This is a genomic window from Streptomyces coerulescens, from assembly GCF_042657965.1.
GTDB lineage: Bacteria > Actinomycetota > Actinomycetes > Streptomycetales > Streptomycetaceae > Streptomyces > Streptomyces coerulescens.
The window spans coordinates 5,952-48,840 of sequence record NZ_JBHSKM010000049.1 but is presented as its reverse complement, the minus strand read 5'-3'; the positions used below and the strand labels follow the sequence as shown (position 1 = coordinate 48,840).

At 67.9% G+C, this 42,889-nt stretch carries 43 protein-coding genes and 3 pseudogenes; 29 read left to right on the top strand and 17 right to left on the bottom strand.

Going from position 1 to position 42,889, the window contains the following annotated elements; genetic code table 11:
- Positions 1-925, top strand: a 925-nt coding sequence (locus ACFPQ9_RS42430; RefSeq protein ID WP_380865294.1) for a PIN domain-containing protein, incomplete at its 5' end; no start/stop codon positions are given.
- 22 nt (positions 926-947) lie between these two features.
- Here ACFPQ9_RS42430 and ACFPQ9_RS42425 read toward each other — a convergent pair.
- Complete coding sequence (locus ACFPQ9_RS42425) at positions 948-1,238, bottom strand: fic family toxin-antitoxin system, toxin component (RefSeq protein ID WP_380865292.1); 291 nt, start codon at positions 1,236-1,238, stop codon at positions 948-950.
- A gap of 227 nt (positions 1,239-1,465) precedes the next feature.
- Here ACFPQ9_RS42425 and ACFPQ9_RS42420 point away from each other — a divergent pair, with 227 nt between their 5' ends.
- The 9 genes from ACFPQ9_RS42420 (at position 1,466) to ACFPQ9_RS42380 (ending at position 8,839) form a co-directional block, all read left to right on the top strand.
- Positions 1,466-2,668 carry a helix-turn-helix domain-containing protein gene (locus ACFPQ9_RS42420; protein WP_380865289.1) on the top strand — a complete coding sequence of 401 codons (1,203 nt, stop codon included), beginning with the start codon at positions 1,466-1,468 and terminating at the stop codon, positions 2,666-2,668.
- Positions 2,669-2,780: 112 nt separating this feature from the next.
- Positions 2,781-3,293: an ATP-binding protein gene (locus ACFPQ9_RS42415; protein ID WP_380865285.1), complete on the top strand. Its 513-nt coding sequence runs from the start codon at positions 2,781-2,783 to the stop codon at positions 3,291-3,293.
- Positions 3,293-3,697 carry a DUF6415 family natural product biosynthesis protein gene (locus tag ACFPQ9_RS42410; protein WP_380865283.1) on the top strand — a complete coding sequence of 135 codons (405 nt, stop codon included), beginning with the start codon at positions 3,293-3,295 and terminating at the stop codon, positions 3,695-3,697. The genes ACFPQ9_RS42415 and ACFPQ9_RS42410 overlap by 1 nt, the downstream gene beginning before the upstream one ends.
- Before the next feature lie 59 nt (positions 3,698-3,756).
- Positions 3,757-4,422, top strand: a complete 666-nt coding sequence (locus ACFPQ9_RS42405; protein WP_380865280.1) for a hypothetical protein — start codon at positions 3,757-3,759, stop codon at positions 4,420-4,422.
- Positions 4,423-4,681: 259 nt separating this feature from the next.
- Positions 4,682-5,545: a radical SAM/SPASM domain-containing protein gene (locus tag ACFPQ9_RS42400; protein WP_380865300.1), complete on the top strand. Its 864-nt coding sequence runs from the start codon at positions 4,682-4,684 to the stop codon at positions 5,543-5,545.
- 20 nt (positions 5,546-5,565) lie between these two features.
- Complete coding sequence (locus ACFPQ9_RS42395; protein ID WP_380865278.1) at positions 5,566-6,696, top strand: protein-L-isoaspartate O-methyltransferase family protein; 1,131 nt, start codon at positions 5,566-5,568, stop codon at positions 6,694-6,696.
- Positions 6,697-6,867: 171 nt separating this feature from the next.
- Positions 6,868-7,839, top strand: coding sequence for a D-alanine--D-alanine ligase family protein (locus tag ACFPQ9_RS42390; protein ID WP_380865275.1), 972 nt, complete (start codon positions 6,868-6,870; stop codon positions 7,837-7,839).
- Positions 7,840-7,854: 15 nt separating this feature from the next.
- Positions 7,855-8,475: a C39 family peptidase gene (locus ACFPQ9_RS42385; protein ID WP_380865274.1), complete on the top strand. Its 621-nt coding sequence runs from the start codon at positions 7,855-7,857 to the stop codon at positions 8,473-8,475.
- Positions 8,468-8,839 carry a glutamate ligase domain-containing protein gene (locus tag ACFPQ9_RS42380; RefSeq protein WP_380865272.1) on the top strand — a complete coding sequence of 124 codons (372 nt, stop codon included), beginning with the start codon at positions 8,468-8,470 and terminating at the stop codon, positions 8,837-8,839. Before ACFPQ9_RS42385 ends, ACFPQ9_RS42380 begins: the two co-directional genes overlap by 8 nt.
- Before the next feature lie 404 nt (positions 8,840-9,243).
- Here the strand turns inward: ACFPQ9_RS42380 and ACFPQ9_RS42375 are convergent, their stop codons facing one another.
- The 5 genes and pseudogenes from ACFPQ9_RS42375 to ACFPQ9_RS42355 all read right to left on the bottom strand — a co-directional run.
- Positions 9,244-9,936, bottom strand: a complete 693-nt coding sequence (locus tag ACFPQ9_RS42375; RefSeq protein ID WP_380865269.1) for a hypothetical protein — start codon at positions 9,934-9,936, stop codon at positions 9,244-9,246.
- Positions 9,937-9,999: 63 nt separating this feature from the next.
- A complete protein-coding gene (locus ACFPQ9_RS42370; protein WP_380865267.1) occupies positions 10,000-12,201 on the bottom strand; it encodes a glycoside hydrolase domain-containing protein in 2,202 nt (733 codons plus the stop codon).
- 41 nt (positions 12,202-12,242) lie between these two features.
- Entirely contained in the window at positions 12,243-12,641 is a 399-nt protein-coding gene (locus ACFPQ9_RS42365) for a hypothetical protein (RefSeq protein ID WP_380865264.1), read from the bottom strand.
- Between the two features lie 193 nt (positions 12,642-12,834).
- On the bottom strand, positions 12,835-13,773 hold the full coding sequence (locus ACFPQ9_RS42360) for an ArsR/SmtB family transcription factor (protein ID WP_380865262.1): 939 nt from the start codon (positions 13,771-13,773) through the stop codon (positions 12,835-12,837).
- Positions 13,774-15,335: 1,562 nt separating this feature from the next.
- Positions 15,336-16,037 (bottom strand): annotated as a pseudogene (locus ACFPQ9_RS42355) (DUF2637 domain-containing protein); the annotation flags it as partial.
- Positions 16,038-16,389: 352 nt separating this feature from the next.
- Between ACFPQ9_RS42355 and ACFPQ9_RS42350 the strand changes: the two are divergent.
- The 4 genes from ACFPQ9_RS42350 (at position 16,390) to ACFPQ9_RS42335 (ending at position 19,009) form a co-directional block, all read left to right on the top strand.
- Positions 16,390-16,920, top strand: coding sequence for a hypothetical protein (locus tag ACFPQ9_RS42350; RefSeq protein WP_380865259.1), 531 nt, complete (start codon positions 16,390-16,392; stop codon positions 16,918-16,920).
- A 379-nt stretch (positions 16,921-17,299) separates the two neighbouring features.
- Entirely contained in the window at positions 17,300-17,899 is a 600-nt protein-coding gene (locus ACFPQ9_RS42345; RefSeq protein ID WP_380865257.1) for a sigma-70 family RNA polymerase sigma factor, read from the top strand.
- Complete coding sequence (locus tag ACFPQ9_RS42340) at positions 17,896-18,564, top strand: hypothetical protein (protein ID WP_380865256.1); 669 nt, start codon at positions 17,896-17,898, stop codon at positions 18,562-18,564. The genes ACFPQ9_RS42345 and ACFPQ9_RS42340 overlap by 4 nt, the downstream gene beginning before the upstream one ends.
- Positions 18,565-18,808: 244 nt before the next feature.
- Positions 18,809-19,009 (top strand): hypothetical protein, encoded by a 201-nt coding sequence (locus tag ACFPQ9_RS42335; protein ID WP_380865254.1) that lies wholly within the window; start codon positions 18,809-18,811, stop codon positions 19,007-19,009.
- Positions 19,010-19,138: 129 nt separating this feature from the next.
- Here the strand turns inward: ACFPQ9_RS42335 and ACFPQ9_RS42330 are convergent, their stop codons facing one another.
- The 3 genes from ACFPQ9_RS42330 to ACFPQ9_RS42320 form a co-directional block, all read right to left on the bottom strand.
- The gene (locus tag ACFPQ9_RS42330) at positions 19,139-19,798 is read right to left on the bottom strand and encodes an HNH endonuclease family protein (RefSeq protein ID WP_380865252.1); all 660 of its coding nucleotides are present in this window, start codon (positions 19,796-19,798) and stop codon (positions 19,139-19,141) included.
- Positions 19,799-19,920: 122 nt separating this feature from the next.
- A complete protein-coding gene (locus ACFPQ9_RS42325) occupies positions 19,921-20,049 on the bottom strand; it encodes a DUF6233 domain-containing protein (RefSeq protein ID WP_380865251.1) in 129 nt (42 codons plus the stop codon).
- Positions 20,003-20,179, bottom strand: coding sequence for a DUF6207 family protein (locus ACFPQ9_RS42320; RefSeq protein WP_380865249.1), 177 nt, complete (start codon positions 20,177-20,179; stop codon positions 20,003-20,005). Before ACFPQ9_RS42320 ends, ACFPQ9_RS42325 begins: the two co-directional genes overlap by 47 nt.
- A gap of 535 nt (positions 20,180-20,714) precedes the next feature.
- Between ACFPQ9_RS42320 and ACFPQ9_RS42315 the strand changes: the two genes are divergently transcribed.
- The gene (locus tag ACFPQ9_RS42315) at positions 20,715-21,155 is read left to right on the top strand and encodes a hypothetical protein (RefSeq protein WP_380865246.1); all 441 of its coding nucleotides are present in this window, start codon (positions 20,715-20,717) and stop codon (positions 21,153-21,155) included.
- A gap of 5 nt (positions 21,156-21,160) precedes the next feature.
- Positions 21,161-23,368 carry a tetratricopeptide repeat protein gene (locus ACFPQ9_RS42310; RefSeq protein WP_380865244.1) on the top strand — a complete coding sequence of 736 codons (2,208 nt, stop codon included), beginning with the start codon at positions 21,161-21,163 and terminating at the stop codon, positions 23,366-23,368.
- Here ACFPQ9_RS42310 and ACFPQ9_RS42305 read toward each other — a convergent pair.
- Positions 23,349-25,130: a helix-turn-helix domain-containing protein gene (locus ACFPQ9_RS42305; protein WP_380865241.1), complete on the bottom strand. Its 1,782-nt coding sequence runs from the start codon at positions 25,128-25,130 to the stop codon at positions 23,349-23,351. The genes ACFPQ9_RS42310 and ACFPQ9_RS42305 overlap by 20 nt on opposite strands.
- 1,532 nt (positions 25,131-26,662) lie before the next feature.
- On the opposite strand from ACFPQ9_RS42305, the gene ACFPQ9_RS42300 reads away from it, so the two are divergent.
- The 8 genes from ACFPQ9_RS42300 (at position 26,663) to ACFPQ9_RS42265 (ending at position 34,178) form a co-directional block, all read left to right on the top strand.
- Complete coding sequence (locus tag ACFPQ9_RS42300; protein ID WP_380865239.1) at positions 26,663-27,235, top strand: hypothetical protein; 573 nt, start codon at positions 26,663-26,665, stop codon at positions 27,233-27,235.
- Positions 27,236-27,248: 13 nt separating this feature from the next.
- Complete coding sequence (locus tag ACFPQ9_RS42295) at positions 27,249-27,662, top strand: hypothetical protein (protein WP_380865237.1); 414 nt, start codon at positions 27,249-27,251, stop codon at positions 27,660-27,662.
- A 765-nt stretch (positions 27,663-28,427) separates the two neighbouring features.
- Positions 28,428-29,048, top strand: coding sequence for a hypothetical protein (locus tag ACFPQ9_RS42290; protein WP_380865299.1), 621 nt, complete (start codon positions 28,428-28,430; stop codon positions 29,046-29,048).
- Between the two features lie 706 nt (positions 29,049-29,754).
- A complete protein-coding gene (locus ACFPQ9_RS42285; protein WP_380865234.1) occupies positions 29,755-30,003 on the top strand; it encodes a DUF6207 family protein in 249 nt (82 codons plus the stop codon).
- A 167-nt stretch (positions 30,004-30,170) separates the two neighbouring features.
- On the top strand, positions 30,171-30,524 hold the full coding sequence (locus tag ACFPQ9_RS42280; protein ID WP_380865232.1) for an effector-associated constant component EACC1: 354 nt from the start codon (positions 30,171-30,173) through the stop codon (positions 30,522-30,524).
- A 16-nt stretch (positions 30,525-30,540) separates the two neighbouring features.
- A complete protein-coding gene (locus ACFPQ9_RS42275; RefSeq protein ID WP_380865229.1) occupies positions 30,541-31,599 on the top strand; it encodes a caspase family protein in 1,059 nt (352 codons plus the stop codon).
- A 13-nt stretch (positions 31,600-31,612) separates the two neighbouring features.
- Positions 31,613-32,797 (top strand): trypco2 family protein, encoded by a 1,185-nt coding sequence (locus ACFPQ9_RS42270; protein ID WP_380865226.1) that lies wholly within the window; start codon positions 31,613-31,615, stop codon positions 32,795-32,797.
- A 352-nt stretch (positions 32,798-33,149) separates the two neighbouring features.
- Entirely contained in the window at positions 33,150-34,178 is a 1,029-nt protein-coding gene (locus ACFPQ9_RS42265; RefSeq protein WP_380865224.1) for a hypothetical protein, read from the top strand.
- 106 nt (positions 34,179-34,284) lie between these two features.
- Here the strand turns inward: ACFPQ9_RS42265 and ACFPQ9_RS42260 are convergent, their stop codons facing one another.
- From ACFPQ9_RS42260 to ACFPQ9_RS42250, 3 genes are all read right to left on the bottom strand, one after another.
- A complete protein-coding gene (locus tag ACFPQ9_RS42260; protein WP_380865221.1) occupies positions 34,285-34,518 on the bottom strand; it encodes a hypothetical protein in 234 nt (77 codons plus the stop codon).
- A 59-nt stretch (positions 34,519-34,577) separates the two neighbouring features.
- Positions 34,578-34,901 carry a hypothetical protein gene (locus ACFPQ9_RS42255; protein ID WP_380865219.1) on the bottom strand — a complete coding sequence of 108 codons (324 nt, stop codon included), beginning with the start codon at positions 34,899-34,901 and terminating at the stop codon, positions 34,578-34,580.
- A gap of 145 nt (positions 34,902-35,046) precedes the next feature.
- Positions 35,047-35,271 (bottom strand): TerD family protein, encoded by a 225-nt coding sequence (locus ACFPQ9_RS42250; RefSeq protein ID WP_380865217.1) that lies wholly within the window; start codon positions 35,269-35,271, stop codon positions 35,047-35,049.
- Positions 35,272-35,426: 155 nt separating this feature from the next.
- On the opposite strand from ACFPQ9_RS42250, the pseudogene ACFPQ9_RS42245 reads away from it, so the two are divergent.
- Both ACFPQ9_RS42245 and ACFPQ9_RS42240 read left to right on the top strand, forming a co-directional pair.
- A pseudogene (locus tag ACFPQ9_RS42245) lies at positions 35,427-35,678 on the top strand (response regulator); the annotation flags it as partial.
- Between the two features lie 92 nt (positions 35,679-35,770).
- A pseudogene (locus tag ACFPQ9_RS42240) lies at positions 35,771-36,034 on the top strand (HAMP domain-containing protein); the annotation flags it as partial.
- A gap of 299 nt (positions 36,035-36,333) precedes the next feature.
- Here the strand turns inward: ACFPQ9_RS42240 and ACFPQ9_RS42235 are convergent.
- The 3 genes from ACFPQ9_RS42235 to ACFPQ9_RS42225 form a co-directional block, all read right to left on the bottom strand.
- Positions 36,334-37,299: a squalene/phytoene synthase family protein gene (locus tag ACFPQ9_RS42235; RefSeq protein ID WP_380865214.1), complete on the bottom strand. Its 966-nt coding sequence runs from the start codon at positions 37,297-37,299 to the stop codon at positions 36,334-36,336.
- 166 nt (positions 37,300-37,465) lie between these two features.
- Complete coding sequence (locus ACFPQ9_RS42230) at positions 37,466-38,674, bottom strand: RNA-guided endonuclease InsQ/TnpB family protein (RefSeq protein WP_380865296.1); 1,209 nt, start codon at positions 38,672-38,674, stop codon at positions 37,466-37,468.
- A gap of 318 nt (positions 38,675-38,992) precedes the next feature.
- Entirely contained in the window at positions 38,993-39,160 is a 168-nt protein-coding gene (locus tag ACFPQ9_RS42225; RefSeq protein WP_380865212.1) for a hypothetical protein, read from the bottom strand.
- Positions 39,161-39,189: 29 nt separating this feature from the next.
- Between ACFPQ9_RS42225 and ACFPQ9_RS42220 the strand changes: the two genes are divergently transcribed.
- Entirely contained in the window at positions 39,190-39,318 is a 129-nt protein-coding gene (locus ACFPQ9_RS42220; RefSeq protein WP_380865210.1) for a hypothetical protein, read from the top strand.
- 318 nt (positions 39,319-39,636) lie between these two features.
- Here the strand turns inward: ACFPQ9_RS42220 and ACFPQ9_RS42215 are convergent, their stop codons facing one another.
- Entirely contained in the window at positions 39,637-40,029 is a 393-nt protein-coding gene (locus ACFPQ9_RS42215; RefSeq protein ID WP_380865207.1) for a hypothetical protein, read from the bottom strand.
- A gap of 97 nt (positions 40,030-40,126) precedes the next feature.
- On the opposite strand from ACFPQ9_RS42215, the gene ACFPQ9_RS42210 reads away from it, so the two are divergent.
- Together ACFPQ9_RS42210 and ACFPQ9_RS42205 are read left to right on the top strand one after the other, a co-directional pair.
- Complete coding sequence (locus tag ACFPQ9_RS42210; RefSeq protein ID WP_380865206.1) at positions 40,127-40,369, top strand: hypothetical protein; 243 nt, start codon at positions 40,127-40,129, stop codon at positions 40,367-40,369.
- Between the two features lie 819 nt (positions 40,370-41,188).
- Positions 41,189-41,665 (top strand): hypothetical protein, encoded by a 477-nt coding sequence (locus ACFPQ9_RS42205; RefSeq protein WP_380865204.1) that lies wholly within the window; start codon positions 41,189-41,191, stop codon positions 41,663-41,665.
- The last annotated feature ends 1,224 nt before the right edge of the window (positions 41,666-42,889 follow it).

The window sequence follows — 42,889 nt, the reverse complement described above, 5'->3', positions numbered from 1 at the left end:
CACCAACCGGACAGACACATCCGATCAACTGCTCAGCCCATCAAAGAGACACGCCTTAGACCGCCTCACCGAGCAGGGGCTTACCAACGTCCAGAACGCGGTGCCGCACGTAACAGGCCCCGGGCTGACCCAGGACGGCTGGAACAACCTCGCACAGGCGCGGCGTACATACGACGAGTGGACGCTTGAGGCCGGGACTGAGCTGCTGGAGGTGTTCGGGGACCGGTCGGTGGCAGGCCGCCTTCGAGGCGACCGCTACGACGCGATCATGCACCGTCAGTTCAGTGCAGACCGGCACGCCAACCTGATGCATACCGAGCTGCAGGAACTCCGCATCTATTTCATGGAGTTGGCCAACGAGCTGCGCCGGATGCAGGAGCGGTTCACCCGTCACGGGGTTCGGACGGTGGTGCTGGACACCAACGACCTGCTGCACTACATGCGCTTCGACAAGATTCCGTGGCAGCGGCTCTTCGGCCGCGGTACGTCCGTCATGATCCCCCACGTCGTGATCGACGAGATCGACAAGAAGTCGTACGACACCCACGACACCAACGTCCGGAAGCGGGCGCGGGGCGTCTTCGCGCTCCTGGAGCAGACCCTGGCCCAGATTGAGGCCGACGGCCACGCGGTGGTGCACGAAGACACTGTGGTCGAGGTCCTCCTGGACGAGCCCGGGCACCTGCGGCTGCCGAACAACGACGATGAGATCGTCGCGCGCGCCCGCTATCTGCAGCAGGCCATCGCGCCGGCCCCGGTCACGGTGATCACCGGGGACAACGGCATGCGGGCTCGCGCACTGTCGTGGGGGCTGAAGGCCAAGGTCCTGGACGAAAAGTACAAGATCGAGCGGCTGAGTGCGGCGGAGAAGGCAGCCAACGAGCAGACCATCACGTTCGAGGTGCCCGCCGACGGGGGCGGATAGGTCCCGGTTCTGGCTGGGGGCGTCAGACGGTGGACCAGGCGCGCAGTTGGGCGGCGACTTCCTGGACATGGGCGCCCTTGTGCTTGGCGCGCATGACGAGCGCGAGGGCTTCCCCCGGCTCGTAGGCCAGTGTGACGTTGTTGGTGTTGAGGAACGTCTCGGCGACCAGCCAGGCGAAGAACTCGTTCTTCGCCTCCAGCGGCTCGAACAGCGCTATGGACTCCATCAGGGCGGCGGCCTTGAGCCAGTCACTCGCGTACACGTCGCGGCCCATGTAGTGGGCCTGGACCCGGGCGCAGGCGGCATCCAGCACGCCCAGGTCGAGACAGGCCGGGTCGCCCGGGAGAGCCCAGCACCGTGTATGTGCGCCCTGTATAGGCGGAGGTGATCGATTCGCTCTTCAGGGTTCCATTCCGCAACAACGTGGCCCCATCAGACGAAAGGCCCCGGCTCCGAGCGAGCAGGGCCTGTCCGTCCGTGTCCCTCGAAGCCGATCGAGGAGGGGTACCGTTCTGGTGTCGAAGCAGAACAGGAGCCAGTATGCACGCTCTGCCCGAAGACCACACCGGCGTGCGCATGGCGCGGCTGCGCCGCGAACGCCACCTCACTCAAAAGGCAATCTCGGAACTTACCGGGATCCCCTACAGCACGTACACGAAGACCGAGCAGGGTGTCATCGCCGCCACCCCGCACGTCATCGCGGCTTTCGCCCGTGGCCTGCGGATCGAGGTAGCCACAGTTATGGGTCAGCCCTACACCGATGAGCTGAGGGCCGATGAACTCGACATCTTGATAAGGCCTATTCGGGAAGCCTTGGACATCTATGACCTCGGGGCCGACCCCGACGTACAGCCTCGACGGCTCGAGGACCTGAAGGACGACGCCGAGGCGCTCCTGGTGTCCGTTCGTGCCGGCGAGATCAAGAGGGCTGCGGGCAACGTCGCCGGGCTCATCGAGGAGGGCACCTCTGCGGCCCACTCGTTGAACAGCACGGAGGGGTGGCTGACGCTCGCGTCGTTCTACCGCACGGCCTACGACGTCGCCACCAAGCTCGGCTTTTCGGACCTCGCCCAGCTCTCCCTTGCCCGCATGGACTGGGCCGCTCAGCGCGGTTCCGACGCCATCCTCGGCGGTATGTACCAGTACCTCCGCGCACTCACCTACCTGCGTGAGGGCAAATTCGCAATCGGGCAACGCCTCGTCACCAGGGGACTGTCCACCCTGCAGCAGGCGGACAGCACCCGAGAACGCGAGGTCGTCACCGGTCAACTCCACCTCGGCGGGGCGGTGATGGCCGGCCGAGCACACGATCAGAATCAGGCCCTCTCCCACCTTGAAGAAGCGGAACGGATCGCTGGGAGGACAGGGGAAGCGGTCAAGGTGCATTACCTCACCTTCGGCCCGACCAACGTGCAAGTGCACCGCGTCTCAGTCCTGGCTGAACTCGACCAGTACGGCGAGGCAGTCGAGGCCAACGGTGACCTCACCATTCCCCAGGACTGGCCGAAGTCGCGGATCAGCCACCACTACGCCGAGGTCGCCCGCGCGCAAATGTGGACCGGCAGGCTCGAAGCGTCCTTTCAGAGCCTCCTCAAGGCCCGCAAAGCGGCTCCCCAGCAGGCCAAGTACCACCCGACGGTGCGAGAGACGTACGCCGGTCTCGAGGCTGCCCACCGGCGCCTGCCGGAGAGCTTCCTGTCGTACGGATCCTGGCTGAGTGCCGCAAACGGACAGGTCGCCTGACCACCTGTCACCCTTCATAAAGCTCTGGCCCCAACTATCAACAACTCGTGATAGTTGGGGCCTAGTTGTGGGCCCACCATGTCGTCACTGGCCATTCGACATGGAGCCGACCATGACGACAACGCAAGCCGCGGCCCAGCAGCGCGCCTGCCGACGCGCTCAGGCTGGGGCCATTCAAGGACCCAAGCACAACGGCACAGTGCTTCATCAGCGGATCATCGTCGCCCTCCGGCACACTGCCGCGCCGCCCAGCGATGAAGAGGCATCACGCATAGGTGTCGTGCGCAGGATCGCGGCTGCCAAGCTCAGATACTGCGGTCTTAAGGCTCTTGTCGACAATGTCATGCTCATCGTCTCCGAGCTGCTCACGAACGCGCTGTTGCACAGCGGTACTACGGAGATCCGACTGGACATCACCGTAGAAGGCCAGGACCTGTGCATCGCTGTCCACGACGGCATGGCCGGGCATGCGGTGCCGAAAATCACGGACGATGACGCTGAGTCCGGGCGCGGCCTTCAGCTCATCGACGTCCTGATAAGGGAGAACGGCGGGTGCTGGGGGACCAGCGAAGGTGGCGCAACGACCTGGTGCCGCCTCGCTATCCCGGACGAGGGCACTTCGTGATGCCCGCCGCCACTGTTCCCGCCTGGACGCTGCCCCTCCCACCCGAGGCGCTGGCCGACCTCCTAGCAAAGGTGCGGCAGTGGACGCCGTTCGACGGCGAGGTGGTTCTTGATGACGTCGGTGATGTCCTGGACGACGTCATACCGCGAGAGACAGAGCTCGCCAGCCAATGCCTGCGTTTCCGCGATCACCTACTGAGGCTTGTACAGATCGCTGTTGCCACCGAAGCCGGACACAAGGACGACCAGACAGCCCTCCTGATCCAGCAGGCCCGGCTCGCGAGCGCCCAGCCCCTTCCGACCGATCACGTGCAGGCCGTCGGCCACCTGCGCCGGATGGCCTGGTCCGTCAACGAGCTGCACGAGCGCCTGGTCGCCATCCGATGCCTCAGGGAGGCGGCGTGATCGTCCCTCCTCTCCCCTACAGCCCTTCCGATCGACAGACAAGAAGGAAGACCCGATCCGTGCGGACCACCGACGTGAGCCTGGTGCCCTACATAACCCTCAGAGAAGGGGAAGAAGCCGCCCCCGCCAATCTGATCATCGCCTCGGAATGGCCGGGCAAGTTCCCCAGACTTCGCTACGTCGATGAGGGACGAGAGGACCGGGATGTTCGTGGTGTGCTGTGGGCGCGCTGCTCGCACACCCGGCGAGACGAGCGGGGCATGCCGACGGGCAAGCCGCGATGGAAGCTGATGCATCCGTCCCGGCAGCGGGAGACGATGCAGGAACTGCGGTGCCAGGTCTGCGTGAAGCCGGCGCGGACAGCGTTGGGCTTCATCTTCCTCGCGGGCCCGGACGACTACGACCGTGACGCGTCGTCGATCATCACGGGACAGCCGCCCGTCTGCAGGCGGCATGTGCGCGCCGCAGCCGCCCTGTGCCCGCACCTCGACAGCCGGCCGATGGTCTTTCTCGCGCGCAGCGCACCCCTGTACGGCGTGCACGGAACTCTCTACGGCTACGGCCCGGACGGCATCCAGGTCATAGCGACTCCCGACCACCCTCTGCCCTACGGCCACCCCAACCTGCCGACAGCTCTCGCCTCGCAACTGGTACGCAGACTGAACTCCTTCCGGCTCGTCGACCTGGACGAACTACTCCAGGAACTGGCACCGGAAGCGGCATAAACCCCTGCTCGGTGCGCTCGGTGCCGGAAGTCCCGCTGGCCACTGAGCAGGCAAGTCCCGGCGCGAGGTGGCCGTTTCCCCGCGGCCCCCGCGCCGGGCACCCCCGGCTCCTGTCCGGTGGCCCGGATGACCACAAGGCCAGGCCACCGGACAGGGCAAACCCCGGCGCGGAGCACGCACCCGACCCGCCCCGACTCCCCGAGGCCCGGTTCGCCCCGTGCTGGCCCTCAAACAGGCACCCGAACCAAGAAGAGGCGCTATGACGATCGCTCCCGAGGCTCCGACCCGTCCGGCGGTGCCGGAGTTCCTCGAGCTGGAGATCACCGGCAGGTGCCAGCTCACCTGCCCGTCCCTGTGCTACGCCATGGCCGGTCCCGCTGAGACAGACGGCAGCATGACCGGCGACGACTGGAAGCGGCTCCTGACCGAGGCGGCGTCGATCGGTGTGAAGAAGGTGCAGTTCATCGGTGGCGAGCCGACGTTGCACCCGGAGTTCGAAGCCCTTGTACACCGCGCGCTGGCCCACGGCCTTGGCGTGCAGGTGTACAGCAATCTGTACCGCGTCCGGCAGCAGCACTGGGCCCTGTTCGAGCATCCGAAGGTGTCCCTGGCGACGTCCTATTACAGCGACGTCGCCGAGGAGCACGACCGGGCGACGGGCCGGAAGGGTTCCCACACTGCAACCCGGGCGAACATCGTGCGTGCCGTGACCCGAGGCATCGCGCTGCAGGCCGGCATCGTCGAGGTGTTCGAAGGCCAGCGCACGGCGCAGGCCCGCGAGGAGCTGCTCGCCCTCGGCGTGGGCACGGTGAATGTCGACCGCGTCCGCAGCATCGGCCGGGGGGAAATCCACGTTCCCACGGTCAGGGACCTGTGCGGGCGCTGCGCGCACGGCCGGGCCGCGGTCATGCCCGACGGCACGGTCACGCCGTGCGTCCTGGGTCGCTTCCTGGGGACGGGAAACGCCAAATCGGAGGGGCTCGACGCAGTATTCCGGGGGCAGAAATGGGCGGCCACGGCGGCGGGCATTCCCCGGCATTGTGTGCCGACGCCCGGCTGCACTCCGGCCGACTCCAACGACTGCGATCCGGCGAACACCGAAGCCTGCGACCCTGCTTACTAGCACGAGAGGGCAGTGAAGCGATGGAGTGGCTACCGCACGCCCGGCGCCTGGCGCATCAGATCGTACGGCCGGAGTCTCGCTGGCACGAGGCCGTGGCCGGCGTGCCCCGGCACCAGTTCGTCCCCCGCTGGTGGGAGCCGGACGGCGAGGTGTGGACCGTGCGCACCGGCGCCGCTGCCCCTGACCTGTGGCTGGAGAAGGCGTATGAGGACCAGACGCTCGTCACGCGGGTCGATGCCTTCCACGCCGATCACGCCGCCGACGGCGATGCCATCGACGGGGGAACGCCGACGTCCTCGTCGACGCTGCCCAGCCTTGTCGTACGGATGTACCGGCACGCCATGATCGGCGACGGTCATCAGGTTCTCGTCACAACGGGCTCGGGCTACGGCACGGCCCTGGCGTGCGTGCGGCTCGGCAGCGAGCACGTCACGAGCATCGACATCGACGAGCACCTGGTGAACCTCGCTACCGACCGCCTTACACGGTTCGGCGAGAGTCCGCGCACCATGGTCTGCGACATCACGGGAGCACTGCCCGGGCAGTACGACCGGATCGTGTCCACCGTGTCGGTGCGGCCTGTGCCGGTTTCCTGGCTGCAGGCGCTGAAGACGGGCGGCCGGTTGGTGACCACGATCGCCGGCACCGGCCTGATCCTCACCGCGGACAAGACGGCCGACGGTGGTGCTGTGGGCCGGATCGAGTGGGACCGGGCCGGGTTCATGCGCACCCGTCACGCCGACACCTACGAGCATCCCGCGGACGACGTCTGGAAGGGCGCCGCGCAAGACAGTGGTGAGGACGCCTTGACCAGCAGGTACCCGCTGCTGTTCCCGCCGGACGCGTGGGACGTCATGTCGATGCTCGAGCTGCAACTCCCCGGCATCAGGTACCGCAAGCAGCAGGACGGCGACACCCGCACGGTGTGGCTGCTGCATCCCGATGGCTCATGGGCCCGCGCCACAGCAACCGGCCTTCTCGACTCGCCGACCGTGCACCAGAGCGGCCCCCGACGGCTGTGGTCGGACCTGGACCGGGTCCGCAACCGTCTCAACCGGGAAGGCGCCCTGCCCGTCTACGGCGCCCAGGCCACCATCCGTCCCGACGGCACGACCACCCTCACCCGCGGGTCCTGGACGGCCACGCTCTAGCCGCCCCAACCACCCGCCATAAAACGCCCTACCTGCGGCAGATCCCGTGACCACCCTGCCGCGCCCGCGCCCCTTTCCCCCCAGAATCCGGTGCGGCGGCCCGCCCCTGCCAAGAAGCAGCCGCCGCACCGGTGCACCACCACTCGCCTCTCGCGTTCAAAGGAGAATCGCGTGAACGTCACGACGGTGCCGGACATCGCCACCTTACGGATCGGTGTCCTGTGTGGAGGCAACTCCCCCGAACGGCCCGGCTCAATCGCCTCAGGCGAGCACGCGGCCAAAGCGCTGGCGGCCGCAGGGCTCACCACCGAGCTCATCGACATCGCATACGCCCCACTGTCCGGCCTGCACGGCAGCATGGACGTCGCCCTGCTGGGCCTTCACGGCCTCGGAGGAGAGGACGGCAAGATCCAGGGCGCGCTGGAGACCGCCGGCATCCCCTACACAGGATCCGGGGTACTGGCATCAGCGGTGGGCATGCACAAACCCACCTTCAAGCACCTGCTGCTCAACCGGAACATCGACACCCCCCGGTGGGTGGTCATCGACCCCCACATCTCCATCGAGGCCACCCTGTCCGTCGTGCGCCACACCATCAGCTACCCGGTGTTCGTCAAACCGTCCTCCGGCGGAGGCAGCCTCGCCGCAAGCATCGCCCACGACGAGACCACCCTGCGGCGCATGATCGAGGCCACGAACGCTCAGCAGTACGCCGAGTACATGGTCGAGGAGTACGTACCGGGCATTCCCTGCACCGTCGGCCTGGTGGAGGTGAACGGGCGTCTGGTGACGCTGCCCGTCCACGACGTGGAGTCGAAGAACGAGTTCTACGACTACGCCGCCAAGCACGACCCGACGCTGCGCACCGAGCACTGCCCGTCGATCCTGCCGGACCATCTCACCCGTACCATGCAGCACCTGGCGCGCAGCGTGTTCAGGCTGATCGGCGCACACGGCGTGCTCCGCGTCGATTTCATCGCCGGGGCCAACGGCAGGGCGACCGTACTGGAGTGCAACACCCTCCCCGGCCTGTCCGAACGGGGCAACCTCGCCACCATGGCGCACGCCGGCGGCATTGACTACCCCGTCCTGATGCAACACCTCGTCAGAACCGCGTTCACCAAGCCCGCGTACCTGCCGTGAGAAAGACTGATGCTCATGAACGCCCCCACCACCCTCCACCCCGTCCCCTACCACTCCCAATGGGAGTCCGCATCGCTGGTACCGGAGTTCATCACCGGCCAACGTGATGCGGCCGACGATCCGCTGTGGCAAAAATCCGGCGCCGACACCCCGCAGGAATACGCGTTCTGGGCTCCCCGCATGTGCGGCGTGGCGTGCCTGCGGATGGCGCTCGACTTCTGGCAGCGCTCCGTACCCTCCTCCGTACCGCTCGTCAAAGAACTGTGCGAGGCCGGCGCCTACGTCCGAAACGACCACACCGTGAAAGGGCTGATCTACCAGCCCTTCGCCGAGTACACGCGAGCCCGGTGGGGGATGCACGCCCAGGCCATGCCTGACCTACCTGCAACGAGCCTCCCCGAGATCATCACCTCGGGGCGGCTCGCGCTGGTGTCCGTACACAAGACCATCCGCACACCCCAAGCCGACCCGCCGAGCAGAGGCGGACACCTGGTCCTCGCTGTCGGCTTCAGCAAGCAGGACGTGATGCTGCACAACCCCTCCGGCCTGCCCGGTACCTCTCAGCAGGCCGCACGGGTTCCCTGGGATCGATTCGACGCCTTCTACGCACACCGAGGAGTGGTCCTCGGTGACTGACCAGCATCAGAACAAGCTCACAGAGAAAGCACCCGGCACGCGGAAAATCGCCGTCCTCGGTGAGATGCTCGAACTCGGTGCCGAAGCCCCGCAGGCTCATTGGAACATCGGCCAGGAAACAGGCACCTACGGCGTCGACTTCCTGATCGCTGTCGGCGGCGACATGGCCAAGCAACTCGCCCTCGGCGCCGCGGCCGCCGGCGTCGAGACGGCGATCGTCCGGGACAACGAGACAGCCACCCAACTCCTGGAGAGGATCCTCAGCCCCGGCGACACCGTACTGATCAAGGGATCTCGTGGCGGCATGCACTGGCAGATCGCCCAGGCCCTCACCAGCCAGCCCATCACCGGAATCCTGTCCTAAAGCGCCGACCCGTCTCACCCCCTACAGGCGCCCCGCCTCCACCTCCGAAGAGGTGAGGCAGGTGCCGAGTTGCCAGCTGGGACCCGGCGCTTGTTCACGTCCCGCGGTGTTGCGGTGGCAGAGCAGCAAGGTAGTTGAGCGCTGCGTTGACGACCTGCCGGGCAACGTTCGGACTGTCGGAATCAGCCCGGGCCCAGCCAATTCGACAGTATTGATCGGGCGGGTCCCGAAGTCGGCGTCAGCTGCGGCCGCAGCGACGAGGCCGAAGCCACAGCGCGGACCCCGGTCGAACTCGGCTGGCGGCTCCGGGGCATCAGGTTCTGCTCGGCGACGGTGACCAGGCCGGAGTCGAGGGCGGCGGACCGGGGGCCCGGGGTCCGGAGTCGGGTGCCGGCTGTAGCCCGTCAGCGTCCCAGCGCGAGTACACCCGCGCCCTGGCCGGGAGCCTGGTCCCCCTGGCGGACGCGATCGGCAACCTTTGTAAGGCGTGGATCCGTCGGAGCGACATCGATCTGGAAATGAGCCTCGTACGGACGGTCGAACGTCCCGCCCCAACGCACCACTCCCCCGCACTCCCTGACGATGTCGGCGATGACGGCGCGCTGGTGGGGGAAGAGCCCGCCCGTCGCCCCGGGCGGGTAGGCGCCTGGACGTATCGCCAGAGCGGTACCGGAGGCATGGTTGGTTGCTGGGCCTTTGATGGACCGGTCCGGGCTGCGGTATCCGACGACTTCGTCCTGTACGAGTGTGTCCACCTCGTAGTGGTATCGGCGCAGCACGTGCATGAGGATGGTCGAGACGTCCCCGAGGCGCAGTGCCACGCGGACGGAGCTGCCGGCGACGGCCTGGGTCCAGATGGAGCCGCCGATGTCGGCGCCCTTCTCCATCGGCCAGCCGTTGGCGCTGTTCTCCCCTGTTCGCAGCCTGGCGTCCAGCGCGCGCCTGGCCTGCGCCGCGGATGCCGCGGCCGTGGAGGGCGACGGTGTGGCGGCGGAGGCGGATGTGGCGGTCGTGGCGCCTAGTCCGGCGACGGCCACCAGGACGGCGCCCGTTCTGATCAGGGACCGCCGTGTCAGGGGTTGTGCGGAGGCAGCCATGAGGAATTGCCCTTTCATCGGCCAGGACGGGCGGGTCGGGAGGACTGACGACGGGGCGGGCGGTCAGGAGCGCAGCGGCGCGTTGTACTTCTCGAACACCCGATACATGCCGATCATCGCCTGGGCGTAGTTGTCGGAGTCCGGTGGACGGCCGTTGTAGCGGCCCATGATGCGCCGGCTGTCGTCCTCGCTCGTGGTCAGCCCCGGGCGGGCGAGTCCGAGGTCGGCGGCACCCCAGCCCAGTACGGCGGGCACGGTCTGCACGTTGAAGATGTTGTCCGTGTTCAGCTTCTGCCACATGGCCCAGATGTCGTCGCCCTTGTCCGGGTCCGTGGGGGTGCCGGAAATGATGCCCTGGGCGATGGCCCAGTTCCGGCCCCTGATGGCCGTACGCCCGAAGATCTGTGCCAGACCGGTACTGCAGTCGTCCTTGCCGGTCGGGACCCCGGTCGTGTAGTGGAGCCGGACCGCGTCGTCGGCGACGGGATCAAAGATGTTGAACTTGCGAATCTCCCACAGCAGCGGGCACTGGATCATGGCCTTGCGCATGCGGAAGTGGCGTGACAACTGGGTCGTCAGCCAGTCGAGGTCAAGCACGATGTCCACACTCTCGGTCGTCGTGCGTCCCGTCCCGTCGTCCCCGTTCGGACCTCCCTTCTCCGGTACGCCGAGCGCGGTCACGAAGTACGTCTGGATGTCCGCCAGCAGGGCGTTGCGCTGGGCGAGGTCGAAGCCGACGTCGAGTTGGTTGTCGGGGGACTCGTCGTTGAAGCTGTTCTGGCCCGTGTCGCTGCCGGACGCGATGTTGTTGTCGATGGTGATCTGACCGGTGCCGGAACCGATGGAGATCGTGGAGATCTGGTCGAAGGACCAGTCGATCGGGTGCGGATAGCCCAGGTTGCCGGAGAAGCCGGTGGACATGTCGCACAGGAAGCTGGCGGTCGTCAGGCGCTCGGCAGCGACCCGGCTGCAGACGTTGCGCGGCCCGTAGATGCCGATCTCGAACTCTCGCCCGTACTCGTCCATCGTGGCTTTGATGGCCCGGAAGTGCGGGAGGATGTTGTCGGTGACCTGGTAGTCCAAGGCGTCGAAGTCGACGGCGAAGTAGATGCGTGTGCCGGGTTTGAAGCCGTAGCCGCGGGCCCGCGTGATCGCCGCGTGGGCGTCGGCGATGCCCTGCGCCCGCTTGAAGTAGGCCGCCTCACCGCCGTACGTCTGGTAGATCGGGAAGACACTCAGGCCGTGAGAGGCGATGCGCCGCAGTTCGCCCGGCTGGAGGCGCTTGTTGAGGGTCGAGCCCGACACGTTGGACAGATAGCGGCCTACGTATCGGTAGCCGGCCGCGTACAAGGCCGCGGCGCGCACGTCGGTGATTTCGGTGACGGTGTCGCAGGCGGTGCCCGCGCGGGTAGCGTCGCCGGTGGAGACCAGCAGCGAGGCCCAGGTCTGGAAGTCACCGCGTCCGGTCACCGGAAGGCGGACAAAGCTCTGGAAGTCGCTGGTGTAGCGGGCAAGGTGGGAGGTGAAGCCGTCGACGAAGTCCACTCCGGGGCGCCGGTTGAACAGCATGGCAGCGCTGAACAGGTTGACCCAGACACCCGACGAGCCCTCCCCGACGGGGTGGTCGCGCAGCCCTTGTCTGGTCGCGGGGCCGAAGACGCCGTTGGCGACGTCGTCGCTCATGCCGAGCTCGAACTGGATCGCGTACAGCAGGGCTTTCTGGACATCCCGGGAGAACATTCCGTCGCAGGGGATGACGAAGAAGTTCCGCCGGTTGATGTAACGGCCGTTCATCCACTGCTGGACGTAGCGGATCTTCTCGGTGCCGTTCCCGACGACTACGTACGGGTCCATGGTGAGCAGGGCCTTGAAGACCTTCGGAGTGAGTCCGCCTCCGGGGTACACCCCGTCGACGCCCATGTGCTGCTTGAGCCTGGTCACGGCCGCTGCCACGCGCCCGGTGTAGTCGCCGTTGATCTCGTCGCCGTCGTAGCCCTTGCAGAACAGCCCCGACTGCACGATCCGGTAGACGTTTCCGTGCCGGGTGCCGCTGTCGATGACGGGGAAGCGGGATGTCAGCGCGGTGAGCGTGGCAGGTCCGAAACTGTCCGACAGCGTGGTCATGCCCAGTTCGTACTGGAGTGCGCGGGTCAGCGCGTACATCACGCTCCAGCCGGTCTTGCCGTCCTCCTCGACCTTGGGAATGCCCGCCACGTTGTAGGAGTTGATGAATCTCTGTGCCAGCAGCACCATGTCGTCAGCCATGTCGCGTCCCTCCGGTGGGGGTCAGGCGCCGGGCCAGGGATCTAGCAGAGCGGGAGGCCGGGGATGCGGCCGTCGTTCACGCCGCCGCTGATGTAGACGACGGGCAGCCAGACCCGCTTGTTGCCGCTGTCGTCGTCCGTCCGCGCCCAGTAGTGGTTGTAGTAGCTGCCGTAGCGGTACTCATGGCCCCACTGCTGGCAGTAGAAGTAGTTGGTGCCTGCGTGGAGGATGCCGGCCGGGATGCCGTTGCAGCTGTCGGTCTGATCGGTGGTGGTGCACCACCAAGTGGACGCGGTCTTCCAGACGTTGCAGTTGTACTTGCCGCCACCGATGGACGTGCAGCCCGCAGCGGCCTGGGCGGTGCTGCCCAGGCCGGCCAGCGAGGCCGCGGTGATCATCGCGGCAGATGACAGGACGGTGGCAAGTCGGTGCAGGGCCATGGCTGTTTCCCCCTGAATGGTGTGCCTCTGACAGTGATGCGGCCTCGCCCGCGCGTTCCGGCCGGGCGCGCGGGCCGGCACAGCAGACGTGCCCGACGGCGTGGGGGTCGGTCAAGCCCCATGCGTCCCTCACAGCTTGCGCGTTGGCACACCAGAGAAGCCAAAGGTTTCAGCGGAGGCCGAAACTCCCACGTCAGGACTCCCACGGCACGCCAGTGCCGCAGAGCAGGGCGGCACCGAGCGGGGTCAGCGTGTGCAGCACCTGATGGCCGACGCGCTGGCTGCGGACCAGGTTGGCGGCGGCGAGGACATGCACGTGCTGGCTGGCGGAGGCCGGCGAAATCCGTAGCCTGCGGGCGAGTTCACCGGTGGTGGTGGTGTCGTGCAGCGCCGCCAGCGTACGCGCCCGGGTGCGGCCCAACAGGGCGGACAGCGCCTGCGGCTTGGTGGTGCCGGACGGGTCGGCCGAGGAAGGCCCGACAGTGCTGTGATCGACGGGGTAGACGAGAACCGGGCGCAGTGCCGGATCGGCCAGCGCGATGGGCGTGCGGCGGCAGAAGTACGACGGGATCAGCCGCAGCCCCCGCCCGCCAAGGAGTAGGTCGCGGTCCACCGGGTAGTCCACGTGCAGCACGGGCGGCTGCCACCGCACGAGCGGGCCGAGGGAACCGAGCAGCCCGTGCACTCCGGCGTCCCGCACGGTCCTGGCGCGCCGAGCGCGGTCTCCTTCGACCCGCGCCTCGGCCTCCGTCCACTCCGGGACGATCACACTGTCGTGCACAGCGCCGGTGAGGTCGGACATCCCGTCGCGGTCGCCGCCGGCGAGGTTCCTCATCCAGACCGGCGCCGAGCGACGCCGGGCCGGACCGCCGCCGGTGAGCTGCACCAGCTCGTCTCTCAGTCTCCGGGGCGGGGTGCTGCGGATCGCCTCCAGCCCGGCGCCGAGGCCCTCCTCGGCCGCGGTGGGGGTGAGAAAGTCCGGGAAGTAGCCGCGGGTCGGCAATAGCGCGCTGAGCATCCGCACGGACTCGACGGGCCCGCCCTGCCCGACCACGCTCCTGGCGCGCCGCCGCCACTCCTGCATGGCGGGCATCACCTGTACGGAATGGGCCAGCTGCTGGACGCCGAGCATCGTCTCCTACAGCGGGTCCAGCCTCGTCGCGACGGTGACTCTCGCCAGATCTTCGGCGGTGAAGTGGACACGTAACAATGCGTGTTCCCCCTTGAAAGTGCCTTACGTGTCGGTGGTGTGTAAGACCTCCGCAGGCACCCGAAAAGTTGTACGACAGTCAGGTCGGAGCTGAGCCGTCTACGCGGATGTTCCCCAGGCACGCGCATGGCTTGCCGAGGTGCTCCAGGCCCCGAGGCTGCGACCCGCCACCGCATTCCACCGCCTGTTTCACGAAGACGCCGACAAATCATCGGCACCACAGCCGAATTGAGTGTGGACTCCAGGACGATTCACGACCTGGGGGAAGCATCAGTGCAAGCGCGCTGCTCCCCGCACTAGCGGGGTTGCTACTGCTGTGCGTTGGCGTGGTGGTGGGTCAGCGCGTGCCAGCGTCGCTCGAAATCGTCGGCCTGGTCGGCGATGTAGTCGGTCGTGAGAGGCCTGTTGTGCTGCGCGCTGATCCCGCGGGATGCGCACTCCCGTGCAACGACATCGAGAGGCGGATGTGCGGTGTGCACGCGCTGTTCCGCCCAGAGGGTGTAGACGCGGAACGGCAGGAGGTAGCGGCGCAGGGTGGAGGGGCTTACGGGCTTTCCGCCGCGGCCCTTCATGTCCTTCTTTGCGAGGTAGGCGGAAAGCTGCTCTGCTTTGGGCTCGTCTCCGTACTCGGTTTGGAAGTCCGTCCAGGCCAGGTAGTACCGGTCCACTGTGGTGAGCGTGGTTGATGCCGCTGATGCACGGTTTTCGTCCTGCTGGGTGTCGTCGATGGTGGCGTTCACCCACGGGCTGCGCGTGTCCGTGGCTGCTTGCGCACCAGCGACGGCCGACTGCCCCGCATCGTCGCCCTCGAGGGGCAGGGACTCCTGGACTGGTTGCTGCTCTTTCGGCGCGTCAGAAAATTCGACGGGCGGCTGAGGTTCACCGAACTCGCGCTGCTGAAAGTTCCGGACAAAGGACTCAAGTTCTGCCCCGGTGATGGGCCGGCCAACCGCGCTGGTGATCTGATCGCGCTCATAGACGTAGGCGGCGAGAGCGTCGGCGTCGGGGTAGGCCCCGTGCTGCCGGGCGTACGTCAGCCAGGCGTTGTAGAAGTAGTCACCCCAGCCGTCATCCGTGCTCTCCGGCTCGCTCTGCGCGCCCCTGTCCGCGCCCTGAGCCTGTCGTTGCCTGATGACCTGCACAAGGGGCACCAGCTGCTCGTCGGAGAGCGGCCCGCCGGCTGCCGTGGCGATGCCGTACCGGTCCTGAAGCCAGCGTGCGAACTGCGCACTGGTGGGCTCGGAGCCGAAGGCGTCGGTCCAAGCCCGGTAGGCATCAGCGAGGCGCCGGTGGTCCTGCCCGCTGTGCACAGCCGGGCCGTCCCGACGGTCGGTCTGCTCGGGTGGCCGCGAATCCATGGGTTTCGCGTCGGCGGCATCGGCCTGCGCTGGTTTGGCCCCGGGCTCAAGGGCTGTTTCGAGTCCAGGGCTTCGGCGGTGCGCCGGCAGCGTGGTGTGCGCGTCTGTGAACGGGATGGGCGGCGCGTCGATGCCGGCGGCAGCCAGACCCGCCGGTGCGGTGTCGGACAGGGGGACTCCGTAACGGGCGAGGCGCAGCGGCATCAGCGACTCAACCGGGGCCTTGCGGCGCCAGCCGCGGCCGAACCGGGACCGCAGACTCGCCTGGTAGACGAGGCGTTCCTGCTCCAGTTTGATGACCTGATCGTAGGAGCGCAGTTCCCACAGCTTCATCCGGCGCCACAGCAGGAACGTGGGCAGCGGGGAGAGCATCCAGCGGGTGAGGCGGACACCCTCCATGTGCTTGTCCGCCGTGATGTCGGCGATCCGGCCGATCGCGTGGCGTGCGGCCTCGACCGCGACCACGAACAGGACAGGGATCACGGCATGCATGCCGACGCCCAACGGGTCGGGCCAGGCAGCGGCGCCGTTGAAGGCGATCGTCGCGGCCGTCAGCAGCCAGGCCGTCTGCCGTAGCAGCGGGAACGGGATACGGATCCACGTCAGCAGAAGGTCCAGTGCCAGCAGGACGCAGATACCGGCATCGACGCCGACCGGAAAGACGTAGGAGAAGTCCCCGAAGCCCTTCTTGAATGCCAGTTCACGGACGGCGGCGTAGGAACCGGCGAACCCGATCCCGGCGATGATCACCGCCCCTGTCACGACGACGCTGATGAGTATCCGGTGTGCCCTGGTCAGCCGAGGTGCCTCGCCGTTCCCCGCTGCCACGTCCCACTCCCCTCGTCTCTGTTGCACACCTGAGCACCTCTCACACTTTCATGTCCGGGTCAGGATGGAAGCGGATCGGATGCCGCTCATGCAGATCCACACGAGCGACGATCGGTATCCTGTCGTGTGCGGCTGGCCAATCAGGATCGGGCCAGCGGAACCACCGGAACGGGCGCAACTGGCCAAGTGAAGCTCTCAGTCACATAAATGTGGCTGAGCACCGCAATTGACCAATGCGCACGTCAGTTTGCCGTCCTCGCGTCCATCTGCTTCGAAGCCGTGGAGACCCGTCTCCGCGTCAACTCTCCTTGGTCCGTGGACACTTCGTTCCGGAGCGGGGATGGTTGGCGGCATGGTCGACGTGTTGCTGCCCCTGGTCACGCTGATACTCGGCTTCTTCGCGAGCTTTATGCTTGAGCTGCTGCGTAACCGATGGACTGCGCAGAACGTGCTGGACGTTCGCACCGCGGAACGTCACCATGCCGCTCAGCTGGAGCGAGCGGCGTTTGAATGCGACGGGCTCCGGGCCGTCCATACGGCCATTCATGACCTTCTGAACAGGGTGAATGCGATCGCCATCCTTCTGGCGAAGGCCGAAGCCGGAGGCATGGACTGGCGTGAGAGTGATGACGGGCAGGAGCTGCGAGCAGCTGCTATGCATGCCACCGCGAGGTGCAGTCATGAGTCCGCACTGCTGCTGCACCCCCCGGTGATCGAGGCGGTGGAGCGACTGACAACTGCCGCCTACCCGATGTACTGGACTCGCGCGTCTGGAAGCGACCCGCGTCATCGCCGCGAGTTCTTCGAGGCCGAGCAAGCAGCATCGAGGGCCATCGCCACCAGACTTCGCGAGCTCTACGGCTTCGCGCCGAGCGGCGATTGAACCTACCCCGCGGCCGCCTATGACACTCAGGAGGCTCGGGTACCTGATGGCGAAGGCCCGGATTCACATGACACCACGACTGTGTGACCTGCGCCACGAGATCGGATGGTTCTTGAAGGGCCAACTCCCCGCCGACTCACATTGGCACAGCTCACCTCTCAGTTCCGAACATCCGAACCAACGCCGCAGTGACGTTCCGTTTATGGAGAAGATCGCAGAGTCACGATTTTTGAGGGTCGCATGAGTCTCAGGGCCCGAAAAACGACAGGGTGGTGCCTGAGGGCCCGAACAACTGGGCGCTCACGTGGGCGAGTTGGCCCGCGTCCCGGACCCGCCGGCTTCAACGGAGAGGCCGGTTCTCGTACGCCTGGAGGACCACATGGGCAACGGCGACGTCAGCACTGACGTATCGCCCCAGGACGGCGGCCACGGCCAGCCCGTCCAGGCCCCGCCCGAACTCCCTCTCGACTTCGAGGGCTTCTACCTGGGGCACCAGGAGTTCTTCCACGACTTCGCGGAGATCCACCTCGGCAGCCGGCGCACCGCCGAAGACGTAGTTCACCACGTGTTCCTGGAGATCCTCGGCGGCTGGGACGAACTGCTGCAGCAGGGCGACCTCGAACAGCAGACCCTCGCCGTGCTGCACCGCGGCGTCACCCGCCGCCTCAAGGAGGACGGACGTCCGCCGGCCTTCCTCATCAACGGCCCCATAGCCAAGAACCTCGAGGCGGTCCGCAGCCAGATGGAGATGAGCAGCAGTACGAACGGCCTGTACGAGGCGATCCTGGAGCTGCCCACCCGCCAGTTCACCGTCATCGTCCTGCGCCACCTGCTCGGCCACCCCACCAAGCGGATCGCCCGCTACATGGGCCTGGACACCCGCACCGTCGACTACCACGGCCGCAAGGGCAAGGAACGCATCCGTATCCGGCTCGGCCTGCCGGCCACACCCAAGATCCGGAAAGGAGCAGGACAGTGACCGCCATTGACGAGCTCCTGGCCGGCGCCCGCATCCCCACCACGTCCCGTGCGGGCTTCGACGTCGGCGCCGCGCTGCGTCGCCTCGCCCACGACGCGGCCGCTGCTGCGGCCCGACCGGACCCGGACATGGTGCGCGCCGCTCAGGCCGGGCAGCGGCTGTCCGTGGTGTGCCGCTGGATCCTCAACAAGCCCGACGCCGCCGACCACGTCGACCGCCTCGCCCAGGAACCCGGCGCCGTGACCGAGGACCAGCTGGACGTTGACGGTGCGCTCGTCTTCGCCTGCCTGCTCCACCTCACCGACCACCGAGAAAGCGCCCAGTTCTGGTGGCAGCTGGCAGCGGGGGCCGGGCACCGGGCCGCGGCCTACTGCCTGCACCTGCACCACCTCTCTCTCGGGGAGTCCCGTGAGGCGCGGCACTGGCTGCATGAGGTCACCGACGATGTCCTCGACACGCAAGCCCCCGACAGCGCCTTCCTCGCCACCCTGGAGGCGGTCGCGGCGTACGTCCGCAGGACCGGCTCCAGTCGAGCCAGCGCCCCCACCGGGGGACTGGAAATGGAGGTCGACCGCCTGGCCACCATCAGGGCCGGCTCGTGCATCATCGTCCAGCGCCCCGACCGGCGCCTCGCTGACCAGCTCCACGACTTCACCCGACGCTGACCGCGCTCATCTGAGTGCTCGGTGCCCTGGCGCCGATTAGCCCAGCCTCTCCTTGCTGGTGAACAGCACCGCGAAGCACACACACTTGGGCGCAGGCTCGGACAATCCCCGTTGATACGCGGGGTTGAGCTGAGCCGGTGACGCGCAGAAGGAGCCCTGTATCCCAACGGGTTTCCTAGGCCTCTGAGTTGGGAGGGCTCCCTGCGCGGTGTTCCAACATGTCCATCAACGAGAGGAACTCCGCATGGAGGAGAGTAACGCGAAACGCCAGCCCAAACACCCGTCCCGCCGGGACAAGCGACTCGCTGAAACCATCCGCCACCTGCGGGAACGGATCAGCCGACAGGGACAGAGCGTCCCCGGCGAGTTCCTGAAAGGCGCCGCCTACAAGCTCGGCAGCGGCGCCGTCACCCTGATCATCCTGTGGTGGGAGGCCCGCTACTGACACACCGGTGGGCCCGCCTTGGTGGGCCCACGAGCCTGTGAGCGCCACGGGCAACTCGCAGCGCCGACCAGCCTGCCGCGCCTGCCCGCTTCAGGACGCAGCGCCAGGCCGTGCCGGGCGGCGCGACACTCAGACGGCGGGTTCGTACGTCACGGTTTGCTGGGGGCATTCTGACGCCGCACCTTCCAGCGCGGCCAGTTCGCCGTCGTCGACGGCCAGTGTCCAGCGGAGCTTGGTGGCGACCCACTCCGCGAGGTACCGGCAGTGGACGTCGGCGGCGGGCGGCAGCCATTCGGCCGGGTCCTGGTCGGCCTTGCTGCGGTTGGAGCGTGCGGTGACGGCGACCAGGGAGGCTTCGGCGCCCTGGTCGTTGGCGTACGCCTCGCGGCGCTGCGGGGTCCAGGCCGATGCGCCGCTGTCCCATGCTTCGGCGAGGGGGACCATGTGGTCGATGTCCAGGCCTGACGCCGATGTCACGACGGTGGCGTCGTAGTACGAGAACCAGCTCCCGCCGCTCAGGCGGCAGCCGGACCCGACGGCTGGCGGGTCGACGGCTTCGTGGAGGAGGACTTCGGCGCGGGTGTTGCAGCCGTCGACGGGATTGTCGCCGGTGTTCCAGTGGCGGAACTTGTCGCGGCTGTAGCCGTCACGGATCTCGGTGGCCACGGGCAGGTCGGCCACGGCGTCGGCCAGGGGCAGGGACTGTGCCGCGTGGGCGGGGGCGGAGGTGACAGCGGGTAGGACGGCGAGGACAGCGGCTGCGAGGCCGCGCAGGACAGCTTTGGCCATGTGCCGTTGATAGCCGCGCTGCGGGGGCGCGATCAGCGATTTCCCCGACGCGCCGCCCGTGTGAGTGGAAAGGTCATACCGGAGAAAACGACACGTCTGCGCCCCGTGGCGAGCGCTTGGAGCTATTCGAGCATGCCGAGGTGTCGGTCCGGCCGGCAGCGTGTGCAAGCGGGCAGGCAGGAGGTGAGGAGACGGCGGGCTTCCTCAACGTCGACGGGGCGTCGGCCCTTGCCGGCGCGATGACCCACCATCCGGCGAGCAGCTCCTGAACGGCGAACGCGTCGCATCATCGGCGGCCGTGACCTCCACGACGGCCGGCCCCGGCTCTGCCACATGTGCTTCGTTGATCGGCCATCCTCCGCGACATCCCACACCACCCATGAACGGCGGCAGCCCCCGCCCGCGAGTTGCGGCCGGTGGCTCTTCGCGCGCCCGTCTACGGCACCCATTGTTCTGTGCAGGCGATCCTCCGGTTCACCCACGCTGCGCGCGCCGAGTCCGCCGCCGCATGCCGGCCCCGCTGCACGACGCTGGCTGGGCTGGCAAGCGGGGCCACTGGCTTTGGTGTTCAACGGCAACTCGACAACCTCGGCAACACCCCGCCGACGGCCCAGGCAAGCACGTCCTGACCCGCCGCGATGTCGTCACGCTCGTGATCGACGAGATGGCCGTGCTTGAGGCGCACCCGGAGTTGGTGGTCAGAAGCCCGAGAGCGGCGCTGACTCCCCTGTCTGCGCCAGAACTCAGTTTGCCGTTCCGTATTCGATATACGAGGGCCGATGGGGAGTGATGTAGAGGACGCTGAGGAATGTTCTCGATGTCGGCGGCAGTTCAGACGAGCTGATCGCCTGTCGTCGCGCTCGGGGGGTGGGGGATGTCTCAGGAAGCTCTTGCGGCTTTAGCGGCAGCCGGTGGGATGGCCGTGGTGCAGGCTGCCGGAACGGACGCGTGGCAATCGGTTCGGCAGGCGGTCGCCCGGTTGTTGGGGCGGAACAGTGCGGATCAAGAGGCAGCTGAGCGCACGCGGCTGGACCAGATGCAGGCGGCGCTGGCCGCGGATGAGGAAGTCGTCGGCCACCGGGAACGCTGGGAGGCGATATGGCAGACCCGTCTGGAGATGTCGCTCGAGGCACTCGATGTACAAGCGCGCGCCGTCGCCGCCGCTCAACTGGCTGAGCTGGTTGCGCTGGTGCAGTCCGCCCGCGGCAAGACGCAGGCTTTGCCCGGTGGTGTCGCCGCTGGCAGGGATCTGCAGATATCTGCGCAGGGCGGCTCTGTGGCGGGCGCGGTCGTGCGAGTGGAGGGCGGGGTGAATCTGGCGGGCCCTTTCCCGCACGAGGAGCGGCTGCAGACCTGACCGCGGTGCGCGAGGCCGTCGGATCGCTCGTCGCTCACCACGGTGCGGTGGCCGCCGGTCATCTCGAGGTGGGTCAGCTGGTGATGGCTGTTCCGTCGCGGGCGGCAACGCGGGTCATGACGCTGGCCGCCCCCATGGGTTTGCGTCATCCGGAGCGTCCGTTACGGGGCCGAGCCGGATTGCTCGAGGATCTGCTGCGGCAGTACAGGGGGCGTGGAGATGGCCGGCTGCATGTTCTGCATGGGTTGAGCGGCAGCGGCAAAACGGCTCTGGCACTGGAGCTTGTTCATGCGCTCCAGGCGCGCTTCGGGTCGGCCTTCGGACCGTACGCGTGGTGGATCGACGGCCGGCAGGACGCGCTGTTCGAGGGTGGGATCCGGGCGGTGGCCAGGCGGTTGGGCCTTCCGGGTGACGTGGTCGACGCCGAGGAGGTGGTGGATGTCCTGTGGCAGCGGCTTGGTCAGGCCAAGTGCCCGTGGCTGTTAGTGGTCGATGGGGTGAGGGATCCTTCGGTGCTGAACGGTCCGGGGCGATTGGCTGCTGGAACGGGGTGGATCAGGCCGCACTCGTGTCCGTCCGGACTGGTGCTGATCACCACGTACGACGGAACGACGGACATCTGGGGCTCGGGGGCGGCGCTGCATCCGGTGCTGCCCTTGCCGGAACGGGATGCAGCCCAGGTGCTGTTCGATCACGCTGGGCCGAATGCTGGATCCTGGGGCGGCGCGGTTCGCCTGGCCCGCCGTTTGGGTGGCCTGCCCTTAGCTTTGCGGATGGCGGGAAGCTATCTAGCCGAGGTGATTGCGATGCCGGATGCCTTTCGTGACGCCGACATGCCGGCCGAGTTTGATGCGTTCGTGCGGGCGTTGGACGAACCGGTCGGTCACGGCCTCAACCCTGCGCCGGTCATCGCTGACACGTGGCGCCTTGCTCTCGACATGCTCGAACGTCGAGGCTTCCCGTTTGCTTCGGCCGTCCTGGAGTTGCTGTCGAGTTTCGCTGACGCTCCTATTCCGTATGCGCTCGTCCTGCGTGCTCCGCTCATGGACGGGGAAGCGGGCTTCGAGGGCATCAACGGCAGCGCGGTATGGCGGACCTTGCGCGCACTGGCGGCGCTGAGCCTGATCGACTTCTGCCCTCCTGAAACCGGTGGCCCGCCCGCTGCAGCGTTGGACGGTGTTCTGGCCAGTGTGCGTGTGCACCCGCTGATCAGGGATCTGAGCGGTACCTCGCGCCACCTCCCGCTCACCGTTGCCCTGCTGGGGCTCGCCTGCAGCATCGAGCAGGTCGGCAAGCCCGAGGAACCTGATGCATGGGCTGCGTGGACGTTGCTGGCTCCGCATGCGCTGCGACTGGCGGAGCAGGAAGGCTCATTGGAGGGTGCGCCGCTCCGGGTTCAGGTTGCGGGCGCGGAGGCGGCCGAGCTGGCCGGCCGCTATTTGCAGGCCCGGGGTCTGCCCCGTCAGGCAGGGGCGGTGTTCGAGAGCGTCCTGGGATGGCGTAAGCGCCTGCTGGGGCCCACGGATGCGGAAACCCTCACCGCGCAGCACAATCTCGCAGGAGCCCTGCACGACATGGGCCAACTCGCCCGGGCCGAGGCCGGCTACCGGAACGTGTGGCGGAGCCACTGCGCCGCCCGCGGTGAGTCCTTCCCACACGCGCTCACCGCTCGGCATGAACTCGGGCGTGTATTACATGACATGGGGCACTTGTCGGAGGCTGAGGAGCATCACTCCGCCGTGCTTGCATACCGGCAGCAGTCTCAGGGGAGCGAGCACGGCCACACGCTGTCTGCCAGGCACGAGTTGGCACGAGTGCTGCATGACTTGGGCCGCTGGGAGGAGGCGCGCCACAACTATGCGCGGGTGCTGCAGGCACGGCGTCGCAATCTTGGGGACAACCACCCGCGGACGCTGACCGTGCTGCACAACCTTGCTTGTCTCGCGCAGGACGAAGGGAGGCTGGACAACGCGCTGCCTCAGCTTCGGAGCGTGCATGCCGCCCGGTCGCAGATTCTGGGAAGTACGCACCCGCAGACGCTGTCCACGGCCTTCCGGCTCGGATGCGCTCTGCGCGATGCGGGAGACACACTTCATGCACACGCCCTGCTCCAGCACGTCCACACCGCACTGTCATCGTCTCTGGGAGACGCGCACGCCCACGCACGACGAGCGGCACAGGCCCTGCGAGGTTTTAGCGCAACCCCGGGGTGATGGAAGGCTGCTCGCCCCACGGTGCGTATTTGATGCGGCTGACGGCTGCAAGGAGTGTGGTCAGTGTCTCCACGACGTTGACTGCTCCTGCTTCTTTGAGCCTGCGGGCGTGGCTTTGTTGAGCGGCGACCCCGATGAATTGCACGCCGGCAGCACGTGCGGCCAGCGCATCAGCCAGGGACTCCCCGATGAGCAGGGTGCGTGAGCGATCGCCGCCCAGCCGGCTGGTGGCCAGGAAGATGGCGTGCGGGTGCGGCTTCATCAGCCGTGGGTCGTCGGGGCGGCCGAAAACTCCCAGCTGAGGTGTGCGGCCGTTGTCGGGGTGCAGATGTGTCAGAAACGTCTGCACGGCGGCGGTCGCGTGGTCGGTCACCACGGCCAGGCGCCAGGGTCCTCGGCTGAGCGCGCCCAGAAGCTGAGCCGCGCCGGGCAAAGGCTCCGCCCGGCGTGCTGCCGCGGTCTCATACGTGGTCAGGATGCTGTCGAGCCGGCGGACCTGCTCCGGGGATCCGCTGTCGACGACCGATCGGAGCAGTGCGACAGGATCGGCGCCTCCGTAGGCGTCTGCATCGAGCTGCAGACTGCCGGCGGCTTGGACCAAGTGGCCGGACACCGAACGCACGTTGCCGGCGAACAGCCGGCACAAAATGCCGTCGAAGCTGAACAGGATGGTCTGCGACTGGGTGAAGCACTGACGCAACCACGGCAGTTCCGGCGGCTCACCCGCGGCTGTCTGCTGCTGGAAGTGGCGCAGGCTGTCGTCCACCCAGGGATACAGGGCCTGGTACCAGTGCTTGAAGCTGAGGTAGTGCCGTTGGCCCTCCCGGGATATGTCATACAGACCGGGCCCGGGCTCAAGGGACCTCCTCTCCAGCGGCCGGATGAGTGGGGCCAGTGCGCAGTCTTGCGCCACCGCGGGAGCAATCATGGTCAGCGCTCGCTCCTTTGTATGCGCAAGGTGGAGCTGGCTCAGCGTCTCCCAGCTGGCCGGGGCAAGCTGGGAGCGGAAGAAGGAGTCCAGGCGCCGCGGCAGGCTGGAGATCAGCTGGCTGATGCGCGCCTCCTCGCCTTCCATGCGCCGACGGGCACGCTGCTGTTCCTCGGCAGTGGCACCGTAGAAGGCGGCGGCTGCCTGCAACGCCTGCCGGTGCCGCATCTCCCGCAGGGTCACCACCTCCTGTTTCAAGATGCGTGCCATCGTCGTCGCTGCACGCGTGTAGCAGGCGGCTATTTCTTTGACTGCCTGGTCAGCGGCTTGTGGAGCACTTGTGCGGCCCGGCTGAAGGTGCTCTTCGATGACAGCGGTGAGCGGCCGGCGGAGCGTTTCCAGGCGCTGACGGACTGCCGGCGCGTTGGTCAGATGCCGCTCCAGTGCCCGCATCGACACGCCGAGAGCGACGGCCAGACGCTGGCTGAGCCCGTAGCGGCCTTCGGCGGTCAGCCCGGCCGTCTCCAGTCTGCGATAACTGTGCGGTTTCAGGCCGAGGCTGGCGCACAGATCACTGGCCCGCAGGCCGTTGGCGCGGCGCAGATCGGCCAACTGCCAGGACCTCATGCCGGATTGGTTCGCCAGCTCCAGCGGCGGGATCTCCAGCGCGTCAGCAAGCTGCCGGATGCGCGGGGGATCCGGGATGCGCTGACCGTTCTCGTAGGCGAGGATCTGCGCCTTGGTGGCTCCCACCTTCTCTGCCAGTTCCTCGGCACTCAAAGCTCCTGCCCCAGCGTTTGAGCGGGCCTGGCGTAAGCGGATTCCGGAGAACATGCGGGCCGAACCTCTCGCCATCAACAGGCCCCTCTCGCCTTGGCGCGGTACATTTTACGTGCGTAGCGCCCAGGAGATTGGGGGCCAATTCGCCTTGCCTGCAAGCCCACAAGCAGGACGTGTGCGGCATCAAGGTGCACGGCCCCCTCCCGGGAAGCCCGTCCGGACACCGATATTGGAGTCCGAACAGGTGACGGTCCAGAGGTCGCCGAAAAGTAGGTGGGCCCCGTGGCATTTGCAAATCACTGAACCACGGGACCCGGGCCGGCGACTCACGTCACACGGAGCCTCCCCGGTGCAACGGGGAGGCTCTCCGGCTATACGAGCCCGGTGACGCGACACTGATCGCCGTCCCGCGGGTCCGGTGGATCCGGGGACGCGCGCATCGCCTACCTCCTTCCCTGTGCTGCGGCTGCGGAAGGCCGGGGCCAGCTGACCGGCGGGCCACCTGACCTCGCCTCCCGGCACCCGACGCCCCGGAGGAGGATGACCACGACCCTACCGGGCCGGTTGCCGCACGCTTTTACGGGCACTGCCCCGTCCGGATGCCGCGGACCAACGATCGACAGGCAGTCGCGCTCCCCCGCCGACCGGCCCCACTGGGGGCGATTCAGCTGCAGCGAGCAGGAGTTGCGCAGGCCGTCTGTCCCGGCGATCCGAACGGTGCACCGTGCAGCGAAAGTAGTGAATACAGGCGCATGAGCTGCTCGCGCGCCCACGAGATGATCCTTCACCACCGGACAGGCGCTTCGACGGCAGGCGCGGTCCCGCCACACAGGGGGCCGGGTCGCCGACCGGGCCGGCGCGGCACACCCGCCGACCCGCTCGGCCAGACCACAGTCCCCACCCGCGCGGTCGGGCGCAGCAGCCCCGCACCGCCGATTTGCATGACTGCCGGAGCAAATGGCCAACGGTTCGGATGCCATCCGGGCGGACCATTGTTCACCGCGAGATAGCCGACAGTTCGCGGAAGGCCGGGGTGGCCCTGACGGCAGATCATGATCTGGAATGCCGAACCCGGACTCGGTCGCTCGGACGGCGCACCCGGCCACCGGCTCGAGCCGCGGCATCGAACGTGTTCGCGACAACCCATCAGCCGGCAGACCCCGCTGCGCCAGAGCCGCCGCGGTCGCCTGTGCCGCACCGCTCCCGCCGTACGTGACGCCGACGGCCTCACAGTCCGATCCCGACCGCCCGCGACCTCAGCCCGCCCCATCTGAACGCTGCGGAGCTGCCATACGTCACGCTCTGCGTGAGCCGCGCCGGGTCGGGGACACCGACGCACGCTGCGAGGAGTCTGAGCGTTGGGCAAGCTCACCGCCGACGTACAGCGGACCGGCAAAAGCGTCAACGACCGAGGCTAAAGAGCCGGCGAAAGGAATCTCGTAGCGTCTGCGCCACACCACGCGCACCGCGCACGCCCAGTGAGAACCCGGGAGCCTCAAGTGCCCGCTGTGAATCACCAGAAGCAGCCCGATCCGTCCGACTCCATCGACTTTCTCGTCGGACAGATCTACGCCCAGGGTGCTCCTGTGATTCCGGACCTGCGCAAATGGGTCGACCAGGAGGTCAACGACTCCTTCAACGGGCTCTTCGGCCGATTCAAGGGTGTGCATCGCTTCATCAACCGTCTGCTGAACGAGGCTGAGGCGCGGCGCGCGGCGGCCCTGGAACGTGAAGGTCCCCTCGAGTGGCACCTCGAAGACCTCGAGGAGGTGCTGGGCAATCGAGTGGATGCAGAACTGCGGCGCGTACCCCTGCCCAGGGGGTGGGAGCCGGAGACGAAGCTCAAGGCGATCATGCAGGCCCTGAACTACGTCGACCGGGGCGGTCTTTCGGACCAGCAGCGCAAGTACTTCCACCTGGAGTGCATCGCGGCTCTCTCGAGGGAGAGGTGCGCTGCCCTCATGGGCGGCATCGCGGAAGGCACGGTCGCTGTGTACGCGAGTACCAGCTGGAAGGAGATGGAGGACAACGGCGAGGACATCGAAGCACTCGCGTGGTTCGTCCAGCGAATCGGGGGACGGTGCCCGCGGGAGGCTCCAAGTGACGACTTCGACGAGTCGGACACCGGCGACTCAGAGACCGATGGAGGAGACGAGTGAAGAGGATCAAAGGATGAGCAGCACCCTCGAGTGCAGCGTCATCGACGACAAGGAGGACGCCCCTATGGGCCAGCTCAAGCCGCGTGAGACGCACACCGACGACAACCACCGATCCGCCTCCCTGGGCCTCCTTCCTGTTTCCAGCGCCAACCGCCGCGCCAACAGGGCGAAGACGCACCGCAGAATCGCTGCTGTACCTGACCGGGCGGTGTCCGCCACAGCCGTGACGACCTTCCTGGTCGGATCTGCTTCACTCATCAGCACGTGGGGCATGAAGGCCGCCGTCCTCTTCCAGGCGACGGCCCTGATCGCGGCCGCCTACCAGGCTACGAACGACGTACGTAAGTCCGTACTGCGCAAGGACGCGGCCTGGAGGGAGCGGCACCCGTTCATCTCGTGGCTCGTAAGGCGGCATCCGCTCGACTAGTTGGAACCGCCCAGCGCCCTCCAAAACCGCAAGCCATGGACAGAGCGCTGAACGGTCCTGGTCCGCCCTCCCGCATACTCGAAGGAAGAACCCATGACCTCAGTGTCGCCACCATCGGCTCCGCGCAGCGCCGATGACCAGAAGTTTCAACAAGCGGCTGCCAATTGCACGCCCCACGTGCACAAAATGGGCGTTCTATTCGAAATGGTGTGCACTCATTGGCACGCTCCCTCGATACCCCGCCACGGTCCAGGCATAACCGCCTGATCCTTGTATTTGGTGGGCCCGGGAGCGGAAGAACTCCCGGGCCACCAGCACAACACCCGCAGACGCAGTGATCAGCTGTGAAGCGTCGTGCGGGACCTGGGGCCCTCGCCGCGCTCAACGTGCCCGCCCTGCCGGAGGGCAGCCGCCGCGTGGGGCCTGCTTCGCCGGCGCGCACGGCCATGCCCACCGCGCTTGCAGCCGTCCGCCGGCAACGCATGACCTGCGGGTACGTGGCTCAGGCCACCGACAGTCGTGAGCGTGGGTTCACTGGGGCATCGACCATGCCGGTCTCGCAATAGGCAGGTTCTGCAGAGCATCTCGGCCACGGAGCACAGACGTACTCAGGTGTCTTCCGTACTATCTGCAGGACACGACTCTGTGCGTCAGTAACTGCTAGTGCCTGCACGCCACCAGGCAGAAAAGCACACACGTTAGATTTCGCACACGCCGCGAGCCCGCCATCCGCCGGCCGCGGCACCCAGGAAAGGTGTGAGCATCATGTCCGAAAACACAGCCGAAGCCACCGAGTTGACCTCACAGTACAGCGCACAGGTGGCCGGCGACCTTGAGCGTAACCTCAAGGAGCAAGAACGCCTCAGCGGTGAAATCGAAGCGCTCCAGGCCCAGTTGGCCGCACTGCAGCACGACCGCACGGTCCTGGGGAACATCCAGCAGGCGCTCGGCCTTCCGACGGCCCTCACACCGGCAGCGGAACCGGCCGCACCCGTCCCTCCTCCCCGCAAGAAAGCAGCGGGCGCGGCCAAGCAGACGAAGGACAAGAAGACCAGCACCGGGACTCGGAAGCGGGCCGGCAAGAAGAGCCCGGCCACGCCGGCCGCCTCGTCGTCTTCGTCACCCACACTCGTCGTCCTCCTGCGCGAGCACCTGGCGGGCCAGCGCGAGCCGCGCTCTGCCGCCGAAATCACCGCGGCTTTGGAACAGCGGCATCCCGATCGCACCATCAAGACAACCGTCGTACGTACCACGCTCGAAGGGCTGGTGGCCAAGAACCAGGCCCAGCGCAGCAGGCAGGGCAGGTCCGTCTTCTACACCGCCCCCGCACCCGAGCAGACGGGCGCACCCCAGGCCGAGACACAGCCGGAAGAAGCCACCAGCTAGGAAGTCTGTGATGCCCGGGAGTTCACTCAAGGCCGGACTGAGGAGCTCGCCCTTGGGCGCCGAGGAACCACAGCGGTGAGCAGGGTAGATGCCCGGCGCGTACTTCGGGGCATGAGGACGCGGCGAGTATGCCTGTTCCTCTATGCCTGTTCCTCGCGCCGATCCAGCACGCGCCCGCGGCTGTGCTGTCTGCCGTGAGTGGGGACGTGTGATCACTGGCCGGGGCAGCTACGAACTGTGCCCGAAGTGCCGGACAGGCACAGAGGAAGACGAGCCTGCCTCGGGCGAGACACATGAGGGACGGCCTCGCCTTGATGAACGTGTGGCAGCACTCGGTCCTGCAGATCATCGACGCGCGGTAGAAGGCCCTGGATCCCAGGCCGGCCCGCGCTCCGGCACGATGACGGGGCGGCTCAAGGTGGCGCTGAGCCGCCCCGTGTTCGTCCTGCCCCACCACTCGCCAGCTCCCGCACCACGCGCACCAACACTCTGACCAGGTCTGAGACCTACAGGCCAAGGTCGAGGAGACCCATTGGGCCTCACGCACGGCAATTTTGCCGCCCCGATGTCCTGAGGCAGGTGTGGAGAAGCCCCGTGGACAGACGAGGCGCCGACCAGTGTCGCTGCGCCCCTGCGCGCTCCCTCGGCCGGGTGAATGCAGACTCTGCGGAGAACCACGCCATGCATGAACACGTACTGATCAGACATGGATCCGATCCAAGAAGCGCATGTGGCCGAACCCGGCCAAATCATCATCGAGGTGGCCGGCCTGGACGACGAGACGGTGTTCGCCTTTCAGCGGGCAATCGCAGGCAGGTGGGCCACCGCCGTCTCCGACCGCACCTTCCGCGATCCCGGGCAGCCTGGCGTACGACTGCGGCTGTACGCCGATCTGCGCCAGGTCCTCGCCCGTGCCTCCCCGCCGCAGGATTCCCTGTCCCCGCGCGCTGGATGAGGCGTGACCCATCACCACGGGAAGAGTGACGGACCAGTCTGAACTCCACAGCGCCCCGGGCGCCGGGTGATGGCGCCCTCACGCTGCCAACCTCCTCGATTCGGGGAACAACTGCCACAGCGTCGCCGTATGCTCGTCGGGAAATTGCGAGGGGGCAGGGGGCCACGATGCAGATCCTGATCAGGTGTGTCGCGGAAGAGGACGGCGACGACGTCTCGTCCGAACTGTTCGACTGGCTTGTGGACGACGCCGACGCGCGTAAACACGCCACACCCGAACTGCTGCCCGACACACCCGAGCCCGATCAGCTGGGCACCGTGGCGATCATTCAGCTGGTCCTGAGCGGCGCATTCAGCGCTACCTCCCTTGGAGTCGTGATCGCGCAGTGGCGCGAACAGCGGCGCATCGCCGCCGCCCCGAAGATCACCGTGACCGTGGAGAAGGACGGCAAACAGTTCGCGGTGACTGGCTCGGATACGGGTGAGATCCAACGCAAGCTCGACGAGCTGGACGCGGCCTGATCCGACCATGCGATCGTTGCGCCCGGACGAGTCCCGTGCGGTGCTGATCGGGGTCGCGGAGTACCCGGATGGCGGAGCCTTCGACAGCGTCGAGGGAGCCCCGTACAACGTGCTGCGCCTCAAAGACCTCCTCACCGATCCCGCCTATGCGGGTTTTCATCGCAAGCATGAGTACACGCGCACGATGCTCAACCCGCACACAGCCGAAGGCATCCGCGTTGCGGTCAAACGCGCGGCCGAGCAGGCAACCGATGTCCTGTTCGTGTACTACGTCGGGCATGGCTCACGCGTGGGCGCGGAACGCGAGCTGTATCTCACGACCTGCACCACCGCCAGCGGCGAGTCGGCCGAGACCACCGGACTGCGCTACACGGTGCTACGGGGCCTGTTGCGTGCGGCCCGCGCCCGTGTCGTCGTGCTGGTCCTCGACTGCTGCTTCAGCGGCATCGCGACGAAGGTGCTCGGCGACCAGGCGCCGGCCGAGGAGGCGATGGCCGAGGACGAACTGCTCGACCAGGCCAAGGTTGCCGAGGACGTCGACGAGGGTCTCCTCGACGGCATCTGCGTCCTGGCATCGAGCGGGCCCACACAGACATCAGAGGCTTCCGACAAAGCCTCGGCAACCAACTACACCGCATTTACCGGCCACCTTGTCACAGTGCTGGAGAAGGGGGACGGGGACACCTCTCCCCTACTGCTTGGTGAACTGTTTCGCCGCACAGAAAAGCGTATGGGCAGGTTCAATGTCGGGCACCAGCCCCTGATGGCCACCGTCGGGACGGCCGGCAATCTCGTGATGCGTCAGGCAGCTGCGCCGCCACCGGAGGCGGTGCCTGCGCCGGTACCGGCTCCAAAGGCTCCCACGGGGTCGGCGCACATCGTGGCGGGTGCCCAGCCCCAAGCAGCGCTTCCACCGTTGCTCAGCTGGCTCCCGGACGGAACCTTTCAGGTCCACGACCGTGAGTACGCGGACCAAGTCATCGACATACTCCGGCGCTCCGTGTGGCCACCTCACCACCACAGCACACCGGCGGAAACGGACTCCGCGCAGGAGGGCAAGCACGATGGGCACTAGTCCGCCCTCCACCATGGAACTTCTGGAGACGGTACGCCGTCTGGCCGCCAAGTCCCCCGACCAATACGCACAGTGGGCGGACCTTGCGCTGCTGGCCAGCAGTCAGTGGCGTGCGGCTGGGGAACTGAGAAAAGCATTGTCCTGTGCCCAAGAGGCGGTGCACGCCTGTCGGCTGGCAGTCTCGGCAGACGACGAAGGTGGCCATGAAGTGCGCCTTTCGCAAGCCCTGTTGGCTCTCGGTCATGGCCTGACCGCGTTGGATTCGCCCGACGAGGCGCTGGACATCTTCGACGAAGCCCGGGCCATCGCCGCAGAGCAGACGGCCAAGAGCCCCGGTTCTGCCGGTGCCTTGCCGGTAATGGCGGACGCCTTGAACGCGCAGGCCGGCCTGGTCGCGGAGCTGGGCAACCTCGCAGAAGCGCTGCACCTCGCACACCAGGCAGTCACCGCCTACGAGAGGCTCAACGAAGTTCATGGCCGCGGGCCGACGCAGACGTTACTGCTCGCCAAGGGCCTGAACAGCCGCGCGGTCATCGCTGCCGCGAGCGGCGACTACGACACGGCAACAACGGACATGGAGCGGGCCGTCGGCCTCTACCGCGAGGCGATCGCCTCGGGAGCGCGCAACGGCGAGGCACTGCTGAGCCGGGCCCTGCACGCCCAGAACGCCATCCAGAAGGAGCGCGGAACAGGCCCGGTGCACGACGCCGTCCAGGGCTCGTACGCCTACCTGGCCGCCGCGCGCCACGATCCTCGTGTCCTCGCAACCGACTTGGGCACCTCGTCCAGCAGTGTGTTTCTGACGGGCTTCGGTCCACGGGAAGAGGCCGATGCACGGCCCGGGCCCGCACCGGAGAACTCCACCATGGAAGGAACCGGAGCAGTGGGGCTGGAACGCAATACCTATGTGGAGCTGGCCACGGCCATCGAGGCAGTGCGCCAGGAACTGCGGCGCACCGCCGCGCATTCGGACGATCTCAGGTTCGAAGTCGGCCCGATTGAACTGGAATTCGGTGTCGAGCTGCGGCAGGACCCGGGCAGCAGGGCAGGAGTCCGCGTCATGGTCCTCACCGGCGGTCCCGACCAGGCCGCCGGTGCGGCACAGCACCGCATCCGGCTTGAACTGACGCCGCAGTCACTCAGCGGAGAGGCCTTGCTGATCGGAGACGACGTCGCCCGTCCCAGGTATGACGGGTGACCTTCAGGCATCTGTTCGGCGATGCCCGGACGCTCAGCGCCTTCCCGGTAGTGAAGCGGGCCGGCGGCGGGGCAGCGTGACGCTTCAATGCGGAGTTGCCTTGAGAACCTGCAGGGAAGTGCCGGCCCTGGCGACGGCTGGTGCAGGCCTTGCATCGGGCGCACGAGTCAGCTCATAGGCCGCGGCAGCGACGGCACACTGGCCTGATCGACGGACCGCAGCGGGGCGGGATGAGTATCATCGACAACCAGGCGATCGGCGCGGGCGCGACCGACACGAAGAAGATCCCGCTGCAGTCCGGTGCGGGCACTGTCAGCTCCGCCGATGGGTCCGATAGGTAGGGGGCCTCATTATGGGGAACGCCGACGGGCGACAGGATCCTCCGGTCAACAACGGCGTCGTAATCAGCGGTGGTAACAACTACGTGGTCAGCCAGGCTGCGGGGCACGCCCAGGCCTTCATCGACCGAGTCTCCAATCAGCCGCAGGACGCCGAGCTTCTGGCCGAACTCCTCCTGCACGTCGAGCAGTTGCTGGAGCAGTACTACCCGGCACTCGCCGACCCCGGGACCCCCGCCCGGGACCTGCTGCGCCGCCTGCGTGAGGAACTCGAAGAGGCGGAACCGCGGCCCGCAGTTTTGTGGCGCATCCTGGACTGGCTGAACCAGTACGTCCAGCCGGTGACTCCGCTCGTCGTGGCGGTCGGCCAGCTCGCCGAATCGGTGCACAACCTTCTCCGAACAAGCGGTAAAGGTTCGGAGCCGACTCAGCCGCCGCTGCCAGTGAGCCCGAGCGAGCCACCTGCGGAGGATTCCCTGGAGATGGATGAACCGGCGAGCAGGACGGCCGAGCCAGAGGTAGCCCCGCTGCCGATCACGATCTTCCTGGCAGACGAAGCACCGCACCGCGACGTCCAGGCCGCGGTGGAGGAACTTCTGGCAACGGCTGGGCTGGAAGTCCTCGACCGCGAAGACCCTGTCGTCGGGTCCTGGTTCCGCCGGATGAGGGCCACCGTCTCACGCGCCGCGCGATCCCAGGTCGTGCGCGAGAGTGCCCTGACTGCCGCGCACATCGCTGACGCACGCCTGATTCTGGCCCAGGACGCGACCATCACCGCGACCATGATGACGAACGTGGGACCGGTCCTCACTGCCCTGCAGCCGACCAAGGATGCGGTCGTGCGCATTGGCGCGGTGCTCATCGTTAAAGTCGACTGGGAGGTCAGAGTCCTTCAGCTCACTGCCGCCCAACAGGCAATCTTGGATCACCAGCCGCACCTCGCTACTTCACCGCGTGACGTGATCGGCGCCATCGGCCTCCTGGCCGCATCGGACGGCCGAACGGCACCGGAACCAGCCCCACAGACAGCCGTGGACCGCTAGCCGGGGCAGACGCCTACCAGGCGCTGGAGGGCCTCCAACAGCACCTTCAGTTCTGGGCGCTTTGGGCCAGCAAGCAACGTACCGCGGTCGAGTGATCAAGCTCGTGTCACGTCACCGCCGAACCGGCATAGTTCAAAGAAGCCTGCGCCCGATACCAGGCCCGGCCCTGGTGGGTCTCGGCGTCGATCACGACGGTGCCGTAGACGTGGCCGCGCTGCCGGCCAACGGCCGGCCCGTCTCGAAGTGCGGCCCTCATGCCGAGGGCCGGGGCGGCGCTGTCCTTGGCCCGGCACCTCTCCCCGGCCGCCGCGGTACGACGTCCGGCGCCGTGGGGGAGCATCCGGGGGTGTCGCTCATTCCAAAGGGAGCAATTGTCAAAAGTTGTGGATCAGTGGCCGCTCACACGGTCTCGTGGCTCAGATGGATGAGTCCTTCGATGGAGCCCAGCCGGGCTTGTAGGGCCGGGCCCGTGGTCGGGGTGGTGGTGAGCAACAGCACCTGAACTTCGGGGTGTTCTGGAGCGTAGAGGCCGTCTTCGCCGTCGTCGCCGGGGATCGGGTTGGGCTGGATCTCGATCCGTCCGTTGGGGCTGCTGGCGCGATGGTAGACGCCCCGGTAATCGCTGTCGCGCTCGGTGAAGACCAGCCCGAGGCAGTCACTGACAAGCCGGACCAGCTCGCCGGCGGTGTGGGTGCGGGTGCCGTAGGTGTGGTGGTCGCTCATGGTGCACCAGACCTTATGCCGCGACAGTGGCAGGGCGCTCGATCAATTGTCCGCGCGCCGTTCGTGGGCTGTGCCGGACGGCACCTGAGCGACGACGAACGCACGAGCGTGCCCGAGAGCATTAACCGCGTCCGGGCGACGCTTGTCAGGCTTCGACGTTGATGCCGTAATCAGTGGCAAGGCCCGCGAGGCCGGTGTCGTAGCCCTGTCCGACGCCGCGGGCTTTCCAGCCGTTCGTATGGCGGTAGAGCTCCACCGCGATGGTGACGGTCTCGCGGGGCTGGGTGATGTCTGCGTGCCACCGGGTGTGCTGGTCCGGCACCCAACTGGCCTTCGCGCCGGGACCGTTCTCCTCGGGTACGTGGAGCATCGCTGGCGTTCTGAGCTGGAGGACGTCGCCCGTGATCATCACCGCTTCAGTTGAGGTGAGACACACCGGCGGGCGCGGCCTGGTCGTACAGTGGGCGCCTTGCCTGGTACTTCCTTCAGTGCCTGACGACCGCGCTCTCCGTGGAACCCCTGCCCGTGACTCGCGTCCTGTTGATCGAGGACGATCCGGCCGTGCGCCGCGGTGTCGTCCTGGGCCTGGCCCGCCATGGGCACGAGACCGAGGCGGTCGCCACCGGTGAGGACGGGCTGGAGGCGCTGGCGGCCTTCAAGCCCGACCTCGTGCTGCTCGATCTGATGCTGCCGGGCATGAGCGGTTTGGAGGTGTGCCAGCGCATCCGGGAGACCAGCCGCCTGCCGATCGTGATCCTGTCCGCGCGCGGCGACGACTCAGCACCGCCCTGCGCGACGCGGCGGAGAACGGCGACACCGCCTTCTACGAGCGCGTGGAGCACACCGGTGAACCACGGCTGCTCATCGGTATGCCGGTGCGTCACGCCGGCCGGAGCGAGGCGGCGGGCAAGCCGTCGGGGCTCGTCGTCTACGCGGTTGTATCGCTACGCGGCGAGCGGGCCGACATCTCCGCGCTGATCACCGCGGCCTGGGCGGGAGCCGTCCCCGCGCTCGCCCTCGCCGTCGTCCCCGCCCTGTTCGCGGCCCGACGGGCGCTGCGTCCGGTACGCCGGCTGGGTACGGCGGCCGAGAAGATCACCTCGGGTGCCCTGGACACCCGTGTGGACGTCGTCGGCAAGGACGAACTCGCCGCGCTGACAGGCAAGTTCAACATGATGGCCGCCGCGTTGGAACGGGACGACGCCGAGCTGCGGCGGATGGAGGCGAACGCCCGCCGGGTTCGCGGCCGACGTCTCGCACGAACTGCGCACCCCGCTCGCCGCGATGTCCGCCGTCACCGACGCCCTCGACGAGGACCCGCTCCGGCACGTTGCCCCCGGACACCGCCGAGGCGGTCCTCCTTGTCAGCGACGAGACCCGCAAGCTGGCCGGCATGGTCGAGGACCTGCCGTGCGTCCGGGCGAGCGCGGCGTCAGGTGGTCCGGTGCTGCCGGGTCTTCGCGGCGGCGTACTGCGCGGCCAGGACCCGGAGGGTGGCGGCGGTCGGAGGGTGTGCCCCGTCGTGCAGGAGGGAGCTTCCTTTTCGGCGCACGGCCTGCAGTTGCAGGTCCTGTACGCAGATCAGGGCCCGCAGGAACGGCCGGTACGGCCGTTGGACCAGTTCGGGCAGTTCCCGGCACGCGCGGAGCGCGGCCTCGGCGAGATCGGCCTGTGTGCCCAGAAGCCGCTCCAGGGCGGGATGGCACCTCGCGGGCCTGGTGTGCAGGTCGGCGGGGGTTAGCCCGTGGCGGGCCAGTTCGTCTCGCGCGATGCCGATGCGGCCCTGCCTGGTGTCCTCGGGCAGGTCGGCGAGGAAGTCGGAGCGCTGCCATCCCTCGATCAGTGCCCGGCATCCCTGGCGGAATCCCTCGTCCTTGCCGCTTTCGGGGGCCGGTGCGATCAGTGATGCGGTGAGCATGAGGGCGGGCAGTGCGTAGCTGTCGATGTAGGCCTGGAAGTCGGCCTCGGTGTCGAAGCCGGTGAAGTCGGCTTCGGTCGGCGCCCCGTTGAGGAAGTCGTGCACGCGTGTGGTCAGGTGCGGGCCGTGCCGGCGAGCGGTGTCGGCGAGGGTCTGGAGCAAGGCGGCGTCAGAAGTTCCGGGGCCGGGGGCGGGGGCGCTGCCGTCGGTGTCGAGTGCCGCTCTGACCTGGCGGTCCCATGCGCTGAGCGTTTTGTGGCGGGTGCCCGGATCGCCGGTGTCGATCCGGTCGTCGGTTGCGTGCATGAAGGCGACCATGGCGACAACGGACGGCAGGAGCCGCGCCGGGAGCAGCAGCCGGGCGGCGAGGTAGGGGTGGAACGCGTACGTGCGGACCTGCTCGCGCTGGGTGCCGTAGGCGCGCCGCAGGGTCGGGTCGGTGATGCCGGCCTCGTTCAGGGCGGCGGACCATCGGGGCACTGTTCTCCTTGAGTTGATCGTCCTGGGGCGGGTCCGAAGCCGTCTGCGGACGTGCAGCTGTCAGGTGGCGGGCCCTGCCGGCAGTGCGGGCTGCGCCCCGGCCAACTCGCCTGCACAGCGTGACTCCTCCCCCCGGATGAATCCGGGGGGCTTCTCCTGTCGGTGGCTATGCCACGTCGGGAGGGACCAGCCCGGCCCTGAGTGCGACGTTCCAGGCGCCCACGCGGTCGGCGTGGTCGATGTGCTGGCAGGAGGTGCACTGGAACCTTTCGCCGTCGCGGTTCTGCGCGTCCACGTGCCCGCACTTGGGGCAGGTACGCGAGGTGTTGCGGGGGTCCACCGGGATCAATACACGAGCGGCGCTTTCAGCCTTCTGCGCGAGGATGCCCAGGAACACCCCCCAACCCGCGTCAAGAATGCTGCGGTTGAGTCCGGCCTTCGAGGCGGCGCCGTTCGGAAGGTATGCGCCGGGGGTCTCGGGGTCGGGCTTCGGCTTGAGGGTGCGAACCATGTTCGCGATGCTCAGCCGCTCGTGCGCGATGTGGTCGTAGTCGCGGACCAGGCAGAGCGCGGTTTTGTGTGCGTGGTCCAGGCGTTGGCGGCGGACCTTTCGGTGCAGCTTGGCGACCTTCTCCACTGCCCGGCGGTGCTTGGTGGTGCAGGGTCCGCGCCCTCGCCGAGGGAACGCTTTGAGGGCGCGCTGAGCCTCGGCGAGGGTGTCGGCGTTGCGCTTGCCGTGTCGGGGGTTTTCGACGTGCGTGCCCTCGGAGGTGGTGAGGAAGTGCGTGATGCCCATGTCGATGCCGGTCACGGCGCCCGTGGCGTGAAGCGGTTCGGCGGGGATGTTGTCGCAGGCAAGGATGACGTACCACCGTCGTCCCTCGCGCTTGATGCTGACGGTCTTGACGCGGCCCTTCACGGGCCGGTGCTGGTGCAGGCGGACGTGTCCGATGCCTTGCAGGCGCACGCGGGTGACGGCCTCGTGCGGGGTGGAGTTCCAGCGGCAGCCGTCGCCATCCTTGGGGAACACCACGGTTTCGAACCAGTTCACGCCCCGGAACCGGGGATAGCCGGGCTTCTTGCCGGCCTTCACACGCCGGAAGAACGCTTGGAACGCCGTGTCCAGACGGCGAAGCGTGGCCTGCTGGGAGGAGAACGACCAGCGGCCCTGACGCTCCGGGTCGAAAGTGCGGATCTCCGTCAGCTGCGCGGACTGCTGCCCATACTTGACGCTGGTCTTCGAGGCGTGCCGGTAGGCGTCGCGGCGTTCCTGCAAGGCGCCGTTGTACAGCGAGCAATGATCAGCCAGCATCTCGCCCAGCGCCTGGATCTGGCGGACAGTGGGGCGAAGGAGGAACTTGTAGGCGCGTATCAAGCCTGTCCCTCCTTCTGCTTCTTCGTCCACGGCCGTTCCCACTGGGTGTCGATGTACTCCTCCACCGTGTCCGCGCCGACCGAGGCGACGAAGAACGACCGCGGGGACACCCGCCCATGAAACAGGAACGCCTCCGAGGGCCAGGAACGCGGCCTCACAGCAGCAACTGCGGTGAGCGCCATGCAGTCGAGCACGGCATCAGCAGGCTGCACAGCCACTGGACTGCGGCGATTCGTTACCTGGAACGGACCGGTGTGCTGTGAGGCCGTTGCTGCAGCGGTCAACAGCGGATGACTGCAGCCAATAACTCAAGGACCCTCACACGCGGTCCAGCACGATTTCATCGTCCTCGGCGAGCCGGCGCCAGAAGGTTCCCTCTGTTTCGTGGACAGCGGCGGTTGCTTCGACCGCGTCTTCCGTTTCCAAGATCAGCTGCCAGTCCTCGTCTCGGGGATGTGCTCTCACGGTCCCGTACACGCGATACACGCCTCACCTCCTCGTCCACGGCCCACAGCATGACGCACCGGCAAAGCCCCGACACCGACTTCGCGCACACGCCCGTCGCCCACGCCCTCACCATGATCGGCAACGTCGAACAGCCCCGGCCGGGCGACACCCTGCGCATCGCCCTTCCCACCGTCTGAACCCGCGGCAACACCGCACCAACCCACCCGAGCCCCGGCCGCTGCCGAGGCTTGCCCCTGCCCCCGCACCGTCTGGCAACCGCAGGGCACAGCCCTCAGCGAAGACGCCGACCCAACCTAGCGTCAACCACCGTCACCGAGGCCACCCGCACCACACCAGCCCAGCCTCACACACGAACCCACCCGTGGTTCCGGGGAGCAGAGGGTGAGGGAGGCAGGACCGGCCCTGCACGTGGCGGCAACATGCCTGCGGGTGCGGGGAGCAGGCGGAATCCAATTCTGTGTGGTGCGGGGTCACAGCCACCGCGGTCAGCGTAGTCAGACGGCAGGCGCTGCCTGACCGGCCTTCCAGACGAGTGTCAGCAGGATCTTGGTGCCCTTCAACCAGGACGGTCCCTCGAAGACTTGGTGCGCCCGGAAGACGTACGGCTCATCGACAGGCTCATCCACCTCCTCGGCGAAGGGCGAGGACAGCTCGCACCAGGCGTCGTACACCTGCAGCGCCCGCTCGCGCGTGTAGGCATCGCCATTCAGGTCGACGACCGGGAGGCTGCCCTTCAGGACGCCGTGGCGGGCGATCGTCCATTCCAGAGGGTCGAGGCCGGTCTTCTCCGTGTGATCGAGCAGGCGGCGGAGGAGGCGATGGCTGGCGCGCATCTGGGCACGGGCTAAGTCCAGGCGGCGCTGGCGGGAGTTGATGTCGTCGGTCACCAAGTCCGCTTAGCCGCGCGGATGCGGCGCCCGGGCAGAGTCAGCGGCGGCCGCCCGCGTCATAACGAGGCGCAGGCAGGCCGGGCAGGAGAAGCGGTTGAAGGAGTCGATCCAGCCGCTCGACTACCACCTCGGGCTGATCGGCATGCTGGAGCGGACATCGCTCGAGCAGATCGCAGACCATCTGCAGGACCGCATCTGTTGCGTCTGGGGCAGCCGGCGTGTCGAGCTGAGCCTGTACGCGATGCGGTTCACCGGCAAGGCAGTCGCTCTCGGCGGGGCGCAGCAGATGTGGTGGACGGCCCGCCGGGCCGTCAACGCATTCCTCTCCGGCATCTGAGCGTGCCGGCGCACGCCCGGCCGGCCTCGCACCAGGCCCCCCCGGGGGGCGGCACGCCCTGGGGGCTGCGATCCGGGGCTGCCCCAGCAGCCCCGCAGGCGGCGTGCTGTTCCAGGCACGGGAAAGGGGCACGGAAAGGGGGCCGGGGTTCTCTCGTCAGCGGCATTGCCGGCCCTGGGCCGCTTGGGCTTCAGGCACGCGCCGCTGCCGTCCCGGCGAGGGGAGGTGAGCGGTCCCCAGGGGGAGGTGAGCGGTCCCCCGAGGGGAGGTGAGCCAGGGGGCGGCCGCGGCGTCCCGGCGTGAGCATGCCGCCCTGGAGGCCTGCGGCCCTGCGGCTCTCTCGCCGTGGCCGCACCGGCCGCCGGCCCGGAACGGCGCGCGGCCCCGTCCGGCCCTGGCGCGAGGGCCCGCCCTGGCCCTTGCGCGGCGGCCGCGCCACCGGCTGCGGTCCCGGCCGCCCGGCGCTGAAGGCTGAAGCAGGACACAGCCCACAAGGCCGGGCGGCGGATTATCCATCGTGCGGAGCTTTGTCAATGCACGACACGCGAGCAGAAGTGTGAAGGAGTGTCAGCCCGGGGGTGGCGAGTCCCCCGGGCGGCCCAATGGAGCGTCAAGTCACTTCCAGTGCCGCATTTCTGACAGGACGTCATAGCCGTGTTCCCGGGCTTTCGGACGCCCAATCGGCCCTCTCCCGCAGCCTCCGGACATTTCTGAAGTGGCGACAGAATTCGGCATCAGTATGTTCATTCACAGTCGGCCGGCTCAGCCGACACTCCGGAGAGATGGAGAAACTGAATGCCCGTGAGAAGGAGAGTGGGAATGCGTACACGCACCGTTGTCGCGATCGCAGCGTCGGTGGTCGTCACCGTCCTTGCTGCAACCGGCGTGAACTACGCCGCCGCTTCCAGCCCCGCCCCGAAGGCGGCCCCGCAGGTACAGGAGGAGGCCCCCGCCTACGTCCCCCAGGGAGGCGACGGCCAGACGCACTACAACGACCGCGACGACCGCAACGACGACCGTGGACGGGTCTTCGTCAACGAGCGGACGTTCTCCGTCGAGCCGGGCGTGTGCACCGCCGTGATCAGCAGTCCCGCGACCAGCTTCAACGTCCTGAACGAAAGCGACAGGACGATCGAATTCTTCAACGGGATCACCTGCGACAACGGCTCCGCAATCTCGAGAATCGGGCCCGGGAACTCCAACAGCTCCATCCCCGGCACGACGGTGCTCGACGGGGCCACGGTGCCGTTCGCACTGGTCGGCAGCTTCCGGGCCATCGACAACAAGCGTTACTGACCCCTACACCGGCAGACGCAGCGGCGAGAGCGACAAGGCTGCCAGTACGGCATTGGCCCGGCCCTCCGTAATAGGGCCGGGCCATTCCTATCGGGCAGAGTGGCCGACGGCGACGCGATCCCTGGTCCTCCGGCCGGACTTCTGTACTTCTGCGGCCCCGCCAGAGCGGCGACTCGACCGCTCGACGACTCCGCGGCCCGGCGGGGGCCGGCAGGGCGGGGTGTGAGACAAGCGGAGCGGTCCTGGATGGGCCGTCCCGCCGGCGGATGCCGCGCCGCATGCAACGGCAGCGCCGGGCACCCGCCGGGCGACGGCGCCGCCTTCAGGACCGGTTCCCCCGGCCCGCCCCATGCCCCCGGCCCGACCGGGCCAGGCACGCGGCCGCGTCGGCGAAAGGCGCCCCCCTTGTCCCGCACACGTGCCAGCGGTGCGGGAACCGCGCGCCCGCCGGCCCCGACGGGCAGGGGGTCCGGCTGCATCCCGTCCCGGGGGCGGTACACCGCACGACGGGAGGCGACTGCGACCCCGGCCAGGACCGAGGCGTGCCACCCGCGTCCTACGCCCCGGCCCCCACGCCGAGCCCCCAGACGGGCCCCGTGAACTGCAAGAGCCTGCGCCGCCATCCCGGCCCACCGGGCCCCCGCTGGCGAGGACCCGTCGCCCTACGCCCCGTCATACGTGTGTGTGCCGCAGTGGCGGCAGGCCGGCCAGCGGCCGGTGGACCCTGCACCGGCCGCTCACCGACACCGGCCGGTCCGCCCCCCCACACGCTCGGAGCACGGCACACGGACCGCGCCGAACCGACGGCTCCCGGCCGTCCGACCTCCTCGGCCACCCTGCTCAACACGACACGGGCACGACACGGACACGAGCACGACACAGACACCGCAAGCGGCACCGGCAGCGCAGCGGAAACGGAAACGGCAGCAGCAGCGGAAACAGAACCGGGCGCACCGCCGCGCCGGCGCGCTGATGAGGCGGCGAAAGGCGTGAACGTCGGCTCCTGCCTCCTGCGGCCCGCCCCGCGAGCGACTGGCCCCGGGCCGGCATCACCCCGGCGCCGGAACGGCCGGCACAAGAGGACCGCCGCCCTGCCCCCGCGGGCACCACCTACCGCGTCGCCGCCACGCCCGCCCCGCGCAGCATCGCGCCAAGGTCCGGGCCGCCGGCCCAGCGCAGCGGCGCAGCCGGCGCACGGCCGAGCAGCCCGGGCCCGCCGCTCCC

Excerpts from the sequence above, each read along its gene's own strand:
- ACFPQ9_RS42420 (WP_380865289.1), top strand. The coding sequence starts at position 1,466 with ATGCACGCTCTGCCCGAAGACCACACCGGCGTGCGCATGGCGCGGCTG.
- ACFPQ9_RS42415 (WP_380865285.1), top strand. The coding sequence starts at position 2,781 with ATGACGACAACGCAAGCCGCGGCCCAGCAGCGCGCCTGCCGACGCGCT.
- ACFPQ9_RS42410 (WP_380865283.1), top strand. The coding sequence starts at position 3,293 with ATGCCCGCCGCCACTGTTCCCGCCTGGACGCTGCCCCTCCCACCCGAG.
- ACFPQ9_RS42400 (WP_380865300.1), top strand. The coding sequence starts at position 4,682 with ATGACGATCGCTCCCGAGGCTCCGACCCGTCCGGCGGTGCCGGAGTTC.
- ACFPQ9_RS42395 (WP_380865278.1), top strand. The coding sequence starts at position 5,566 with ATGGAGTGGCTACCGCACGCCCGGCGCCTGGCGCATCAGATCGTACGG.
- ACFPQ9_RS42385 (WP_380865274.1), top strand. The coding sequence starts at position 7,855 with ATGAACGCCCCCACCACCCTCCACCCCGTCCCCTACCACTCCCAATGG.
- ACFPQ9_RS42375 (WP_380865269.1), bottom strand. The coding sequence starts at position 9,936 with ATGGCTGCCTCCGCACAACCCCTGACACGGCGGTCCCTGATCAGAACG.
- ACFPQ9_RS42370 (WP_380865267.1), bottom strand. The coding sequence starts at position 12,201 with ATGGCTGACGACATGGTGCTGCTGGCACAGAGATTCATCAACTCCTAC.
- ACFPQ9_RS42365 (WP_380865264.1), bottom strand. The coding sequence starts at position 12,641 with ATGGCCCTGCACCGACTTGCCACCGTCCTGTCATCTGCCGCGATGATC.
- ACFPQ9_RS42360 (WP_380865262.1), bottom strand. The coding sequence starts at position 13,773 with ATGCTCGGCGTCCAGCAGCTGGCCCATTCCGTACAGGTGATGCCCGCC.
- ACFPQ9_RS42350 (WP_380865259.1), top strand. The coding sequence starts at position 16,390 with ATGGTCGACGTGTTGCTGCCCCTGGTCACGCTGATACTCGGCTTCTTC.
- ACFPQ9_RS42345 (WP_380865257.1), top strand. The coding sequence starts at position 17,300 with ATGGGCAACGGCGACGTCAGCACTGACGTATCGCCCCAGGACGGCGGC.
- ACFPQ9_RS42335 (WP_380865254.1), top strand. The coding sequence starts at position 18,809 with ATGGAGGAGAGTAACGCGAAACGCCAGCCCAAACACCCGTCCCGCCGG.
- ACFPQ9_RS42330 (WP_380865252.1), bottom strand. The coding sequence starts at position 19,798 with ATGGCCAAAGCTGTCCTGCGCGGCCTCGCAGCCGCTGTCCTCGCCGTC.
- ACFPQ9_RS42325 (WP_380865251.1), bottom strand. The coding sequence starts at position 20,049 with ATGGTGGGTCATCGCGCCGGCAAGGGCCGACGCCCCGTCGACGTTGAG.
- ACFPQ9_RS42320 (WP_380865249.1), bottom strand. The coding sequence starts at position 20,179 with ATGGGTGGTGTGGGATGTCGCGGAGGATGGCCGATCAACGAAGCACAT.
- ACFPQ9_RS42315 (WP_380865246.1), top strand. The coding sequence starts at position 20,715 with ATGGCCGTGGTGCAGGCTGCCGGAACGGACGCGTGGCAATCGGTTCGG.
- ACFPQ9_RS42305 (WP_380865241.1), bottom strand. The coding sequence starts at position 25,130 with ATGTTCTCCGGAATCCGCTTACGCCAGGCCCGCTCAAACGCTGGGGCA.
- ACFPQ9_RS42295 (WP_380865237.1), top strand. The coding sequence starts at position 27,249 with ATGAGCAGCACCCTCGAGTGCAGCGTCATCGACGACAAGGAGGACGCC.
- ACFPQ9_RS42290 (WP_380865299.1), top strand. The coding sequence starts at position 28,428 with ATGTCCGAAAACACAGCCGAAGCCACCGAGTTGACCTCACAGTACAGC.
- ACFPQ9_RS42285 (WP_380865234.1), top strand. The coding sequence starts at position 29,755 with ATGGATCCGATCCAAGAAGCGCATGTGGCCGAACCCGGCCAAATCATC.
- ACFPQ9_RS42280 (WP_380865232.1), top strand. The coding sequence starts at position 30,171 with ATGCAGATCCTGATCAGGTGTGTCGCGGAAGAGGACGGCGACGACGTC.
- ACFPQ9_RS42270 (WP_380865226.1), top strand. The coding sequence starts at position 31,613 with ATGGAACTTCTGGAGACGGTACGCCGTCTGGCCGCCAAGTCCCCCGAC.
- ACFPQ9_RS42265 (WP_380865224.1), top strand. The coding sequence starts at position 33,150 with ATGGGGAACGCCGACGGGCGACAGGATCCTCCGGTCAACAACGGCGTC.
- ACFPQ9_RS42260 (WP_380865221.1), bottom strand. The coding sequence starts at position 34,518 with ATGCTCCCCCACGGCGCCGGACGTCGTACCGCGGCGGCCGGGGAGAGG.
- ACFPQ9_RS42255 (WP_380865219.1), bottom strand. The coding sequence starts at position 34,901 with ATGAGCGACCACCACACCTACGGCACCCGCACCCACACCGCCGGCGAG.
- ACFPQ9_RS42250 (WP_380865217.1), bottom strand. The coding sequence starts at position 35,271 with ATGCTCCACGTACCCGAGGAGAACGGTCCCGGCGCGAAGGCCAGTTGG.
- ACFPQ9_RS42220 (WP_380865210.1), top strand. The coding sequence starts at position 39,190 with ATGACGCACCGGCAAAGCCCCGACACCGACTTCGCGCACACGCCCGTC.
- ACFPQ9_RS42205 (WP_380865204.1), top strand. The coding sequence starts at position 41,189 with ATGCGTACACGCACCGTTGTCGCGATCGCAGCGTCGGTGGTCGTCACC.